Annotated in this window: 57 protein-coding genes (1 of these 57 running past the window's edge); 41 read left to right on the top strand and 16 right to left on the bottom strand. The window is 71.7% G+C overall.

What is annotated here, in order from left to right:
- The first annotated feature begins 108 nt into the window (after positions 1-108).
- Genes AB0C16_RS33635 through AB0C16_RS33645 form a run of 3 tightly spaced genes read left to right on the top strand, consistent with a single transcriptional unit; the run spans position 109 to position 3,767 of the window.
- Positions 109-1,185 carry an ABC transporter permease gene (locus AB0C16_RS33635; protein WP_357688998.1) on the top strand — a complete coding sequence of 359 codons (1,077 nt, stop codon included), beginning with the start codon at positions 109-111 and terminating at the stop codon, positions 1,183-1,185.
- Positions 1,182-2,600, top strand: coding sequence for a S41 family peptidase (locus AB0C16_RS33640; protein ID WP_357689000.1), 1,419 nt, complete (start codon positions 1,182-1,184; stop codon positions 2,598-2,600). Before AB0C16_RS33635 ends, AB0C16_RS33640 begins: the two co-directional genes overlap by 4 nt.
- Before the next feature lie 12 nt (positions 2,601-2,612).
- Entirely contained in the window at positions 2,613-3,767 is a 1,155-nt protein-coding gene (locus AB0C16_RS33645; RefSeq protein ID WP_357689002.1) for an alpha/beta hydrolase, read from the top strand.
- A gap of 154 nt (positions 3,768-3,921) precedes the next feature.
- On the opposite strand, the gene AB0C16_RS33650 is transcribed toward AB0C16_RS33645, so the two are convergent.
- Positions 3,922-4,275, bottom strand: coding sequence for a DUF4142 domain-containing protein (locus tag AB0C16_RS33650; protein ID WP_357689004.1), 354 nt, complete (start codon positions 4,273-4,275; stop codon positions 3,922-3,924).
- Between AB0C16_RS33650 and AB0C16_RS33655 the strand changes: the two genes are divergently transcribed.
- Positions 4,262-4,585: an alpha-L-rhamnosidase C-terminal domain-containing protein gene (locus AB0C16_RS33655; protein ID WP_357689006.1), complete on the top strand. Its 324-nt coding sequence runs from the start codon at positions 4,262-4,264 to the stop codon at positions 4,583-4,585. The genes AB0C16_RS33650 and AB0C16_RS33655 overlap by 14 nt on opposite strands.
- 34 nt (positions 4,586-4,619) lie before the next feature.
- Here the strand turns inward: AB0C16_RS33655 and AB0C16_RS33660 are convergent, their stop codons facing one another.
- Positions 4,620-5,072 carry a MaoC family dehydratase gene (locus AB0C16_RS33660; RefSeq protein WP_357689008.1) on the bottom strand — a complete coding sequence of 151 codons (453 nt, stop codon included), beginning with the start codon at positions 5,070-5,072 and terminating at the stop codon, positions 4,620-4,622.
- A 273-nt stretch (positions 5,073-5,345) separates the two neighbouring features.
- Between AB0C16_RS33660 and AB0C16_RS33665 the strand changes: the two genes are divergently transcribed.
- Both AB0C16_RS33665 and AB0C16_RS33670 read left to right on the top strand, forming a co-directional pair.
- A complete protein-coding gene (locus AB0C16_RS33665) occupies positions 5,346-6,410 on the top strand; it encodes an MBL fold metallo-hydrolase (RefSeq protein ID WP_357689010.1) in 1,065 nt (354 codons plus the stop codon).
- Complete coding sequence (locus AB0C16_RS33670) at positions 6,407-6,892, top strand: MaoC/PaaZ C-terminal domain-containing protein (protein WP_357689012.1); 486 nt, start codon at positions 6,407-6,409, stop codon at positions 6,890-6,892. Before AB0C16_RS33665 ends, AB0C16_RS33670 begins: the two co-directional genes overlap by 4 nt.
- Before the next feature lie 63 nt (positions 6,893-6,955).
- Here the strand turns inward: AB0C16_RS33670 and AB0C16_RS33675 are convergent, their stop codons facing one another.
- The 5 genes from AB0C16_RS33675 to AB0C16_RS33695 form a co-directional block, all read right to left on the bottom strand.
- Entirely contained in the window at positions 6,956-8,149 is a 1,194-nt protein-coding gene (locus AB0C16_RS33675; RefSeq protein ID WP_357689013.1) for an acyl-CoA dehydrogenase family protein, read from the bottom strand.
- Between the two features lie 75 nt (positions 8,150-8,224).
- Positions 8,225-9,787 (bottom strand): acyl-CoA carboxylase subunit beta, encoded by a 1,563-nt coding sequence (locus AB0C16_RS33680; protein WP_357689015.1) that lies wholly within the window; start codon positions 9,785-9,787, stop codon positions 8,225-8,227.
- A 118-nt stretch (positions 9,788-9,905) separates the two neighbouring features.
- Positions 9,906-10,232 (bottom strand): EthD family reductase, encoded by a 327-nt coding sequence (locus tag AB0C16_RS33685; RefSeq protein ID WP_357689017.1) that lies wholly within the window; start codon positions 10,230-10,232, stop codon positions 9,906-9,908.
- The gene (locus tag AB0C16_RS33690) at positions 10,229-10,837 is read right to left on the bottom strand and encodes a TetR/AcrR family transcriptional regulator (RefSeq protein WP_357689019.1); all 609 of its coding nucleotides are present in this window, start codon (positions 10,835-10,837) and stop codon (positions 10,229-10,231) included. Before AB0C16_RS33690 ends, AB0C16_RS33685 begins: the two co-directional genes overlap by 4 nt.
- Before the next feature lie 78 nt (positions 10,838-10,915).
- Complete coding sequence (locus AB0C16_RS33695; protein WP_357689021.1) at positions 10,916-11,842, bottom strand: LLM class F420-dependent oxidoreductase; 927 nt, start codon at positions 11,840-11,842, stop codon at positions 10,916-10,918.
- A 50-nt stretch (positions 11,843-11,892) separates the two neighbouring features.
- Here AB0C16_RS33695 and AB0C16_RS33700 point away from each other — a divergent pair, with 50 nt between their 5' ends.
- A complete protein-coding gene (locus AB0C16_RS33700; protein ID WP_357689023.1) occupies positions 11,893-12,015 on the top strand; it encodes a hypothetical protein in 123 nt (40 codons plus the stop codon).
- Complete coding sequence (locus AB0C16_RS33705) at positions 12,012-12,536, top strand: pyridoxamine 5'-phosphate oxidase family protein (protein ID WP_357689025.1); 525 nt, start codon at positions 12,012-12,014, stop codon at positions 12,534-12,536. Before AB0C16_RS33700 ends, AB0C16_RS33705 begins: the two co-directional genes overlap by 4 nt.
- 92 nt (positions 12,537-12,628) lie before the next feature.
- Here the strand turns inward: AB0C16_RS33705 and AB0C16_RS33710 are convergent, their stop codons facing one another.
- Both AB0C16_RS33710 and AB0C16_RS33715 read right to left on the bottom strand, forming a co-directional pair.
- Entirely contained in the window at positions 12,629-13,774 is a 1,146-nt protein-coding gene (locus AB0C16_RS33710; RefSeq protein ID WP_357689027.1) for a CaiB/BaiF CoA-transferase family protein, read from the bottom strand.
- A gap of 59 nt (positions 13,775-13,833) precedes the next feature.
- Positions 13,834-14,718, bottom strand: a complete 885-nt coding sequence (locus AB0C16_RS33715) for a CoA ester lyase (protein WP_357689029.1) — start codon at positions 14,716-14,718, stop codon at positions 13,834-13,836.
- A gap of 89 nt (positions 14,719-14,807) precedes the next feature.
- Here AB0C16_RS33715 and AB0C16_RS33720 point away from each other — a divergent pair, with 89 nt between their 5' ends.
- From AB0C16_RS33720 to AB0C16_RS33775, 12 genes are all read left to right on the top strand, one after another.
- Entirely contained in the window at positions 14,808-15,233 is a 426-nt protein-coding gene (locus AB0C16_RS33720) for a cupin domain-containing protein (protein ID WP_357689031.1), read from the top strand.
- A complete protein-coding gene (locus AB0C16_RS33725; RefSeq protein ID WP_357689033.1) occupies positions 15,230-17,047 on the top strand; it encodes a biotin carboxylase N-terminal domain-containing protein in 1,818 nt (605 codons plus the stop codon). The genes AB0C16_RS33720 and AB0C16_RS33725 overlap by 4 nt, the downstream gene beginning before the upstream one ends.
- Before the next feature lie 39 nt (positions 17,048-17,086).
- Positions 17,087-18,607, top strand: a complete 1,521-nt coding sequence (locus AB0C16_RS33730; protein ID WP_357689035.1) for an AMP-binding protein — start codon at positions 17,087-17,089, stop codon at positions 18,605-18,607.
- Positions 18,607-19,419 carry a fumarylacetoacetate hydrolase family protein gene (locus AB0C16_RS33735; protein ID WP_357689037.1) on the top strand — a complete coding sequence of 271 codons (813 nt, stop codon included), beginning with the start codon at positions 18,607-18,609 and terminating at the stop codon, positions 19,417-19,419. The genes AB0C16_RS33730 and AB0C16_RS33735 overlap by 1 nt, the downstream gene beginning before the upstream one ends.
- A gap of 155 nt (positions 19,420-19,574) precedes the next feature.
- Entirely contained in the window at positions 19,575-20,831 is a 1,257-nt protein-coding gene (locus AB0C16_RS33740) for an ABC transporter substrate-binding protein (protein ID WP_357689039.1), read from the top strand.
- Positions 20,832-20,891: 60 nt separating this feature from the next.
- Complete coding sequence (locus tag AB0C16_RS33745) at positions 20,892-21,767, top strand: branched-chain amino acid ABC transporter permease (RefSeq protein WP_357689041.1); 876 nt, start codon at positions 20,892-20,894, stop codon at positions 21,765-21,767.
- A 19-nt stretch (positions 21,768-21,786) separates the two neighbouring features.
- Positions 21,787-23,670, top strand: a complete 1,884-nt coding sequence (locus AB0C16_RS33750) for a branched-chain amino acid ABC transporter ATP-binding protein/permease (protein ID WP_357689043.1) — start codon at positions 21,787-21,789, stop codon at positions 23,668-23,670.
- The gene (locus AB0C16_RS33755) at positions 23,657-24,379 is read left to right on the top strand and encodes an ABC transporter ATP-binding protein (RefSeq protein ID WP_357689045.1); all 723 of its coding nucleotides are present in this window, start codon (positions 23,657-23,659) and stop codon (positions 24,377-24,379) included. Before AB0C16_RS33750 ends, AB0C16_RS33755 begins: the two co-directional genes overlap by 14 nt.
- Before the next feature lie 127 nt (positions 24,380-24,506).
- On the top strand, positions 24,507-24,785 hold the full coding sequence (locus tag AB0C16_RS33760) for a hypothetical protein (RefSeq protein ID WP_357689047.1): 279 nt from the start codon (positions 24,507-24,509) through the stop codon (positions 24,783-24,785).
- Positions 24,786-24,907: 122 nt separating this feature from the next.
- Positions 24,908-26,044 (top strand): cytochrome P450, encoded by a 1,137-nt coding sequence (locus AB0C16_RS33765; RefSeq protein ID WP_357689049.1) that lies wholly within the window; start codon positions 24,908-24,910, stop codon positions 26,042-26,044.
- A gap of 19 nt (positions 26,045-26,063) precedes the next feature.
- A complete protein-coding gene (locus AB0C16_RS33770; RefSeq protein WP_357689051.1) occupies positions 26,064-26,816 on the top strand; it encodes an HAD-IA family hydrolase in 753 nt (250 codons plus the stop codon).
- Positions 26,813-27,076, top strand: a complete 264-nt coding sequence (locus tag AB0C16_RS33775; RefSeq protein ID WP_357689052.1) for a DUF4031 domain-containing protein — start codon at positions 26,813-26,815, stop codon at positions 27,074-27,076. Before AB0C16_RS33770 ends, AB0C16_RS33775 begins: the two co-directional genes overlap by 4 nt.
- On the opposite strand, the gene AB0C16_RS33780 is transcribed toward AB0C16_RS33775, so the two are convergent.
- Entirely contained in the window at positions 27,026-27,661 is a 636-nt protein-coding gene (locus AB0C16_RS33780; protein ID WP_357689054.1) for a metal-dependent phosphohydrolase, read from the bottom strand. The two genes, AB0C16_RS33775 and AB0C16_RS33780, sit on opposite strands and share 51 nt — an antisense overlap.
- Positions 27,662-27,807: 146 nt before the next feature.
- Here AB0C16_RS33780 and AB0C16_RS33785 point away from each other — a divergent pair, with 146 nt between their 5' ends.
- Entirely contained in the window at positions 27,808-29,043 is a 1,236-nt protein-coding gene (locus tag AB0C16_RS33785) for an alpha-hydroxy acid oxidase (RefSeq protein WP_357689056.1), read from the top strand.
- Between the two features lie 142 nt (positions 29,044-29,185).
- On the opposite strand, the gene AB0C16_RS33790 is transcribed toward AB0C16_RS33785, so the two are convergent.
- The 3 genes from AB0C16_RS33790 to pgm all read right to left on the bottom strand — a co-directional run bounded on the left by AB0C16_RS33790 (position 29,186) and on the right by pgm (position 32,889).
- Positions 29,186-29,899: a DUF2786 domain-containing protein gene (locus AB0C16_RS33790; RefSeq protein ID WP_357689058.1), complete on the bottom strand. Its 714-nt coding sequence runs from the start codon at positions 29,897-29,899 to the stop codon at positions 29,186-29,188.
- Positions 29,896-31,137: a hypothetical protein gene (locus tag AB0C16_RS33795; protein ID WP_357689060.1), complete on the bottom strand. Its 1,242-nt coding sequence runs from the start codon at positions 31,135-31,137 to the stop codon at positions 29,896-29,898. The genes AB0C16_RS33790 and AB0C16_RS33795 overlap by 4 nt, the downstream gene beginning before the upstream one ends.
- A gap of 123 nt (positions 31,138-31,260) precedes the next feature.
- Positions 31,261-32,889, bottom strand: a complete 1,629-nt coding sequence (gene pgm, locus AB0C16_RS33800) for a phosphoglucomutase (alpha-D-glucose-1,6-bisphosphate-dependent) (protein WP_357689062.1) — start codon at positions 32,887-32,889, stop codon at positions 31,261-31,263.
- Positions 32,890-33,011: 122 nt separating this feature from the next.
- Here pgm and AB0C16_RS33805 point away from each other — a divergent pair, with 122 nt between their 5' ends.
- From AB0C16_RS33805 to thrS, 3 genes are read left to right on the top strand one after another with little or no spacing between them, the layout of a single operon-like run.
- A complete protein-coding gene (locus AB0C16_RS33805; RefSeq protein WP_357689064.1) occupies positions 33,012-33,905 on the top strand; it encodes an LLM class F420-dependent oxidoreductase in 894 nt (297 codons plus the stop codon).
- 50 nt (positions 33,906-33,955) lie between these two features.
- On the top strand, positions 33,956-34,561 hold the full coding sequence (locus tag AB0C16_RS33810) for a GH25 family lysozyme (RefSeq protein WP_357689066.1): 606 nt from the start codon (positions 33,956-33,958) through the stop codon (positions 34,559-34,561).
- A gap of 22 nt (positions 34,562-34,583) precedes the next feature.
- Positions 34,584-36,572 carry a threonine--tRNA ligase gene (thrS, locus tag AB0C16_RS33815; protein WP_357689113.1) on the top strand — a complete coding sequence of 663 codons (1,989 nt, stop codon included), beginning with the start codon at positions 34,584-34,586 and terminating at the stop codon, positions 36,570-36,572.
- A 20-nt stretch (positions 36,573-36,592) separates the two neighbouring features.
- On the opposite strand, the gene AB0C16_RS33820 is transcribed toward thrS, so the two are convergent.
- Positions 36,593-37,165, bottom strand: coding sequence for an Asp23/Gls24 family envelope stress response protein (locus AB0C16_RS33820; RefSeq protein WP_357689068.1), 573 nt, complete (start codon positions 37,163-37,165; stop codon positions 36,593-36,595).
- 84 nt (positions 37,166-37,249) lie between these two features.
- On the opposite strand from AB0C16_RS33820, the gene AB0C16_RS33825 reads away from it, so the two are divergent.
- Complete coding sequence (locus AB0C16_RS33825; RefSeq protein ID WP_357689070.1) at positions 37,250-37,780, top strand: HIT domain-containing protein; 531 nt, start codon at positions 37,250-37,252, stop codon at positions 37,778-37,780.
- 90 nt (positions 37,781-37,870) lie between these two features.
- Here AB0C16_RS33825 and AB0C16_RS33830 read toward each other — a convergent pair whose 3' ends face one another.
- On the bottom strand, positions 37,871-39,430 hold the full coding sequence (locus AB0C16_RS33830; protein ID WP_357689072.1) for a family 10 glycosylhydrolase: 1,560 nt from the start codon (positions 39,428-39,430) through the stop codon (positions 37,871-37,873).
- A 148-nt stretch (positions 39,431-39,578) separates the two neighbouring features.
- Positions 39,579-41,717: an elongation factor G-like protein EF-G2 gene (locus AB0C16_RS33835; protein WP_357689115.1), complete on the bottom strand. Its 2,139-nt coding sequence runs from the start codon at positions 41,715-41,717 to the stop codon at positions 39,579-39,581.
- Positions 41,718-41,960: 243 nt separating this feature from the next.
- Between AB0C16_RS33835 and pgsA the strand changes: the two genes are divergently transcribed.
- The 16 genes from pgsA to secD all read left to right on the top strand — a co-directional run.
- On the top strand, positions 41,961-42,563 hold the full coding sequence (pgsA, locus tag AB0C16_RS33840; protein ID WP_357689074.1) for a phosphatidylinositol phosphate synthase: 603 nt from the start codon (positions 41,961-41,963) through the stop codon (positions 42,561-42,563).
- Positions 42,560-43,468, top strand: a complete 909-nt coding sequence (locus AB0C16_RS33845) for a phosphatidylinositol mannoside acyltransferase (protein ID WP_357689076.1) — start codon at positions 42,560-42,562, stop codon at positions 43,466-43,468. The genes pgsA and AB0C16_RS33845 overlap by 4 nt, the downstream gene beginning before the upstream one ends.
- A complete protein-coding gene (locus tag AB0C16_RS33850; protein ID WP_357689078.1) occupies positions 43,465-44,595 on the top strand; it encodes a glycosyltransferase family 4 protein in 1,131 nt (376 codons plus the stop codon). The genes AB0C16_RS33845 and AB0C16_RS33850 overlap by 4 nt, the downstream gene beginning before the upstream one ends.
- Entirely contained in the window at positions 44,592-45,134 is a 543-nt protein-coding gene (locus AB0C16_RS33855) for a hypothetical protein (RefSeq protein WP_357689080.1), read from the top strand. Before AB0C16_RS33850 ends, AB0C16_RS33855 begins: the two co-directional genes overlap by 4 nt.
- A gap of 61 nt (positions 45,135-45,195) precedes the next feature.
- Positions 45,196-46,212, top strand: a complete 1,017-nt coding sequence (locus AB0C16_RS33860) for a DUF3048 domain-containing protein (protein WP_357689082.1) — start codon at positions 45,196-45,198, stop codon at positions 46,210-46,212.
- A 95-nt stretch (positions 46,213-46,307) separates the two neighbouring features.
- A complete protein-coding gene (gene pdxS, locus AB0C16_RS33865) occupies positions 46,308-47,237 on the top strand; it encodes a pyridoxal 5'-phosphate synthase lyase subunit PdxS (protein WP_357689084.1) in 930 nt (309 codons plus the stop codon).
- Between the two features lie 182 nt (positions 47,238-47,419).
- Positions 47,420-47,662, top strand: a complete 243-nt coding sequence (locus tag AB0C16_RS33870) for an alkaline phosphatase D family protein (protein WP_357689086.1) — start codon at positions 47,420-47,422, stop codon at positions 47,660-47,662.
- Between the two features lie 4 nt (positions 47,663-47,666).
- A complete protein-coding gene (pdxT, locus tag AB0C16_RS33875; RefSeq protein WP_357689088.1) occupies positions 47,667-48,305 on the top strand; it encodes a pyridoxal 5'-phosphate synthase glutaminase subunit PdxT in 639 nt (212 codons plus the stop codon).
- A 4-nt stretch (positions 48,306-48,309) separates the two neighbouring features.
- Complete coding sequence (locus AB0C16_RS33880; RefSeq protein WP_357689090.1) at positions 48,310-49,062, top strand: YebC/PmpR family DNA-binding transcriptional regulator; 753 nt, start codon at positions 48,310-48,312, stop codon at positions 49,060-49,062.
- Positions 49,063-49,163: 101 nt separating this feature from the next.
- A complete protein-coding gene (locus AB0C16_RS33885) occupies positions 49,164-50,882 on the top strand; it encodes a hypothetical protein (protein ID WP_357689092.1) in 1,719 nt (572 codons plus the stop codon).
- Between the two features lie 11 nt (positions 50,883-50,893).
- Positions 50,894-52,045, top strand: a complete 1,152-nt coding sequence (locus AB0C16_RS33890; protein ID WP_357689094.1) for a GNAT family N-acetyltransferase — start codon at positions 50,894-50,896, stop codon at positions 52,043-52,045.
- Positions 52,046-52,196: 151 nt separating this feature from the next.
- Positions 52,197-52,742 (top strand): crossover junction endodeoxyribonuclease RuvC, encoded by a 546-nt coding sequence (gene ruvC / locus AB0C16_RS33895; protein ID WP_357689096.1) that lies wholly within the window; start codon positions 52,197-52,199, stop codon positions 52,740-52,742.
- Positions 52,739-53,359, top strand: a complete 621-nt coding sequence (gene ruvA / locus AB0C16_RS33900) for a Holliday junction branch migration protein RuvA (protein WP_357689098.1) — start codon at positions 52,739-52,741, stop codon at positions 53,357-53,359. Before ruvC ends, ruvA begins: the two co-directional genes overlap by 4 nt.
- A gap of 58 nt (positions 53,360-53,417) precedes the next feature.
- On the top strand, positions 53,418-54,449 hold the full coding sequence (gene ruvB / locus AB0C16_RS33905) for a Holliday junction branch migration DNA helicase RuvB (protein ID WP_357689100.1): 1,032 nt from the start codon (positions 53,418-53,420) through the stop codon (positions 54,447-54,449).
- 217 nt (positions 54,450-54,666) lie between these two features.
- A complete protein-coding gene (gene yajC, locus AB0C16_RS33910; protein ID WP_357689102.1) occupies positions 54,667-55,020 on the top strand; it encodes a preprotein translocase subunit YajC in 354 nt (117 codons plus the stop codon).
- Positions 55,021-55,062: 42 nt separating this feature from the next.
- A protein-coding gene (secD, locus tag AB0C16_RS33915; RefSeq protein ID WP_357689103.1) for a protein translocase subunit SecD crosses the window boundary here: on the top strand, positions 55,063-56,189 show its 5' portion. Its footprint extends 655 nt past the window's final position; 1,127 of the gene's 1,782 nt are visible here — the first part of the coding sequence; its start codon is at positions 55,063-55,065; its stop codon lies off the right edge, out of view.

Genomic DNA, 56,189 nt, shown 5'->3' on the forward strand with positions numbered 1-56,189 from the left:
CCACGACCCCGCCTGGACGGTCACCCAGCTCAGCCTGGAAGACCTCGTCCTGGCCTACATGGACAAGCGCACCGCCGACAACCGGCGAGCCGTCCTGGAGGTGCAGCGATGATCTGGCTGACCTGGCGCCAGTTCCGCGGCTCGGCCACGATGATGGCCACCGTACTCGTCATCCTCGCCGTCGTGCTGGCCCTGACCGGCCCGAACCTGGCCTCCCGCTACGCTGCCGGCATCGTCGACTGCACCCCGGACAACACCTGCCTCGACTTCTTCGACCGGTTCTTCGGCGAGTACGACATCCCCTTCCTGGCCCTCACCCTCGTCGTGCTGATCCTGCCGGCGCTGGTCGGGCTCTTCTGGGGAGCGCCGTTGATCACCCGGGAGCTGGAGTCGGGCACGCATCTGCTGGTGTGGAACCAGAGCGTCAGCCGCGGCCGCTGGCTGGCGGTCAAGCTCGGGCTCACCGGCCTGATGGCCATGGCCGCCGCCGGCGTGTGCGGCCTCGCGGTGACCTGGTGGTCCGGCCCCCTGGACAAGTCGGCCGTGCCGGAAATGGCGCAGATGGCTCCCGTGGTGTTCGGCGCGCGCGGCTTCGCCCCGATGGGGTACGCGGCCTTCGCCTTCGTCCTCGGCGTGACCGTGGGCATGCTGGTACGCCGCATGCTGCCCGCCATGGCCCTCACCCTGGCCGTCTTCGCCGCGATCCAGCTCGCCATGCCGCTGCTGGTCCGTCCCCACCTGATGCCCCCGGCCACCGGGACCTTCGAGCTCGGCCGGGAGAACATCGACGGCCTCGGCGCGCCGAGAGGCGGATCCCTGCAAATCTTCCTGAGGACGTCGGCCGTTCCCGGCCACGCGGGCGCCTGGGTCCTGTCCAGCGAACTGGTCGATCCGTCCGGACGTACGAGCACCGACAGCCCCGATGGAGTCTCGGGGCCGTCGACGACGATCGCGCGGACCATCCCGATCTCCACGACGTCGGGACCCTGTGGACTGCAAGCGGGACCACCGGGGATGAACTCGTGCCTGGCCGAGATCAACCGGCTCGGCTACCGGCAGCAGGCGACCTACCAGCCCCTCGAACGCTTCTGGCCCTTCCAGTGGATCGAGACCGGGATCTACACCCTCCTCACCCTCGGCCTCACGTGGTTCTGCTTCTGGTGGATCCGGAGACGCCTGTCATGACCGTCATCAGAACCGCGGCCGCCGGGCTCGCCCTCCTCCTGGCGGCGGCCTGCACCGCGCCGCCGCCGCCGCGCAGCCAGGCGGCGAGCACGACAGCCGGTATGGTCTGCGCGCCGCCCCAGGCGCCCCCCGAAGCGGAGACGGCCACCACGATCGACACCATCGAGCAGGCGTACTTCTGCATCCTCGGCAACTACTACAGCGGCGCCACGCTGGACGCCCGCTCGCTGCTGACCGCCGGATTCGTCGCCCTCACGCAGGAGCTCAACCGCAACGGGCGCGACCTGCCCGAGGCGGGCATGCCCGCGCTGACCGGTGACCGCAAAGCCGACTGGACCGCCTTCGAGACCGCCTACCGGAAGATCAGCGACCAGGTTCCCGACCTGCGCGACAAGCTGGCCGTCGTCACCCTCGAGGCGATGGTGGCCGGCCTCGGCGACAACCACGCCCGCTGGGCGCACCAACCCGAGCGGCCGCTCGACTACTACGACGGTGACGGATACGGCCTGGGGTTCGAGGCGAACGTCAGTGCCTCGCAGGTGAACGACGACCCCGGCGTCGCCCTCCCGCCGCTGTTCGTCACCACCGTGGAGGGTGGCGCGGCGCAGGCGGCGGGCCTGCGCCCAGGCGACATCATCGAATCGATCAACGGATCGGCGCCTTTCGCCGACGGCAAGGCCGGCCCCGCGATCACCGCCCTCTACCCCGAGCACCCGGACGCGCGGCCGGTGCGGCTGCGGCTGCTGCGGCAGGCCACCGGCCGCCGCTGGAGCGTGACGCTCAAGCCCGGCCTCTACCCGCGGGATCTGGCCAGTCTGCAGGTGGTGCGGTCGAAGCTGCTGGACGACGACGTCGCCTACGTACGGATGACCGGATTCACCGACTCCGCGAACCGGGTGCTGCGGGCGATCTCCAGGCTGCGTACCGGCCGGACACTGGCCGGCGTCGTGCTGGACCTGCGCGGCAACGGCGGCGGCAGCCCCACGGAGGCGATCCGGTTGCTGAGCGCGTTCGTCCATGGCAAGGCCACCGCCTACCAGTGCACCGTGGACGGCACGTGCGAAACCGGGTGGACCGACGACACCGTCGAGCTGCTCGGACTGCCGCTGGTGGTGCTCACCGACCGCGACTGCGCCTCGGCCTGCGAGCACTTCAGCTCCGCGGTCAAGGACCTGCGCATCGGCCAACTGGTCGGCACCAGAACCGCCGGCGTGATCTCCGGCCCGGCGCAGGCGTACCTGCTCCGCAACCACACCCTCCTGAGTTTCCCCACCAAGCACCACCTGGGGCCCAATCGCGAGGTGATCGACCGGATCGGCGTGCCGCCCGACCACTACGTGCCCCTGACCCCGCAGGACGCGGCCGCCGGGCGCGACCTCGCGCTGGCCAAGGCCCTGACCTTGCTGCACAAGTGAACGGACCTCCCATTGAGACAGATCCTGGCCGTCGCCGCAGGACTGGCCGTCCTCGCCGCGTCCGCCTGCTCCGCGCCCACCCCGCCCAGAGCCGCCGCGCCGTCGGCCACGCCCGCCGGCCCGGCCACCCTGCCCGCTCCCACCGGCGCCCACCCGGTCGGCACCACCGTCCTGCATCTGACGGACACCTCCCGCCCCGATCCCTGGAACCTCGACGTGCAAGCCAGGGAGCTCAAGGTCACCCTGTGGTATCCGACCGAGCAACGCGACGGGCAGCGTGCTCCGTACATGACGCCGAAGGAGTCGGAGCTGCTCCTGAAGGGCTCGGGGATCGCGAGCACGCCGTACGACACGCTGAGCAGGACACGGACCAACGCCGTCCAGGACGCCGACCCCGCGGGGCGCGAGCTTCCGCTGGCGGTGCTCTCCCCCGGCTTCACCAAGCCGATGAGCACCCTCACGTCGCTGGCCGAGGACCTGGCCAGCCGAGGGTACGTCGTGGCCGGCATCGACCACACCTACGAAAGCTACGCCACCACCCTCTCCGACGGGCGGGTCGCCGAATGCCTCGCCTGCGACAGCGACACCGACCCGGGCTTCGGCGCCGGGCTGGTCCAGGGCCGGGCCGCCGACGTCTCCTTCGTCCTCGACCAGCTGACCTCCAAGTGGAAGCATTCCGACCTGATCGACCGCAAAAGGATCGCGATGGTGGGCCAGTCGATCGGCGGGGCCAGCACCGTGCCGGCCATGGTCAAGGACCCGCGCATCCGCGCCGGGATCGACATGGACGGCACCACCCACGCGCGCATCCCCAAGAGCGGCCTCTCCCGGCCGTTCATGTTCCTGGGTTCGCAAGAGCATGTCCCGGGCGGCCGCGACAATTCGTGGGACCGTGACTGGAAGCTGCTGACCGGGTGGAAGCGCTGGCTCGTGCTGTCGGACGCCGAACACCAGTCCTTCACCGATATCCCGCTGGTGGCAGACGTCATCGGCCTCGAACCTCTCCCCGGCATGCTGCCCGCGGCCCGTGGCGCAGAGCTCACCCGCACCTACGTTGCGGCCTTCCTCGACCAGCACCTGAAATCACAACGACAACCCCTCCTGGACAAGCCATCATCACGCTACCCCGAGGTCACATTCTGCCCCGCGACCTGCGGTCGATCCTGAGACCCCGCGCATCTCGATGTGCGGGTAGCCGGCCCCAGCACGGGCGATGGCCCCGGCGGACGTGACACTGTCGAGAACACGAGGCGGCCGGGCGGAAGCGCCCGCCTCACCGGGCCCGCTCCACCGGCGCGCGCCCGCGAGAGCGGCCGGCCCGCTAGATCTCGGGCGGCGTGGGGAAGGCTTCGGGACCGGCCAGGCCGGTGCTCTCCAGGAGGCGCTGGTGGTTCAGCACCGCCGCGTTGCAGGCTTCGGCGAAGCGCCGGATCAGGGTGTTCTGGGTGCTGCCGCGCACCGCGCCGATCAGGCCGAAGATCTGGCCGTGCGCCAGCCGCAGCCACTTCACGTACGTGACGTCGTACTTCCGGCCCGACTGGCGGGAGATGTCGGCCATCCACTCCTGCTGGGCGTCGGTGGGCCGGACCGGCAGCCGGATCTCCAGCTTGGTGGCCAGGGCGCGGGCCTGCTCGTCCAGCCCGTGGTGCTGCTCGGCTGAGATGACCTCCTTCAACCACTACGCGCTGGGCGCGGTCGCCGACTTCCTGCACCGTACGGTCGCCGGGCTCGCTCCCGCGGCCCCCGGATACCGGCGGCTGCGCGTCGCCCCGCGCCCGGGAGGAGGCCTCACCCACGCCTCGGCCGAGCTGGACACCCCTTACGGCCCGGCGTCGGTCGCCTGGACGCTGGCCGGCGGCATCCTCACGGTCACCGCCACGGTCCCGCCGGGCGCCGTCGCCGAGGTGGACCTGCCCTGCCCGGACGCCATCCCGGCGGAGGTCGGAGCCGGCACCCACACGTTCACCGGCTCGTACGCGCCGTAGCGGCCCGGTCGGGCGGCCGGGTCGGGCGGCCGGGTCAGGCCGCGGGGCGCTTGTGGAACAGGGCGCTGCGCACCACGCGGCTGACCAGTTCGCCGCGCTGGTTCAGGCCGCGGTGCTCCAGTTTGACGATGCCCTGGGTGGGCCGCGACCTGGACTCCCGGGCCTCCAGCACGGTGGAGGTCACCCGGATCGTGTCGCCGTGGAAGACGGGCGCCGGCATCTCCACGACCTCGTAGCCGAGGTTGGCGATCGTGGTGCCCAGCGAGATGTCGGTCACACTCAGCCCGATGACCAGGGAGAGCGTGAAGAGGCCGTTCACCACCCGGGTCCCGAACTCCGACTCCTTGGCGAACTCCTCGTCCAGGTGCAGTGGCTGCGGGTTCATCGTCAGCGTGCTGAAGAGGGTGTTGTCCGTCTCGGTGACGGTTCTCCGGATCTGGTGCTCGATCTCCAGTCCGGGAACGAGCTCCTCGAACCACAGGCCCACGGCGTTCTCCTCACGATTGCGGATATAACGCCAGTATAGGTGGACGAACGAACGATCGCTAGCAAGGGCTGGGGTGCCTTGTTCCCGCCGGGCGGCAACGGCTATCGTGATACGAACGATCGATTGTTCGGAGGTGTTGGCGCTGACGGATTCATGCGCGGAGGAGCGCCGTACGGTGGCGGGGACAGGTGGCCGGAAGGCGGGCGGGCCGGCGCATCTCAGGGCGGATCGCACGGCGGATCGCACGGCGGATCGCACGGCGGAGCCGGTGAGATGAGGCGGGCCGAACGGATCGACGACACAGATCGGCATGCCTGGGAGGAGCCGGGCGTCTACCAGATCGCTCCCGGAGTGCACCGGGTCCCGCTGCCGATCCCGGAGGACGGCCTCCGCGCGGTCAACGTCTACGTCCTGGAGGGCGAGGACGGCCTGACCCTGATCGACGCGGGCTGGGCCATGCCCGAATCCCGGGCCCTGCTCGGCGACGCGCTGGCCTCCCTGTCCCGCACCGTGGACGACATCGGCGACGTGCTGGTGACGCACGTGCACGTCGACCACTACTCGCAGGGCGTGACCCTGCGCGGCGAGAGCGGATGCCTGCTGCACCTCGGCGAGGGTGAGCGGCCCTCCCTGGAGACCCTGCACGCCGCCGAGGAGATGGAGGGCGAGACGCAGCTCGCGCAGCTGCGCCTGCACGGAGCCGAGGTGGTCGTCGCCGCGCTGGACGCCGCCGGCTACGGCAGGGACCGCGACTCCGCGAAGTGGGAGCCGCCGGACGAGTGGATCCCCGGCGGCCGGCTGTTCGAGGTCGGCCGCACCCGGCTGCGTGCCCTGCACACCCCCGGGCACACCCGGGGGCACGTGGTCTTCGACGACCCGGGCCGCGGGATGCTGTTCACCGGAGACCATGTCCTGCCGCAGATCACGCCGTCGATCGGCTACGAGAGCAGGCCCGGGGCGCTGCCGCTGCACGACTTCATGTGCTCGCTGCGCGCGGTGCTGGACCTGCCCGACCGGCTGATGCTCCCGGCCCATGGGCCGGTGCGCTCCAGCACCCACGCGCGGGTCGCCGAGCTGCTGGCCCACCACGAGCAGCGGCTGGACGCCTGCGCGGCGCTGCTGGGCGGCCGGCCCCGCACCGCGTTCGAGATCGCGGGCGGGCTGGGCTGGACGAGGCGCGAACGCCCGTTCCGCGACCTCGACCCGGTCAACCAGATGCTCGCCGTCTGCGAGACCGCGGCGCACCTCGACGTGCTCGCGGCCGGCGGGCGCTGCGGGCGCGAGGAATCCGGCGGCGTCGTCCGCTACCACGACCATCGCCCACAGGAGGCACGATGAGCAGCACGGAAAGCGGTCCGGAAAGCAGCCCGGAGGGCGGCGCGGCGTCCGGATACCGGGCCGGTGACACGGTCACCACCAAGGCGATCACCGTCACCGAGACGCACCTCGTCTCGTGGGCCTCGCTGACCGGCGACTGGCTGCCGATCCACACCGACCGCGAGTACGCCGCGCGCAGCCGGTTCGGCCAGCGGATCGCCCACGGGCCGCTGACGCTGGCGCTCGCGCTCGGGCTGAGCACCCAGACCGACGTGATCGACCACGAGCGCACGCTGGCCTGGCTCGGCATGAACGAGCTGCGCGCGCTCGCCCCGGTGCTGATCGGCGACACGATCAAGGTCGTGGTGAAGGTCGCCGACGTGCGGCCGTCCAAGCGCGAGGGGCAGTTCGTGGTGTCGCTCTCCTACACGGTGGTCAACCAGAGCGACGAGGACGTGATGACGTTCGACAGCGTGCTCCTGGTGGCCGCCAAGGCGCCGTGACGCGCGCCTGACACCGGTGAGGGCCGGCCCCCGGACGGGGACCGGCCCTCACCGCGTGAGCGGTCAGAACGAGCGGGGCAGCCCGAGCAGCCGCTCGCCCAGGTAGTTGCGGACCATGTCGTTGGCCAGCGGCGCGAACACCCACAGCCGGACGTCCCTGAACCAGCGCTGCATCGGGAACTCCCGGCTGAACCCGGCGCCGCCGAGGATCTCCATGCCGTCCTGGGTCACCTTCACCGCCGCCTCCGACGCGGCGATCTTCGCCATCGACGACAGCAGGTCGGCCCGCCCGCCCGCGGCCTCCACGGCGGCCGCCCGGGCCAGCAGCGAGCGCGCCGCCTCGATGGCGAGGGCGCCGTCGACCAGCCGGTGCTGCACGGCCTGGAAGGAGCCCAGGGTCGAGCCGAACGCCTCGCGCTCGCGGGCGTACTCCACCGCCGCGTCCAGCGCCCCGGTGGCCGCGCCGATCGCCCCGGCCGCGGCGTTGACACGCTCGCGGTTCAGGGTGGCGACCACCTGGCGGAAGCCGGAGCCGACGGTCCCGATCACCGCGCTGCCGGGCACCCGCACGTCGTCGAAGAACACCTCGCAGGTGTCGAGCCCGTGGACGGCGACCGTGGCGAGCTCGCGGACCTGCAGGCCGGGGGAGCCCGCCGGCACCAGGAACATCGTGACGCCGTCGACGGCCGCGGCCTCGCCCGCCGAGGTGCGGGCCAGGACCACGAGCGCGTCGGCCCGCAGCGCGCCGGAGATCCAGGTCTTCTGGCCGGACAGCAGCCAGTCGTCGCCGTCGCGCCGGGCCGTGGTGCGCATGACGCGGGCGATGTCCGTGCCGCCCGCCGGCTCGGACAGGGCGAAGGACATCTTCGCCCCGCCGGTGTGCAGCCGGTCCAGCCACTCCGCCCGCTGCTCCGGGGAGCCGTTGGTGCTGAGGATGTGGGTGATCATGTAGTGGACGACCATGTAGACCGCCATGGAGGTGGGACCGGCGGCCAGCTCCTCGATGACGGCGATCTGGTCGCGGATGTCGCCGAGGCCGCCGTGGTCGGGATGCCCTCCCACGGCGTGCACGCCGAGCTGTCGCAGCCGCTCGAACAGCTCGTCGTCGAACTGCTCCTTCTCGTCCAGCCGGAGCACCTGATCGGCCGGGCTGGTCGCGGCGATCAGCCGGCGAAGCTCCGCCCGAAGTTCGGCGCGCTCGGGGGTGTCGCTGACGGGATCGGCCTGCGCGCCGAGGCTGTCGGTGACGGGTCTCATTGCTTCCTGCTCCCAGACGTCGGATCGGACTGCGGGTCTTCGGCGGGTTCCGGGGGGCCTGCGGGGCCGGCGGGCTCAGACGGGGTAGACGCCGTTGCGGCGGGCCGGCGCCGTCTTGCGCTTGCGCCGGTAGACGTCGTACCGCTGGATCAGCTCGCGCCGCAGATCCTCGTAGCCGACGACCGCCTCGACGGCGTTCTCGTTGGCGATCTGGAAGACGTCGATCTGCTCCTCGTACTCGGCGCGCAGGTCGGTGACGAGCTTCTGCCGCTCCTTCTCGTCCTCGATCGCCATCACCCGGTTGAAGTGGATGCCGGCGATGGCCGCCTCGGGGCCGAGCAGGGCCGGCTTGGCGGTGGGCAGGGCCAGCACCGCGTCGGGGTTCATCGGGCTGCCGGACATGCCGAGGTAGCCTCCGCCGTACGCCTTGCGGACGATGACGGCGATGCGCGGCACCCTGCTCTCGGCCACCGCGAAGAGCATTTTGGCGCCATGGCGGATGATGCCCTCGCGCTCGGCCACCGTGCCGAGCATGTAGCCGGGTACGTCGACGAGGAAGAGCAGCGGCACGTTGTAGGCGTTGCACATCCAGACGAACCGGGCGGCCTTGTCGGAGGAGTCGCTGAACAGCACGCCCGCCTTGACCGCCGACTGGTTGGCCACGATGCCGACGGGTGCTCCGTCCAGCCGGGCGAACCCGGTGACCAGCTCGGGGGCGAACAGCTCCTTGTGCTCGAAGAAGGAGTCGCAGTCGACGACCGCGTCGATCAGGTCGCGCACGTCGTACGGCGTGGCCTGGTTCTCGGGGACGATGGCGCGCAGGTCCTCGGCCGGGCGGGGGGCGCGGGCCGCGGCCCTGGGCGGGTCGGCCTCCCACGACGACGGCAGGTAGGACAGGTAGAGGCGGATCGCCGCGATGGCCTCCTCCTCGGTCTCGGCGAGCAGATCGCTCAGCCCGGAGACCCGGCTGTGCAGGTCGGCGCCGCCCATCTCCTCCAGCGTCACCGACTCCCCGGTGACCATCTCGGCCACCCGGGGCGAGCCGATGTAGGCCGTGGCGGTGCCGCGCACCATGATGATGACGTCGCACAGCGCGGGGACGTACGCGGAGCCGGCGGGCGACGGCCCGAACAGGGCGCAGATCTGCGGCACCCGGCCGGAGATCTGCACCTGGTTGTAGAAGATGTTGCCCCAGGCGTGGCGGCCGGCGTAGCTCTCGAACTGCTCGTCGATGCGGGCTCCCGCCGCGTCGACGAGGTAGACGAGCGGCAGCCCGAGCTCGTCGGCGAGGAGCTGCATCCGGGTGATCTTCTCGAACGTGCGCTTGCCCCAGGTGCCGGCCTTGACCGTGTAGTCGTTGGCGATGACACAGACCCGGCGGCCGTCGACGGTGCCGACGCAGGTCACCACGCCGTCACCGGGCAGGCCGTCGGCATGCCGGGCGAGCAGGCCGTCCTCGAAGTCCTCGATGTCGTCGAGCAGCAGCTTGAGCCGGTCGCGGACGAGGAGCTTGCCGGCCGCGACGTGCTTCTGGCGGTTCTTCTCGCTGCCACCGAGCCGGGCGGCGCGAATGCGGGCCTGAAGCTCCTCGTGGAGATCGGCCGGAGGTGCGGGATCGAGGGGAACCGCGGAAGTCATGTTTGTTCGTCCCATCAGACACGGTGCGGGCGGGCAGTGGCGGGAACGGGGTCCCGGGAACGGCGTCCGCGCACGTCAGAAACCTGCGTGACCAGAATTACCTACGAACGCTCGTTCGTCAAGACGCTTTGGAGGGCGGCAGCACGAGCGTCTCCGAGGCCAGGAACCAGTCCAGCTCCTCGATGAAGTGCTCCTCGTGGGCGCGCAGCGGCACCGCCTCCGGACTGTCGAAGGCGACGGCCACCGCGCGCACGTCATCGAACCACAGCTCGGCGCAGCCGTCCCAGGGCCACCGCTTGCGGTGCTCGATCGCCGGGTTCTGCCGGTATCCGAGCAGGCCGGGCAGCTTCAGCACGAGCGGAGGGTGCTCCTCCTGCCAGAACCGCAGGAACTCGGCGCGGCTGAGGTGAGGCTTACGGCGGATGAAGGCGACGACCTTGATCATGCTCTCTCCAGTGTGGCGGTGGGCGCGTAGGCGGCCAGCAGCGAGCCGATGACCTCGTCCAGGGGCAGCCGCCCGTTCTCCCGGTACCACGAGGCGACGTGGACGCAGATGGCCACGCCCGCGAACGCCGCCATCTTGGTGTCGGGGACCTGGACGCTGCCGTTCCTGACGCATTCCTTGAGGATCGACTCCAGCAGGTGCTCGTAGCGGTCGCGCAGCTCGATCACCGTCTCCCGGTTGCCGTCGGACAGCGAGCGCAGCTCGGTGTTGCCGACCAGTGCCTCCAGGCGGTGCTCGGCGTGGAACCTGATGCCCTCGCCCATGAAGACCAGCAACCGCTCCTCAGGGGTCGCGGCGGCCTGGACCGCGCGCTCGGTGGCGGCGATGAGCTGCTCCATCACGTCTTTCATGATCGACGCGAGCAGCTGCTCCTTGCTCTTGATGTGGTTGTACAGGCTGGCCACCTGAAGGCCGACCGCGTCGGCCAGCTGCCGTTGCGAGGTGGCCTCGAAGCCCTGGCGGTAGAAGAGTTCCACGGCCGCGTTGCGGATGGCGAGCGCGGTGGGGACGGTGCCGGCACGGGTGCCTCTACTGGTTTCGGCCATCAAACCGTTCCTCTCCGTCGAAGGGAGTGTCGAAGATCGGCCCGACGGGCCGACAAGGACGATACTGCGGCCGGCGCGTCACAGCGCATCACCCAGAGCGCGCAGCCGGTGCAGGATCTCGTCGGCGCGCGTCGCCGAGCGCCAGCTGAGGTCGAAGGTGAGCCGGGTGGCCCCGGCCTCGGCGAGGCGGCGCAGGTAGTCCTCGAAGGCGGAGGTGAAGACGTCCCCCGACCTGGCGGCCACCCGCAGGGTCACGTCGACGTCGCGCGGCTCCCTGCCGGCCCGCTCGGCGTTGGCGTGCAGCGTGCCCACGACGTCCTTCAGATGCTCGGGCGTCATCCGGCCGCCCGCGATGGTGCCGAACCAGCCGTCGCCCTGGACGACGGCCCTGCGCAGCGCGGCGGGGGACTCGCCGCCGATGAGGATCGGCACGTGGCCCTGGACCGGGACCGGCCGTGTGCGCACGCCCGGCGGCACGCTGAACGGGCCGTGCTCACCGGGCGGCGGCGCGCCCGTCCAGGTCGCCCGCATCAGCTCGATCGCCGCGTCGACCCGCCTGCCGCGGCCGGCGAACGGCACCCCGAGCGCGTCGAACTCCTCGGCCAGCCAGCCGGCCCCGGCGCCGAGGCTGACCCGGCCGCCGCTGAGCCGGTCGAGCGTCGCGAGCTGCTTGGCGAGCAGCACCGGATGGCGGTGCGGGAGCACCGCGACGCCGACTCCGAGCCTGATGGCAGTGGTGGCGGCGGCGACGAACGAGAGCGTCACCACCCAGTCGTACCAGTCGGTGTCCGGCGGGAGGTAGAACTCGCCGGACTCGCTGAAGGGGTAGCGCGACCGGGGGTTCTCCACCAGGACCGTGTGGTCGCTGACCCACAGGCTCTCGAACCCGTGCCGCTCGGCCAGCGTGGCCAGGTCGCGCAGTCCCAGCCCGTCCGTGTCGAGCTCGTTGGGCGGCAGGTGGATGCCGAACAGGCAGGTGGCGCGGCTCACGGTGGTCCTTTCCACAGTTCGTGGTCTATGACAGTATGCTAACGAACGATCGTTAGGAGTCAACCATGTCATCGCTGTCATTCACTCCCTCCCCACACGGGGCGGCCCTCGGCGACTCGGTGAAGATCGCCATCGCGGCGGCGCTGCCGCCCGCGGCCCGGCGCGAGCCCTCCGGAGACGGCCGGTGACGGGCGAGGCCCGGACGCCGGAGCGGGCCGGGGCCGAGCCGCGGCCCGCGCTGCGTCACGGCCGGCGGCTGGCCATGACGGCGGCGGAGCTGGACGCCTTCCTCGCCGCCGAGCGCACCTGCAGGGTGGCCACGGTCAGCGCGGACGGCCAGCCGCACGTCAGCCCGCTCTGGTTCGTCTGGGACGGGTCGGCGATCTGGCTGTGCTCGCTGGTCGGCAGCCGCCGCTTCGCCGAGCTGACCGCCGATCCGCGCGTGGGCCTGGTGGTGGACGCCGGTCACGACTACGGCGAGCTGCGCGGCGTGGAGATCCGCGGCGTGGCGGCGGTGGTCGGTGACGTGCCGTGGTCCGGGGAGGTGACCCCGGAGCTGGCCGAGGCCGAGCGGCTGTTCTCCGGCAAGTACCCGGAGCAGCGCCACGTGCGCAGGCAGGGCCGGCACGCCTGGCTGCGCGTGGAGCCGCGGAACATCAGCACCTGGGACTTCCGCAAGGGCCGCGCGGCAAGCGCGCAGGCGACCTGAAGCCGAGCCCACCAGCACGCCCGTGGCGCGCCTCCCCGCTCGGGCCGGGCTCACCAGCACGCCGGTGGCGCGCCACCGTGGTCGGGCCGGGATCACCAGAGCGCCGGCGCGACCACGCCGTCGGCGAGCAGCCGGTCGATCTCGGAAGGAGAAAGGTCGTGATCGGCGAGCAACGCCCGCACGTCACACTCCCGCGGCTCGACGTGCGGGGCGCCGGCCGCAGGGGTGCCGCTGAAGCGCGGCGCCGGGGCGGCGTGACCGTCGACGTAGGTGCCCCGCGCCGCGAGGTGCGGGTGGTGCTGGGCCTCCCGCGCCGACAGCACCGGCGTGACGCAGCCGTCGCGGCCGGCGAACACGGCCTCCCAGTGCGCGCGCGGGTACGCCGCGAACGCCGTGGACAACGCCTCCTCGATCGCGGGCCAGCGTGACCGGTCGAGCCGGCCGGTGACCAGATCATCGCGCCCGCCCAGGCCGACCCCGTCGAGCAGGTCCAGGTAGAACGGCTCCTCCAGGGCCCCGACCGCGACGTGCTCGCCGTCGGCGCACCGGTAGACGCGGTAGAAGGGGGCGCCGCCGTCCAGCAGGTTGACGCCGCGCTCTCCGGTCCAGCGGCCGGCCGCCGACAGGCCGTACACGATGCTCATGAGGGCGGCCACGCCGTCGACGATGGCCGCGTCGACGACCTGGCCGCGGCCGGTGGCGCGGGCCGACAGCAGCGCGGAGGTGACGCCGAGCGCCAGGTAGAGGGCCCCGCCCGCGTAGTCGCCGACCAGGTTGACGGGCACCACCGGCGGGCCCCCGGCCTGGCCGATGCCGTGCAGGGCGCCGGTGAGCGCGATGTAGTTGATGTCGTGCCCGGCGCGCTGAGCGAGCGGGCCGTCCTGGCCCCAGCCGGTCATCCGCCCGTAGACCAGCGCCGGATTCTCGGCCAGGAGGTGGCCGGGCCCCAGCCCGAGGCGTTCGAGCACACCCGGGCGGAAGCCCTCCAGGACCGCGTCGGCCCGTCCGGCGAGCCGCCTGACCACGGCCACCCCGTCGGGCGACTTCAGGTCCACCGCGACGAACCGCCGCCCCCGGTCGATCACCGGGTTGTGCGGGTTGGTCGGCGCGGCTGGGCCCGGCCTCCGTACGGTGATCACCTCGGCGCCCAGGTCGGCCAGCGTCATCGCGCAGAACGGCACCGGTCCCTGCCCGCCGAGCTCGACGACGCGGACCCCGCTCAGCGGTCCTCGATCCATCAACGTGCCAATCTCTCGATGCGGACCCCGTGTGGCGGGGGCCGGGGTCGTCGGGTCGGTCAGCTCCGGCCCGCGTGTTCCAGGAGCCGGCGCGCGGTCTGCACGTGGGCGATGTCGATGTGCTCGCCCTCGAACAGCACCGCGGCGCGTCCCTCGGCCTCGGCGGCCTCGAAGGCGGCGACCATCCGGCGGTAGCGGTCGAGCTCCTGCTCGTCGAGGCCGTACGTCGCGTTGATCGTCCGCACGTGCGAGGGGTGCAGCAGGACCTGGCCGCGGAAGCCGAGCCGGTGGTTCTGGGCGGAGAACACGGCGAGCCCGTCAAGGTCGGAGACGTCCTGCCAGATGCCGCAGATCGGATGGGTGATCCCGGCGGCGCGGCAGGCGATCAGCGCCCGGCTGCGCAGGTGCAGCGTCTCCAGTCCTTCGAGCGTCCACTCGAAGCCGATCTCCCGGGCGATGTCCGCCCCCTTGGCCGCCGCGACCAGCAGCGAGGCCACACGCGGGGTGGCGACCGCCAGCTCCTCGCAGTTGGCCACCGACCTGGCCGTCTCCAGGGTCGGCACCAGGTGCACCGAGCCGGCGTCCAGGCCGTCCTGCTCGGACTCGAAGTAGCCGACCAGCGCGTCGTAGCGGACGACGTCCTCGGCCGTGTAGATCATCGGCAGCAGGAGCGCGTCGAGGCCGGGCCGCACCACCGCCGCCAGGTCCCTGCCCACGTGCGGCGTGCCCAGCGCGTTGGGGCGGACGAGCACGCCCACCTCGGGATGCTCGGCGTGCAGGCGGGCCACCGACTCCGCCACCGTCTGCCTGGCCTCCGCCTTGAGGTGCTCGGGGACCGCGTCCTCCAGGTCGAGGATCACCGCGTCCGTGCCGGCGCGGACGGCCTTGTCGACCCAGTCCCCGCGATGGCCCGGCACGAACAGCAGGGACTTGTACGGCCTCATCAGAGCTCCATCAGGGGGTGTCTTGACATGGGAGTTCGCATGGACCAAGAATACGAACGATCGCTCGTTTGTCAAAGGAGGGACACACCGTGGATCGGCTCCGTTTCGACCTCAGCCCGACCCGGATCGCGGCGGCGGACATCACGGCGGACACCGGCCAGAGCGCCGGCGCGATCCGCGTGGCCGGCGTCCACCGTGGAGTGGGCGCGTCGGCGATATGGCTGGGCAAGGTCAGCAACGAGCCCGCCTACCGCTCGGTGCCCCACCACCACGCCGAAGCCGAGACCGCCGGCTTCGTGTTCAGGGGCAGGGCCCGCATCTACTTCGGCGAGGGCTACCGCGACTACTACGACCTGGAGGAGGGGGACTTCGTGCACGTGCCGCCGTGGATGCCGCACATCGAGTGCAACCGCAGCGCGGACACCGAGCTGGTCTGGATGACCGCCCGGACGCCGGACAACCTCGTCGTCAACCTCGACGATGTGGACCTTCCCTCCTCGGAGTACACGACGTGACCTCACCCGCCAACAGCTCGCCCGCCTCACCCGCCAGCAGCACGCCCGAACCCCTGTTCGGCAAGGTCCTCGTCGCCAACCGCGGTGAGATCGCCGTCCGGGTGATCCGCGCGTGCCGCGACCTCGGCATCAGGTCGGTCGCCGTGCACTCCGCCGCCGACGCGGGCGCCCTGCACGTCCGGCTCGCCGACGAGGCGTACGCGCTGCCGGGGACGTCGCCGGCCGACACCTACCTGAACGTCGAACTGATCATGAAGGTGCTGGCCGAGAGCCAGGCCGACGCCGTGCACCCCGGCTACGGGTTCCTGTCCGAGAGCACCGCGCTGGCCGAGGCCGTGATCGAGGCCGGCCGGGAGTTCGTCGGGCCGGGCACCGAGGCCATCGCCGTCATGGGCAGCAAGGTCTCGGCCAGGAAGGCCGCCGCGGCCGCGGGGGTCCCGCTGGTCCCCGGCAGCGACGGGCCCGTCGCCTCCGGCGACGACGTGCGCGCCTTCGCCGCCCGGCACGGCTACCCGATCACCGTCAAGGCGTCGTACGGCGGCGGCGGACGCGGCATGCGGATCGTGCGTGACGACGCCGAGGCCGACGACGCCGTGGCCGCGGCCCGGCGCGAGGCCCAGGCCTACTTCGGGCAGCCGGAGATCTACCTGGAGCGATACCTGGAGCGTCCCCGCCACGTGGAGGTGCAGATCATCGCCGACAGGCACGGCGCCGTCGTGTCCGCCGGCAACCGCGACTGCACCGTCCAGCGGCGGCACCAGAAGCTCATCGAGGAGGCCCCCTGCACGGTGATCTCCGAGGCCACCCGGCAGGCCATGGACGCCGCCGCGGTGGCGCTGGCCGCCTCCGTCGGCTACGTCGGCGCCGGCACGGTGGAGTTCCTGGTCGAGGACGACGCGTTCTACTTCCTGGAGATGAACACCCGGTTGCAGGTCGAGCACCCGGTGACCGAGCTGGTCACCGGCATCGACCTCGTCGCCGAGCAGCTGCGGGTGGCCGCCGGGCTGCCGCTGTCGTTCGGCCAGGCGGACGTGGCCGTGCGCGGTCACGCGCTGGAGATGCGGATCAACGCCGAGGACCCGGCCGACGGGCTGTTCCGGCCGACCCCCGGCACCGTCGCCGAGCTGCGCCCGCCCCTCGGTTACGGGGTCAGGTTCGACAGCGGCTACGAGGCCGGCGATGTCGTCAGCGAGTACTACGACGGCCTGCTCGGCAAGCTCGTCGTGCACGCCAAGGACCGCCCCTCGGCGATCGCCCGCGCGCTGCGGGCGCTGGAGGAGCTGCGGGTGGCCGGGGTGGCGACCACCCGGCCCGCCCACCTGGCGGTGCTGCGGCACCCGGTGTTCACCGCCGACTCCCACCACACCACCTGGCTGGAGACCGACGCCGGGCTGAAGGAGTCGCTGGCCTCCCCGGCTCCCGAGACCCGGCCGGCCGAGGCCGCCGCCGAGCCGGACCGGTCGATCGTGCTGGTGGCCGGGCGCGAGCACTGGATCCCGTTCCACGCCGAGCGGGCGGCCGGAGTGGCCGCGGCGCCGGCCACCGCGCCGCCGCCGTCGGCGTCGGGCCCGCGCCGTGCCGCCGGGATGTCGGGATCGTCGGACGGGATCGTCCGGGCGCCCATGCAGGGCACCATCGCGGCCGTGTCCGCCCGGGTCGGAGCCGAGGTGGGCGCCGGCGACGTGGTATGCGTCCTTGAGGCCATGAAGATGGAGAATCCCGTGACCGCCGGCAAGGCGGGCCGGGTGACGGAGATCCGGGTGGCGGTGGGAGCCGGCGTGTCGCCGGGGGACACACTCGTGGTCATCGAGTGACCTCGCCGCCACCACACGGGCAGACAGACAAGGCTGAACATGCGCACAATCGCTGATTTTCTCCGGCTCAACCGGCGCCGCTACCCCGGCCGCACGGCCGTCGTGGACGACACCTCACGGGTGACCTACGCCGAGCTCGCCGACCGCGCCTACGCGGTGGCGGACGGTTTACTCGCGGACGGCGTACGGCGCGGCGACACGGTGGGCATCCTGGCCGGCAACTCCGTCTTCGTCGCGGAGGTCTACCTCGGTGTCCTGTGCGCCGGGGCGGTGCCGGTCATGTACAACTGGCGCTGGGCCACGCCCGAGCTGGTCTTCGGGCTGAACGACTCCAGGGCCCAGGTCGCCTTCGTCGACCAGGAGTGGGCCGGGACGATGCGCGCCGCCCAGGACACCGGCGAGCTGCTCCACCTGCGCCGCGTGGTCGTGGAGGGCGCCGGCTACGAGGGCTACCTCGGCGAGCCGGTCGAGCCCGAGCTGACCGGCGACATGGACGCCACCAACGTCATCATGTTCACCGGCGGCACGACCGGCTTCCCCAAGGGCGTGATGCTCTCCGAGCGCAGCGCGGTCGGCAACGGGCTGAACGAGATCATCGACACCGACATGGAGCACTCGGACGTCACGCTGCTCATCGCGCCGATGTTCCACGCGGCGTCGCTGCTGTGCTGGTTCGTCCCGCACCTGATGCTGGGCGCCACCTCGGTGCTGATGCGGCGCTTCGACGAGCGCCAGGTGGGCGAGGTGGTGCAGCGCGAGGGTGTGACCAACGGCTTCCTGGTGCCGAACATGGTGCGCCGGTTGCTCGCCGCCGGCGTCTTCACCGACTACGACTGGTCCGGCTACCGGCGGATGTACGTCGGCGGAGCGATCTTCAAGCTGCCCGACAAGACCGCCGTCCGCGACGCGCTGCCGCACGTGCGCATCTACTACCAGTACGGCCTGACCGAGGGCGGCCCGATCGTCACCCGGCTGCGCCCGGAGGACATGTTCCGAGAGGACATCGACGGCTCCATCGGCCGGGAGTTCCTGCTCACCGAGGTGCGCCTGCGCGCCGTGGACGGCGACGAGGAGGTGCCGCCCGGGGTCGTGGGCGAGATCACCGTGCGCGCCCCGAACATCATGGACGGCTACTTCGGCCGGCCCAAGGAGACCGCCGAGGTGCTCGGCGAGGACGGCTGGCTGCGCACCGGCGACCTGGCCTCCCGCGACGAGAACGGCTACTTCTACTACCACGACCGCTCCAAGGACATGATCAAGACCGGTGGCGAGAACGTCTACTCGGCCGAGGTCGAACGGGTGCTCTACACCCATCCCGCGATCAGCGAGGCGGCCATCATCGGCGTGCCGAGTTCGAAGTGGGACGAGGAGGTGTGCGCCGTCGTGGCCCTGAAGAAGGGCGCCAGGCTGGACGCGGGGGAGCTGCAGGAGTGGTGCCGCGGGCACCTGGCCGGTTACAAGATCCCCAAGCGGATCGCCTTCGTGCCTCCGGAGCACATCCCGGTCAACGACAGCGGCAAGATCATGAAGACCCGGCTGCGCTCGATGGGGCTGTTCTGATGAGGTGGGCGACCCTGCGCACCCGTGACGGCACCCGCGCGGCCCGCCGCGAGGGCGACGTCTACGTGATCCTGGACGAGCCCGACGTGGGGGCGATGCTGCGGCGCCCGGACGCCGGATCGGGCCGTGAGGCGGGCCAGGTCGCGGTGGCCGACGCCGACTACGCGCCGCTCGTCACGAACCCGGCCAAGGTGATCTGCGTCGGCCTGAACTACCGCTCGCACATCGAGGAGATGGGGCGGGAGCCGCCGGCGTACCCCAACCTGTTCGGCAAGTACGCGAGCACCCTGACCGGCGCCCGCGACGAGCTCGTCATCCCGTCGATCAGCGACCAGGTCGACTGGGAGGCGGAGCTCGCCGTCGTGGTCGGCCGGCCGCTGTGGCGGGCCGGGCCCGAGGAGGCGCTGGCGGCGGTCGCCGGCTACACCGTCGCCAACGACATCTCGATGCGCGACTGGCAGTGGCGGGCCGGCCAGTGGCTGCCGGGCAAGGTGTTCGACGCCAGCACGCCGCTGGGGCCCGAGCTGGTGACGCCGGACGAGGTGGACCACGCCCGCGACCTCGCCGTCACCTGCGAGGTCGACGGTGTGGTCCGGCAGCGCGGCCGCACCTCCGACCTGGTCTTCGACGCCGCCACGGTGCTGAGCTACGTGAGCCGGTTCACCGCCTGGCAGCCGGGCGACGTGCTGCTCACCGGCACTCCCGGAGGGGTGGGGGCGGCGTCGGATCTCCGGCTCGCCCCCGGCGCCGTCGTCACCACGCGCGTCGAGGGCGTCGGCACGTGTGTGAACGGCTGCGTGGCCGACCGCTGACGGACTGTCCGGTGGCGGGATGTCACCGGACAGTAACGATTTCGGGTGCGTTAAATCCAGCCTTTTGACCTGTTAAATCCCATGATACGTTGCACGAACGGTCGTTCGTTCGCCCGGGCCGCCCCCCTCGGCGACCGCCCGGAAGGGAGAATCTCGTGAAGAGTAATTCAGCGTCCCGAGACGCCGATCACCTGCGGTCTCGGCGGTGGCGGCTCGCCGCCGCGGCCCTGGTGCCGCTGCTCCTCGCCGCCTGCGGCGGTGGCGGCCAGGCCGACGGCGGCGGTGCTGCCGCGCCCTACCACCTCGGCGTCCTGGTCGACCTCACCGGCTCCTACGCCGCCCTCGGCGAGGCCGAGAAGGCGTCGACCGCGGCCTTCGCCGAGAAGGTGAACGCCGCCGGCGGCATCAACGGCCGCGAGCTCAAGCTGACCGTGGTCGACGGCCGCAGCAGCGAGTCCGACGCCGTGAGCGGCGTGCGCAAGCTCGCCGGCGACGGCGCCCTCGCCGTGATCGGCCCCAGCGGCACGAGCGCGAGCATCGCCATCAAGCCGGTCACCGCCGGCCTGAAGATCCCGGCGATCGGCATGGCCTCGGGCACCGCCATCGTCGAGCCGATCAACGAGGCCACGTGGATGTTCAAGAACTTCCCGGACATCACCCGCTCGACCCGCGCCATGCTGTCGTTCACCAAGAGCCTCGGCGCCAAGTCGGTCGCGGTGCTCGCCCCCAACAACGCCTACGGCCAGCAGCAGTCCAAGGCCGTCCCCACGCTCGCCGCCGAATACGGGCTGACCATGGCCGGCAGCGAACTGCACGACCCCGACGCCACCGACTTCGTCCCGCAGCTCACCCGGCTCAAGAGCGCCGACCCGGACAGCGTCATCGTCTTCGGCGTGGTGCCCGGCAGCGCGGTCGTCGCCCAGAACGCCAAGCAGATCGGCTTCGACGCCGAGTTCGTCTACGAGCCCGGATCCGCCTCGCCCGACTTCATCAAGGTCGGCAAGGACGCCGTCGAAGGCCGCTACGTGGTCGGCACCAAGGCGCTGGTGTCGGACAGCGTGGCCGAGGACGACCCGCAGTACCAGGCGGTCAAGGACTTCACGGCGGCCTACGGGGCCGAGCCGACCCAGTTCGCCGGCAACGGCTGGGACGCGATCTCGCTGATCACCGAGGCCATCAAGAAGACCAACCCGGACCCGTCGAACCTGGAGGCCGCGCGCACCGCGATCCGCGACGCCCTGGAGAACGACCTCGGCGGACTCGCCCTGGTCAACGGCGTCTACCGCTACTCGCCGACCGACCACTCCGGCCTGGGGACCGAGGGCCTGGCCCTGCTGCAGGTGCGCGACGGAGCCTTCCGGCTGGCCGGACGCCTGTCGGAGAGCGGCGAGGTCGTCCTCAACCAGGAATGACAGCCCGGCGGGCGGCCGGTCCCCCTCCCGGCCGCCCGCCCCATGGACAGGGTCAGGAATATGACATCGCAGGACATCCTCCAGGTGATACTCACGGGTGTCACCAACGGGTCGATCTATGGCGCGATCGGGATCGGCTTCGTGGTGATCCACCGGATCACCGGCGTGATCAACTTCGCCATGGGCGACCTGGCGCTCATCGGGGCCTTCGCCGCGGTGGTGCTGTCGAAGATGCTGCCGCTGTGGCTGGCCGTGCCTCTCGGGATCGTCGTGGCGGCCGCGTCGTCGACGCTCGTCTACGCGCTGGCCATCCGGCCGCTCCGCCGCCAGCAGCTGCTGGTGCAGGTGATCGCGACCCTCGGCGTGGCCATCGCGGTACGGTCCCTGCTGCAGATCGTCTTCGGCAGCGGCGCGTACCAGCTGGAAGCCTTCACCGCGGGCCCGGCGATCAACCTCGGCGGCGCGACGATCGCCCGCCAGGCCCTCTGGGTGGTCGCGCTGACCGTGGTCATCGTGGTCCTGCTGACGGCGTTCTTCGACCGGACGATGCTCGGCCGGGCCGTGACCGCCTGCGCGGTCAACCCGTTCGCCGCCGGAGTGGTCGGCATCAACGTGGCCCTCATGGCCGCGCTGTCGTTCGGGCTGGCCGGAGCGGCGGCGGGGACCGTCGCGATCGCGCAGACGCCGCTGTCCGTCATCACCGTGCTCGGCGGCCTCACCCTCAGCCTGAAGGGGTTCGTCGCGGCGATCCTCGGCGGGCTCGACCGCATCGGGCTGACCGTCGTCGGCGGCGTCGTCCTCGGCCTGATCGAGGCCGCGACGACCATCTTCGCCGGCTCGCTCTACACCACGCTCGCCGGGCTGACCCTGCTCCTCGCATTGCTGATCTTCCGGCCGGCGGGGCTGACCCGGCTCCGGGTGTCGACGCGGGTCTAGCGACCACAAGGAAAATGCCGTGAACTCACCTCGTACCACAAGACGCCGGCCGTCGCCGATGATCGTCAAGGTCGTCCCCGTCGCCGCGGTGATCCTCGTCATCGGGCTGGCACCGCTGGTCATCACCGACTCCTACACCCAGGGTCTGGTCGTCAACTTCGGCATCGACGCGCTGCTCGCGCTCGGCCTGGTCCTGCTGGTCGGCTACGCGGGCCAGTTCTCCCTGGCCCAGGCCGGCTTCGCGGCCATCGGCGCGTACGGCTCCGCGATCGGCACCGTCCGGTTCGGCTGGCCGCCGCTCCTGTCGATGGTGGCGGCGGCCCTGGTCGCGGCCCTGATCGTGTACGCCATCGGCCGGCCGATCCTGCGGCTGCGCGGGCACTTCCTGGCGATGGCCACGCTGGCTCTCGGCGAGATCCTCTACCTGCTGCTGACCAACTCCGAGTGGCTGGGCGGCTCGTCCGGCTTCGGCGGCATCCCGCCGTTCTCGTTGTTCGGGCTCTCCTTCGAGGACCAGCGCTCGCAGGTCTACCTGGTGCTGGCCGTGCTGGCCATCGGGCTGTGGTTCGCGCTGCGGATGAAGTCCAGCCGCGAGGGCCGCGCACTGCGGGCCCTGCGCGTCAACGAGACCGTGGCCTCGGCGCACGGCGTCAACGCCGCCCGGGCCAAGACCAAGGCCTTCGTGCTGAGCGCCGTCTTCGGCAGCGTCGCGGGCAGCCTCTACGCGCACACCATGATGTACGTGAACCCGGCGCCGTTCGGCGTGATGCACTCCGTCGAGATCCTCGTGGTGGCGGTCATCGGCGGCGTCCTCTCCCCGTGGGGCCCGCTGGTGGGCGCCGCCGCGCTGACCCTGATCCGTGAGACCAGCACCAGCGTCATCCCCAGCGTGCTCGGCGAGGGCGCGGTGGGGGCGGGCGAGGAGTTCACCGTCGGCCTGCTCCTCATCCTGGTGCTGGTGCTCATGCCCGACGGCGTCGTCGGCGCCATCGGCCGGCTGCGCGCCACATTCCTCCCGCGGCGTCCGGCCACTCCGGCGGAGCCCGCCCCGGCCCCGCCGGAGCCCGTCGCGGTGGCGGCGCCCCCGGCCGGTCCCCCATCGCGGCGGGTGCGGCTCGAAGTCAGTGGCCTGACCAAGAGGTTCGGCGGTGTCACCGCGGTCGGCGACGTCGACCTGGTGCTGCACGACGCGGAGATCCTCGGCGTCATCGGCCCGAACGGCGCGGGCAAGAGCACCCTGATCAACCTGCTCTCCGGCGTGCTGACGCCCACCGAGGGACGCGTCCTGATCGACGGCGAGGACGTCACCCGGGCCCCCGCCCACCAGGTGGCGGGGCTGGGACTCGCCCGCACCTTCCAGACGCCCGTCATGTTCGGCGGCATGAGCGTGCTGGAGACCGTACTGGTCGGCACCTATACGGCCGGCCGCACGGGCATCGTCCGGTCGGTGGTGCCGACGCCGGGCGTGCTGCGCGAGGAGCGGGCGCTGCGTGCGGAGGCCGAGCGGGCGCTGGCCCGCTGCGGGCTCGCCCACCTGGCGGACATGGAGGCCGACAAGCTGTCGCTCGGCCACCAGAAGGTGCTGGAGATCGCCCGCGGGCTCGCGGGCAAGCCGTCCGTCCTGCTGCTGGACGAGCCGGCGGCCGGCCTCAACCGGGCGGAGAAACAGCAGATGACCGCCCTGCTACGGGACCTGCGCGGCGAGGGCATCGCGCTGCTGCTGGTCGAGCACGACATGGAGATGGTGATGGAGCTGGTGGACCGGGTCCATGTCCTGGAGTTCGGCCGCACCCTGCGGATCGGCACACCGGCCGAGGTGCGCGCCGACCCCGAGGTCATCCGGGCCTATCTGGGCGTCGACGAGGACGAGGACGACGAGGGAGCCATCCGTGTCGATCATTGAGGTCAGCGGACTCCGCTTCTCCTACGGGCCGGTCGAGGTCCTGCACGGCATCGACCTGAAGGTCGACGAGGGTGAGATCATCGCCGTCATCGGCCCCAACGGCGCGGGCAAGACCACGCTGCTGAACCTCCTCGGCGGCGCCTACCGCCCCAGGTCGGGGAGCATCACCCTGCGCGGCGACGACGTCACCCGCGCCTCTCAGGACTCGCTCGTACGCCGCGGCCTGTCGCTGGTGCCCGAGGGCCGGCAGATGTTCTCCAGCATGACGGTCGACGACAACCTGCTGCTCGGCACGTACGCCCGGCGCCGGGAGATCGACCTCGACGGCCAGCGCGAGATGGTCTTCGAGCTGTTCCCCCGGCTCAGGGAACGCCGCGACCAGCTCGCCGGGACCCTGTCCGGCGGCGAGCAGCAGATGGTCGCCATCGGCCGGGCGTTGATGTCCGACCCGTCGGTCCTGCTGCTGGACGAGCCGAGCCTCGGCCTGGCCCCGCAGTTCGTCGACCTGATCATGCGCACGATCAGGCGGCTGCGGGAGAACGGGCGGACCGTCGTGCTCGTCGAGCAGAACGCCAAGGCCGCGCTGCGGCTGGCGGACCGGGCCTACCTGCTGGAGATCGGCACCGTGCACCTGGAGGGCCCCGCCCGGGAGCTGGCCCGGGACCCGCGCGTGGTGGCCGTCTACCTGGGCGGCGACGCCGCGCTGTGACGGCGCCGCCGGGAGCGTGTGCCGCCGGGACCGGCCTCGCGCCGGGCTCCGGGGATTGCGTGCCCGTGAGGCGTCGCATTGGGCGGCGCGGTGGCGCACAATGGAGCCGGTCGGCCTAGGAGGCTCTGTGAGCAAGCGATCGCGCAGGCGCCGCGCTCTCACCACCGGAGGGCCCTTCCGGCTCCCCGGCTTCGGCCCGGGGGAGCCGCACGGTCCCGATGACGAGGGATTCCCCTTCGGCGAGGAGGGCGGCGGAAGGGAGGGCGGAGTCCGCGAGCCCCGGCGGCCGAAACCCGCGCCACCGTCGCTCCTGATGGAGGCGCCGATGCCCCCACCCCTGATTCACGCGCACGATCGGACGGTCCCGCCGCCCGGCGAGGTGACCAGGACGCCGGTGCTCGGCTGATACTGGCCAGAGCTCGTCCGTCCAGATGGGACCATCTCTGTAGGGATTTATCCCAGAAGGTGTGCTGTATCCCAGCAGGACGGATTGCGATGTCAGATTCAGAGTTCCCTCTCGTCCAGTTCATGCGAGAAGGCTTCGATCCGGTGGCGGAGCTCGCTCGCATCCGCACCGAGCAGCCGGTCTACCCGATGCCGATCCCGGGAGGCCAGACGGTCTATCTGGTCACCCGCTACCACGACGTGCGTGCCGTGCTCGGCGACCACGAGCGCTTCAGCAACGACTTCGGCAACGTGATCGGCCTGGGCTCCACCCAGGAGGATCCGGGCGGCCTCGGCTTCCGCGACCCGCCCGAGCACACCAGGCTGCGCAGGTTCCTGACGCCCGAGTTCACCATGCGCCGCCTGCGCAGGCTGGAGCCGCGCATCGAGGCCATGGTCGAGGAGTACCTCGACAAGATGGAGGCCAAGGGCTCCCCGGCCGACCTGGTGGAGTCGTTCGCCCTGCCCATCCCGTCGCTCGTGGTCTGCGAGCTGCTCGGCGTGCCGTACGAGGAACGGGCCGACTTCCTGAAGCTCAGCACCAACCGCTTCGACTTCACGGCCGGGCCCGAGGCGTCACTCCAGGCGGTCAACGACGCGATGACCTACCTCATCGACCTCGTCGCCCGCGAGCGGCGAAACCCCGGCGACGGGCTGCTCGGCCAGCTGCTGCGCGACCACGGCGACGAGCTCGACGACAGGACCCTGGCCAGCATGGCCGACGGCATCCTGACCGGCGGCCACGACACCAGCACCAGCATGCTCGCCCTCGGCACCCTCTGGCTGATGGAGAACCCCGAGCAGGCGGCCAAGGTGCGCGAGGTCGACGGCTACGTCGTCGAGCTGATCGAGGAGCTGCTGCGCTACATGACGGTCGTGCAGGTGGCGTTCCCGCGCTTCGCCCGCGAGGACCTGGAGCTGGAGGGGCAGCTCATCAAGAAGGGCGAGCTGGTGCTCTGCTCGCTGGCCGCCGCCAACCGCGACCCCAACCTGGGCGACGACATGGACGAGGTCAGGCCCCATCGCGACACCGCGCGCTCCCACCTGTCGTTCGGCCACGGCATCCACCGGTGTGTCGGCGCGCCGCTGGCCCAGATGGAGATGCGCATCGCCTTCCCCGCGCTGCTGCGCCGTTTCCCCGGCCTCCACGTCGCGGGCGAGGTGCCGTTCAGGCCGCTCGCCATCGTCCACGGGGTCGAGAAACTACCCGTCGCGTGGTAATCCGGCTACGTTCACAAGTGTGAACGAGCCCGCCATCGACCTGACCGCGATCAGCGCCGTCGTGTTCGACACCGACGGCGTGGTGACCGACACCGCCCGAGGGCACGCGGCCGCCTGGAAACACGTGTTCGACGCCTTCCTGCGCGGCCGCTCGGCCCCCTTCGACATCAGGGCCGACTACCTGCGTCACGTCGACGGACGGCCACGCCTCGACGGCGTCCGCACCTTCCTCGCCTCACGCGGCATCGACCTGCCGGAGGGAAGCCCCGACGACGAGCCCGGCGCGCCCACCGTGCACGGGCTCGGCCTGGCCAAGGACCGGATCTTCATGTCCCAGGTGGACAAGTACGGCGTGGCGGCCTTCCCGTCCACCGTGGCGCTCCTCTACGAGCTACGTCGCCGGGGAGCGCGCACCGCGGGCGTCTCGGCCAGCCTGCACGCCCGCAGGCTCGTCACCTCGGCGGGCGTGGCCCACCTGTTCGACCTGCTGGTCGACGGCAACGACGCGGCCCTGATGCACCTGCCCGGCAAACCCGATCCGGCGTTGTTCCTGGAGGCCGTCCGCCGCCTGGGCCTGCCCGCGAGCAGGGCGGCCGTGGTGGAGGCGGCGCTGCCGGGCATCGAGGCCGGCCGGAAGGGCGGCTTCGGCCTGGTGATCGCCATCGACAAGGACGGCGCCGCCGCCGAGCTGCGCGAACACGGCGCCGACGTGGTGGTGGCCGACCTCGGCGAGCTGGCCGTGCGCGGCAGGGTCCTACCCTTGACCTTGTGACGGTGCTCATCGACCCTCCGCACTGGCCGGGACCGCGCGGGCTCATGTGGTCGCATCTGGTCAGCGACCACTCCCTGGACGAGCTGCACGCCTTCGCCGGGCGGCTGGGCATGCCGGGGCGGGCCTTCGACCGCGACCACTACGACGTGCCCGAGACCGTCCACCGGATGGCGGTGGACCTGGGCGCGCAGGCGGTCAGCTCGCGCGAGCTACTGCACCGTCTCATCGCCGCCGGGCTGCGCCGCCGCAAGCGCCGCTAGCTCGCCGCCGAGGTTGGCCCGCGCCGCCGCCTCCCACAGCTCGTACGCCTCGGGGGTGCGGTAGAGCCGCGGCGTGGCCAGCAGCCTGCGCAGCACCTCGGCCCGGCCCGTCGCGAACAGGCCGGCGGGCACGTGCGCGTATTCCTGCCGGATCCTGGCCGCGTAGTCGTCGTAGCCGGGGCCGGCCAGCACCGCCAGGTCGGCGTCACACAGGACCTCGCCGTCGCGGTCGCCCGGGACCAGCCGGTCGTGCGCGGCCGTCAGCCGCACCAGCCTGGCCACCTCGGCGACCCGGCCGGGCGGCAGGCCGCAGCGGGGCAGCCTCGACTCGGCCAGCTGGGCGCTCCGCTCCTCGTCCCGGCCGGGCCGGCCGTCGTAGACGGCGTCGTGGAACCACGCGGCCAGCCGCACCGCCACCGGGTCGTCCGCGGCGCCGGCCAGCCGGTCGATCGCGGCGAGCACGGCGGCCAGGTGCTCCAGCGTGTGATAGCGCCGATGCGGCTCCGACCACCGGGCGACCAGCTCGGCCCCGACCGCCTCGGCCGCCCGCGACCGCCCCGCCACCGCGCGCCAGCTCGTCAGCATGGCTCCCACGATAGAGCCGCCGCCCGCGGGCCGTCGCGCCGGGAATCCTCCCCGCGCCCGCCGTGCCGGCGCGGCGTCCGGAGGCGTGTCCGCTCCCGGAACGTGCGGCCGCCCGGGACGGGACGCGCTGGCCCCGGGTTGCTAGCGTGAAGGTCATCGAGCCGACATCGGACGACCCTCGGCGCCTGCCTCGCTGGCGGGAGCTGCGGGCCGTGTTGCCCGCCCGCCCGCGGCTGGTCCCGTCGCGCGAGCGGCGGCTGGCGGCGGCGGCCGACCTGGCCGACATCCGGCGGCTGGCCCGGCGGCGGGCCCCGCGCGTGGTCTTCGACTACGTGGACGGCGCGGCCGAGTCGGAGCTGTCGCTGGCCAGGTCCGTCGAGGCGTTCGCGAGGGTGGAGTTCCGGCCTCGCGTCCTGCGCGACGTCGCCGAGGCCCCCACCGAGACCGAGATCCTGGGCAGGCGCGTCGCGATGCCGGTCGTCCTCGCGCCGACCGGGTTCACCAGGATGATGCACCGCGAGGGGGAGCGCGCCGTCGCGCGGGCCGCGGCCCGCGCGGGCGTGCCCTACACCCTGTCGACGATGGGCACCACGACCGCCCGCGACGTGGCCGCGGCGGCCCCCGGCGGCTGGAACTGGTTCCAGCTGTACGTGGTCCGCGACCGGGGGCGCAGCCGCGAGACGCTCGACCAGGCCCGCGACGCCGGGATGGACGTGCTCGTCGTCACCGTCGACGTGCCGGTCGCCGGGGCGCGGCTGCGCGACGTGCGCCACGGCATGACGATGCCGCCCTCGCTGCACTGGCGCGGCGTCCTGCAGGCGGCCCTCCGGCCGGCCTGGTGGTTCGACTTCCTCACCAGCGAGCCGCTCACCTTCGCCACCGTCGAGGGCGCCCCCGACGACCTGGCCGGCATCACCGACCTGATGTTCGACCCCACGGTGACGCTGCGTGACCTCGAGTGGATCCGCTCCGCGTGGCCGGGGTCGCTGCTGGTCAAGGGCGTGCAGCGGGTCGACGACGCCAAGGACCTGGCCGCCGCCGGCGTCGACGGCCTGGTCGTCTCCAACCACGGTGGGCGCCAGCTCGACCGCGCCGCCACCCCGCTGGAGCTGCTGCCCGGCATCGTGGCGGCCGTCGGCGACCGCACCGAGGTGTTCCTCGACGGCGGCGTGCGCAGCGGCGCCGACGTGGCGGCCGCAGTCGCGCTCGGCGCGCGGGCCTGCTTCGTCGGCAGGGCCTACCTGTACGGCCTGATGGCCGGCGGCGAGGCGGGCGTCGACCGGGTGCTGCGGCTGCTGCGCGCCGAACTCGTCCGCACGCTGCGGCTGCTGGGCGCGGGCGGCGTCGCCGCCCTCGACTCCGACCTCGTCCGCCTGCGCTAGGGTCCGCCTGCCGGGCCCGCCTGGGTTAGGTCCCGCCTGAGTCGAGACTCGCCTGCGTCGGGTCCTGCCTGTGTTCAGGTCCCGCCTGAGTCGGGGCCGCCTGCTGGTCGACTCCTGGTCGTACGGCTCGTCCGGCAGCGCCTCAAGAACTGCCGACCAGCGCCTCGGGAGCGTCGCGCGCCGCGCCCATCCGGGTGCGCCCGAGATCGGCCCGGCCCCCCGCGGCCACCCCGTCGCGGTAGCCGGTGCCGCTGGTGCGCGGGACGCTCGTCCGGATCCTCGGGTAGCGGGCCGCCACCGCCCGTTCCACCTCCGCCCGCCGGTCCGCCAGGACCAGCGCGGTGCCCGCCGCGGGCGCCCGCTCCTCGGCCTGGTCCTCGGCCTCGCGCAGCAGCCGGTGGACCTCGTCGGCGAAGCCCAGCAGCCAGGACCGGCGGTAGGCCCTGGCCGAGGACACCGGCTCCGGCGGCCGTACCCCGGCCAGCCCCGAGGCCATCTGCAGCAGCAGCGACGTCGCGAGGACGTCGGCCCGTTCCAGGTCGGCGGCGAACCCGAAGACGTGCACCCGCTGCCCGCCGCCGTCCCCGGGGAGCCCGCCGATGAGCAGCGGGCGGCAGCGCACCGCCTGCGCCACCAGGCTGACCAGCCGGGCCTTCTCCCTGGCCCAGGGGGCGCTCAGCGTCACGATCCGGTCACCGGGCACCTGACGGCCGGGGCCGGGGTCGAGGGAGTCGATGCCGTGCTTGGCCATCAGGGCGGACGCCGCCGCCATGAACGTGGCCCGCTCATGCTCGTTGTCGGTGCGCTCGGCCTTGGCCAGGAGTTTCCTGACCCGTTCGAGCGTGCGCTCCCTCATCGGGACTTGGTCAGCACCCGCCCGTCGTCGGCGATGACCGGGAAGGCGCCGGTGTCGACGATGCCGTGCTGCTGGTACAGGGCCTCGATGAGGGCGTGGGCCGCGGGCTCCAGCTTCCACAGGGCGCGGTACTCGCGGGCCGTCGACAGCGAGAGCCCGATCTCCTGGGCGATGTCGACCGTGCGCGGCACGATGCCCTTGGCGATCTGCCGGTCCCAGTAGTCGCGCGCGGCCCGCATCAGCGCCGCCCGCTGGGCGGTGTCGACGACCTGCGGGGTCGTGTCGAGCACCTCGATGTCCTCGTCCTCGTCGTTCACGAGCTCGGCGAGGGCCGGGGGCAGCGCCGGGCGGGCCGGAACGGGGTGGTGGTCGGCGGTGGGCTCCCAGGGCACCCGCGGGTCGGCGTCGATGAGCGCGGAGGTGTTGTAGAGGGCGGCGATCTGGGCCAGCAGCGCCTCCTGCCGGCCGGGGTCGACGGCCAGGCCGGTGTGCTCGACGGCCTGGTCCATGGCCTTGTCCAGCCGGGCCAGCGCGGCGCGCATCTTGCGCTCGGGGGCGCCGCCCTCGCGCAGCGCCTTGGCCTTCTTGGCGGCCAGCGCGACGCGGGTGAGCCGGCGGTGCGCGTCGACCTCGCTCGCGGTGCGGTCGCTCACCTCGGCCAGGCCCATCCGGACCATCAGCCGTTCGGGGGTGAGCCGCCAGTTGATGCGGCCGGTGCCCCTGATGCGGTGGCGCTCGATGGCCATGCCGCGTTCCCACAGCCAGGCGGCCACGAGCGGCGCGGCGAGCCGGAACAGCGCCTCGGGCAGGCTGCGCGCGTCCATGCTGGACAGCACCGCGGTCAGGCAGGTCAGCGCCCACACGGCGATGCCGTCGATGCCGGCGGAGAAGTTCTCCCGCATGTTGCGGCGGGCCCGTACGGCCGAGGTGATGATCGCGACCTCTATGAACGCGAACAGCAGCAGCCGCAGCGGGCCGTCGAGCCCGAGCACGTCACCGGAGAAGCGCCACATGCCCTGGGCGGACACACCGGTCGCGATGGACGCGGCCACGATGGTCAGCACGTCCTCGATGGGACGGAGGGCGACGTAGCGAGCGAACAGGAAGGCTCCGGCCCGCCAGGTGATCCTGAGCACCAGGAACGCGAGCACGAGCGAGGCCAGGCCCAGCAGGGCGATGACAGCGGTGGCGAACGGCTTCTCGGTGACGAAGGCGGCTATTTCGTCGAATGTGGGCATCAGTCACTATCCGTGAGGATCGAACTCCGGCTGTATAACGACGAGATCATTGCAGAATGTTGGCATCTTGTACGCCAAACAGCCGCTACAGCCCCACTTTGCCCAGGTTTATCGCACTCGATTTCATCCCAAGGCGGCGGAAACGAGTGAGCGGGCCTCCTCCTGCACCTTGGCCAGATGGTCGGGACCCCGGAACGACTCGGCGTAGATCTTGTACACGTCCTCGGTCCCGGACGGCCGGGCCGCGAACCAGGCGCTGCGCGTGGACACCCTGACCCCGCCCAGCGCGGCCCCGTTGCCGGGCGCGGAGGTGAGCACCGAGGTGATCGGCTCACCGGCCAGGCTGGTCGCGGTCACCTGCTCGGCCGACAGCCGGGCGAGCACCGCCTTCTCCTCGCGGGTGGCCGGCGCGTCCACCCGGGCGTAGGCGGGGTCGCCGAAGCGGTCGGTGAGGTCGCGGTAGCGCGCGCTCGGCGACTCACCCGTGACGGCCAGGATCTCCGACGCCAGCAGCGCCATGATGATGCCGTCCTTGTCGGTCGTCCACACCGAGCCGTCGCGGCGCAGGAACGACGCCCCGGCGCTCTCCTCGCCGCCGAAGCCCAGCGAGCCGTCGAGCAGGCCGGGGACGAACCACTTGAACCCCACCGGCACCTCGTGCAGTCGCCGGCCCAGCGACTCGGCCACCAGGTCGATGATCCGGCTGCTGACCATCGTCTTGCCCACCCCCGCGCCGGCGGGCCAGCCGTCACGGTGCGTGTAGAGGTAGGAGATCGCCACGGCCAGGTAGTGGTTGGGGTTCATCAGCCCGTCGGGCGTCACGATGCCGTGCCGGTCGGCGTCGGCGTCGTTGCCGGTGGCGACGTCGTAGGTGTCGCGCTCGGTGATCAGGGAGGCCATCGCGTACGGCGACGAGCAGTCCATCCGGATCCTGCCGTCCCAGTCGAGCGTCATGAACCGCCACGTCGGGTCCACCAGCGGGTTGACCACGGTCAGGTCGAGCCCGTGCCGCTCGGCGATCTCCCCCCAGTAGGCCACGGCGGCCCCGCCCAGCGGGTCGGCCCCGACGCGCACCCCGGCCGACCGGATCGCGTCGAGGTCCACCACCGAGGGCAGGTCGTCGACGTAGCGGCCGAGGAAGTCGTAGCGGCCCGCGGCCCCCAGGGCCCTGGCGTAGGGGATCCGGCGCACGCCCGCGAGGCCCGCCGCCAGCAACTCGTTGGCGCGGTCCTGGATCCACGTCGTGGCCTCGGTGCCGGCCGGCCCGCCGTGCGGCGGGTTGTACTTGAAGCCCCCGTCACGCGGCGGGTTGTGCGAGGGCGTGACCACCACCCCGTCGGCCAGGCCGGACTCGCGGCCCCGGTTGTGGGTGAGGACGGCGAGGGAGACGGCCGGCGTCGGCGTGTAGCCGTCGCGCGCGTCGACGAGCACGTCCACCTCGTTGGCCGCGAACACCTCCAGCGCCGACACCCGGGCGGGCTCGGACAGCGCGTGCGTGTCGACGCCGAGGAACAGCGGACCGTCGGTGCCCTGCGCCGCGCGGTATTCGCAGATCGCCTGGCTCGTGGCCAGGATGTGGTCCTCGTTGAACGCGACGTCGAGCGACGAGCCGCGGTGGCCTGAGGTGCCGAACGCCACCCGCTGGGCCACCTCGCCCGGATCCGGATGGAGCGCGTAGTAGGCCGCGACCAGCTTGGGCACGTCGACCAGGTCGGCTGGCTGGGCCGGCTGTCCGGCGCGCTCGTGGCTCATGGGTCCCACCTTACAAACCCCGCCTCGCCCGGCCGCGGGAGAGCGCCGTGTCGCGCCGGGGTCCCGGCCGGGCCGTGGTTAGACTCACCGTGACCCCAAAACTAGAATGGAGTTCGGTGGCCATGCGAATCGGACTGCTGCTCAACGAGCCCACGGGTTCCGATCCGTTCGGCGAACTGCGCGACGCCATCGCCGCCGCGCACGCCGACGGCTTCGCGTCCGGCTGGATGTCGCACATCTTCGGCCTCGACGCGCTCACCGCGCTGGCCGTCGCCGGCAGCCAGGTGCCCGGGATCGAGCTCGGCACCGGCGTCGTGCCGACCTACCCGCGCCACCCGGCCGCGCTCGCCCAGCAGGCGATGACGGTCAACGCGGCGCTCGGCGGGCGGCTCACGCTCGGCATCGGCCTGTCCCACCAGATCGTGATCGAGAACATGTTCGGCTACAGCTTCGACCGGCCCGCCAGGCACATGAAGGAGTACCTGGACATCCTGCTGCCCGCGATCCGCGGCGAGCACGTCCGATGCCAGGGCGAGACCCTCAAGGCCGACATCCGGCTCACCACGCCCGGCGCCGGCCCCCAGGTGCTGATCGCCGCCATGGCCCCGCGCATGCTCAAGCTGGCGGGCGGCAGGGCCGACGGCACCATCCTCTGGATGACCGGCCCGAAGACCGTCGCCGAGCACATCGCGCCCGCCGTCACCGCCGCCGCCGAGGAGGCCGGGCGCGGCCGGCCGCGCATCGTCTGCACGCTGCCGATCTGCGTCACCGACGACCCGGCCGCCGCCAGGGCGCGCGCCGGGGAGATCTTCGCCATGTACGGGCAGCTGCCCTCCTACCGGGCCATGCTCGACAGGGAGGGCGCGGCGGGCCCCGGCGACGTGGCCCTCGTCGGCGACGAGGACAGCGTGCGCGCCCAGATCGACGCGCTGGCCCAGGCCGGAGTCACCGACTTCGTGGCCGCGTGCTACTCCAAGCGGGAGCGCACGCGGGAGTTGCTGAAGCAACTGCTCTGACCGGCGCGTCGGGGGCCTGATCGGGAGGCATCCGAATAAACTCCCGCAAGGTGAAGCGCTTGCTGCATGGCATCGACGTGTCCAACTGGCAGGGCTCCGTTGACTGGTCCGGGCACGCCCGGGCAGGGGTGGCCTTCGCCTTCGCCAAGGCCACCGAGGGCGTCGACTACGTCGACCGCTTCTTCGCCCGCAACTGGGAGGGCATGCGGGAGAACTGGATCGTCTGCGGCGCCTACCACTTCGCCCGCCCCAAGGGAGACCCGATCGAGGGCGCGCGCAACTTCCTGCGCACGATCAGCACGGCCGGCGGGCTGCGCCGCGGCGACCTCGTCGCGATCGACCTGGAGACGAACGACGGGCTGCGGCCCGAGCAGGTCGCCCGGCACGCCCGCCGATGGTGCGGCTACGTCGAACGGCACGGCGGGCTGCGGCCGTTCGTCTACACCTACCAGTCCTTCGCCCACTCGGGCGCCTGCGCCGGGCTCGGCGACTATCCCCTGTGGATCGCGAGCCCCGACCAGCCGCGCGGCGAACCCCTGGTGCCGGGGCCCTGGAGCGAGTGGACGATCCACCAGCATTCCAACAGCCCGGTCGACCGCAACGTCTTCGACGGCACCCGTCAAGCACTGACCAGGTTGGGGTTTCACAGGCGATAGCATCGATTACCACCATCGACGAATCCGACCCCAGGGAGTCACCGTGTCAGCCGAGCTACGCATCACCCTCGCCGGAGCCGAGCGTGTGGTCGCGGCCGGCACGACGGCCGGTGACGCGCTCGAGGCCGACGGCCGCGCCGTGATCGCGGCCCGGGTCAACGGCGAGCCGCGCGACCTGGCCACCCCGCTCGCCGCCGGCGACGTGGTGGAGCCGATCGAGGTCTCCAGCGAGGACGGCAGGGCGATCGTCCGCCACTCCACCGCCCACGTCATGGCGCAGGCGGTGCAGGAGCTGTTCCCCGAGGCCAAGCTGGGCATCGGCCCGCCGGTCGACAACGGCTTCTACTACGACTTCGACGTGGCGCAGCCGTTCCACCCCGACGACCTCAAGCGCGTCGAGAAGCGCATGCGCGAGATCGTCAAGCAGGGGCAGCTGTTCGCCCGCCGGGCCGTCGGCGACGACGAGGCCCGCGAGGAGCTGGCCGGCGAGCCGTACAAACTGGAGCTGATCGGGCTCAAGGGCGGCGGGGTCGACGCCGAGGAGAGCGTGGAGGTCGGCGCGGGCCAGCTGACCATCTACGACAACCTCGACCCCAAGACCGGCGAGCTGTGCTGGAAGGACCTGTGCCGCGGCCCGCACGTGCCGTCCACCCGGTCCATCCCGGCGTTCAAGCTGATGCGCACCGGCGGCGCCTACTGGCGCGGCAGCGAGAAGAACCCCCAGTTGCAGCGCATCTACGGCACTGCCTGGGAGTCACGCGACAAGCAGGACGAATACCTCAAGCTGCTGGAGGAGGCCGAGAAGCGCGACCACCGCAAGCTCGGCGCGGAGCTCGACCTGTTCAGCTTCCCGGCCGAGCTGGGCAGCGGCCTGCCCGTCTTCCATCCCAAGGGCGGGATCATCCGCAAGGAGATGGAAGACTACATGCGCCGGCGGCAGGGCGAGGCGGGCTACGAGTTCGTCAACACCCCGCACATCACCAAGTCGCAGCTGTTCGAGACCTCCGGGCACCTGCCGTGGTACGCCGAGGACATGTTCCCGCCCTTCGAGCTGGAGGGCGTCGAATACCGCGTCAAGCCGATGAACTGCCCGATGCACAACCTGATCTTCCGGGCGCGCGGGCGCTCCTACCGTGAGCTGCCGCTGCGGCTGTGCGAGTTCGGCTCGGTCTACCGCTACGAGAAGTCGGGCGTCGTCCACGGCCTGACCCGGGTGCGCGGCATGACGCAGGACGACTCGCACATCTACTGCACCAGGGAGCAGATGGGCGGCGAGATCAAGAGCCTGCTCACCTTCGTGCTGAGCGTGCTGCGCGACTTCGGCCTGTCGGAGTTCTACCTGGAGCTGTCCACCCGCGACGAGTCCGACAAGTTCATCGGCGACCCGGCCGACTGGGACGAGGCCACTGAGGCGCTGCGCCAGACGGCCCTGGAGTCGGGGCTGGAGCTGGTCGACGACCCGGGCGGCGCGGCCTTCTACGGTCCCAAGATCTCGGTGCAGGCCAAGGACGCGATCGGCCGCACCTGGCAGCTGTCCACCATCCAGCTCGACCTCAACCAGCCCAAGCGGTTCGAGCTCGAATACCAGGCGGCCGACGGCAGCCGCCAGACCCCGGTCATGATCCACCGGGCGCTGTTCGGCTCGATCGAGCGCTTCCTCGGCGTGCTCACCGAGCACTACGCGGGCGCCTTCCCTCCGTGGCTGGCCCCGGTGCAGGTCGTCGGCATCCCGATCGCCGACGCCCACGCCCCCTACCTGCAGGACGTGGCCAAGCGGCTGCGCGAGCGGGGCATCAGGGTCGAGGTCGACACGGCCGACGACCGCATGCAGAAGAAGATCCGCAACGCGCAGAAGGCCAAGGTCCCCTTCATGCTGCTGGCCGGCGACGACGACATCGCCAACGGCGCGGTGTCGTTCCGCTACCGCGACGGCGAGCAGAAGAACGGCGTGCCGGTCGACCAGGCGATCTCCGAGATCGTCGACGCGGTCGAGCACCGCACGCAGGTCTGACTTTCCGGCAGGACCCCTCCCTAGAAGGGGTTCTCCTCGGCCGGGTCCTGGACGGGCCGGGCCTCGCCGGGCAGGCGGACGTCGTCGACCGTGACGTTGACCTCGGTGACCCGCATGCCCAGCATGCGGGTGACGCTCCTGGCCACGTTGCTCTTGACCTCGGAGGCCACCTCCATCACCACGTGGCCGTACTCGACCACGATGGTGAGGTCCACGGCCACCTGCCGGTCCTGGATGTCGGCGCTCACGCCCTGGGTGCCGCGCCGGGAGCCGACGCCGATGCGGTCGCGTACGGCCTCGAAGGCGCGGGCGAGGTCGCCGCCCATGTCCGCGACCCCGGCCACCTCCAGCGCGGCCAGCGCGGCCACCTTCTCCACCACCTCGTCGGCGACCTTGATCCGCCCCTTCACGACCGGGGCGCCGGTCGCGGCGTGCTCGGCGGAGAGCGGGTCTGCGGAGAGCGGGTCTGCGGAGAGCGGGAAGGGGGGCGGGGCGGGCTGGTCGTAGGAGCCGGTCGTCACGCCGTCACCGTCGGCCGCGTCGGGGTCGTTCACGTCGGCTGGGGCGGAATGCTCGGCTACGGTGTCGGTCATCGCTGCCTCCTCGTGGCGATGCCGAGAATTGTGCCGGACGGGCACCCCGTTTGTCCGTTAAGCCGGGGCCCTATGCTGCTAGATATGCACGATCAGGCAGGAGCGGGGGAGCCCGACAACTTCGAGCGGCTGTGGACCCCGCATCGTATGGCCTACATCAAGGGCGAGAACAAACCGACCGGGTCGGGCCCCGATGACGGCTGCCCGTTCGACGCCATCCCCAAGATGAGCGACGAGGAGGGACTGATCGTCGCCAGGGGCGAGGTCGTGTACGCGGTGCTGAACCTCTACCCCTACAACTCCGGTCACCTGATGGTCGTGCCCTACCGCCATGTGTCCGACTACGACGAGCTCGACCCGGCGGAGCTCCTGGAGCTGAGCGAGTTCACCCAGCGGGCGCTGCGGGCGTTGCGCAAGGCCGGCGGCGCGCAGGGATTCAACGTCGGCATGAACCTCGGCCACGTGGCGGGCGCGGGCATCGCCGCCCATCTGCACCAGCACGTGGTGCCGAGATGGGGCGGCGACACCAACTTCATGCCGGTGGTCGCGCGGACCAAGGTGCTGCCGCAGCTCCTGCGAGACACCCGCCAGGCGCTCGCCGACGTCTGGTCCTGACCCGGCCGCGCCGGCCGGCGCGGCCGGGTCACGGGCGCCGCTCGCCGCCGGTGGCGCAGGTCACGAGATCACCGCCCAGGGGATCGGCGGCTAGTTCGTGCGCACCTCGACCGTGGCGGGCTTGCTCTCGTGGTTCAGCCGGTCCAGCGCCGTCACCAGGTAGGTGCCGGCGGAGGGGGCGGCGAACTCCGGCCGTTCGACCACGGCGACCAGGTCGCGGGCGTCGGTCGTGTGGCAGTCCTCGCCCGACTTCGGCAGCCGGTAGACGGCGTAGGAGCGGGCGCCCGGCGACGGCTCCCACGTCAGCGCCGTGCCCTCGGCGCCGGCGCCGGCGGGCATGGCCGGGGCCTCGCCATCGAGCCCCTTGATCAGGGGCAGCAGGGCCGGGCGGCTGTAGTGCTCCTTGGCGACGCGGTCGAGGGCGCCGAGCGGGTTGGTCAGCAGCTGCTTGCCGCTGAAGTAGACGTCGCCCTCGACCTGCTTGTACTTGCGGTTGAGGGTGAGGTGCGCGGACAGCTCGCCCGGCCTGGTCCACGCCTTGTCGTCGGTCGCGCCGACCCGGTAGAGGGCCTGGCCGATGTAGAGGTCGACGCCGGTGCCCTTGACCTCGCCCGCCCACCACGGCACCAGGGTGTTGTAGTCGGCGGCCTTGAACCCGCGCGGCCAGTACAGCTGCGGTATCACGTAGTCGACGGTGCCCGACTTGATCCAGGCCCGGGCGTCGGCGTAGATCGAGTCGTAGGCCGACATGCCCGCCGTGTTGGAGCCGGTGGGGTCGTTGGACTTGTTACGCCAGATGCCGAACGGGCTGATGCCGAACTTGACGTACGGCTTGGTCTCGTGGACGGCCTGGTCGACCTGGGCGACGAGGGTGTTGACGTTGTCGCGCCGCCAGTCGGCGAGCCGCTTGCCCTTGCCGTACTTTGTAAAGGCGGCGGAGTCGTCGAACGTGGCGCTACCGCTCGGGTAGGGGTAGAAGTAGTCGTCGAAGTGCACCCCGTCGACGTCGTAGCGCTTCACCACGTCGGTGACGACCTTGGTCACGTGGTCGCGCACCTGGGGCAGGCCGGGGTTGAAGTAGACGCGGTCGCCGTACTTGACCGTCCAGCCGGGGTGCTGCCGCGCCGGGTGGGAGGCCGGCAGCTTGGCGACGTTCGCGTCGTAGGAGGCGCGGTAGGGGTTGAACCAGGCGTGGAACTCCAGGCCGCGCTTGTGCGCCTCGTCCACCAGGAACGGCAGCGGGTCCCAGCCCGGGTCCTTGCCCGCGGTGCCGGTCAGGAATCGTGACCACGGCTCCATCGACGACTTGTAGATCGCGTCGGCGGCCGGGCGCACCTGGACGAAGACGGCGTTGAAGTTGCGCTTGGCGGCGGCGTCGAGGAGCCTGACGTACTCGGCCTTCTGCTTGTCGATCCCGAGGCCGGCGCGCGAGGGCCAGTCGATGTTCTGGACCGTGGCGATCCAGACGCCGCGCAGCTGGCGCTTGGGGTAGCGGGCGTCGGGTGTGCAGTCGGCCGCGGCCGTGCTGGGCGTCTTCTTCTCGGCACCGGCCGCCGGGCTCTCGCCGGCCCCGGGGCCGAAGAGGTAGGCGGCGCCGGTGGTGACGACGGCCAGGGCGGCGGCGGCGGCGAGAGGTCGTCCGATTCGCATAATGCCCCAGTGTGGCATCGGGGCTCACATGCTTAGACCCGAAGAAAAGAAATGAATCCGTGATGTATTTGTGACGAGGGTAAACAACCGGGCCGGGAGGGACAGTGTCCCTCCCGGCACCTCCCGGCACCTCCCGGCCTGAACGGTCTCAGCCGGTCGTCGCGACCTTGTCCGCCAGGTGCGGCGGCAGCGGCTCGTAGCGCAGGAACGTGCGGTGGAAGCTCCCGGTGCCGTGCGACATGGACCGCAGGTCGATCGCGTACCGGGTGATCTCCAGCTCGGGCACCTCGGCCTTCACCAGCGTGCGGCCGGTGCCCACCGGCTCGGTGCCGAGCACCCGCCCGCGCCGCGACGACAGGTCGGACATCACCGACCCCACGTAGTCGTCGGCCACCAGCACCGCCAGCTCGTCCACCGGCTCCAGCAACAGCGTCGGCACCTTGGCCGCGGCCTCCTTCAGCGCGAGCTGCCCGGCGATCTGGAAGGCCATGTCGGAGGAGTCGACGGAGTGCGCCTTGCCGTCGTAGAGGGTGACCCGGACGTCCACCATCGGGTAGCCGGCGACCACGCCCCGCTCCATCTGGGCCCGCACGCCCTTCTCCACCGACGGGATGAACTGCCTGGGCACCACACCGCCGACGATCTTGTCCACGAACTCGAACCCGCCGCCGGAGGGCAGCGGCTCGATCTCGAGATGGCAGATGGCGTACTGGCCGTGGCCGCCGGTCTGCTTGACGTTGCGGCCCATCGCCTGGCACTTGCCGCCGAACGTCTCGCGCAGCGGCACCCGCAGCTCGATGCGCTCCACCTCGACGCCGTGGCGCTTGGACAGCCGGTCGAGCAGCACGTCGGTGTGGGCCTCGCCCATGCACCACAGCACCAGTTGCCGGGTCTCGGCGTTGTTCTCCAGCCGCAGCGTGGGATCCTCGGCCACCAGGCGGCCCAGCGCCTGCGACAGTTTGTCCTCGTCGGCCTTCGACCTGGCCTGGATCGCCACGGGGAGCAGCGGGTCGGGCATCTGCCACGCCGTCATCAACAGCGGCTTGTCGACCTCGGACAGCGTGTCGCCGGTCTCGGCCCGCGACAGTTTGGCCACCGCCACGATGTCGCCGGCGATGCCCTTGGCGATGCCGCGCTGCTGCTTGCCGAGCGGGCTGGTCAGGGTGCCGATGCGCTCGTCGACGTCGTGGTCCTCGTGGCCGCGGTCGGCCAGGCCGTGCCCGGAGACGTGCACGGTCATGTCGGGGCGCAGCGTGCCGGAGAAGACGCGGACCAGGCTGATGCGGCCGACGTACGGATCGCTGGTGGTCTTGACGACCTCGGCCACCAGGGGCCCGTCGGGGTCGCAGGAGATGTCCTTGACCGGCTTGCCGTCGAGGGTGGTGATCTCGGGCATGGGGTGTTCGAGCGGGGAGGGGAAGCCCTGCGTGATCAGCTCCAGCACCTCGGTCGCGCCGACCCCGAGCCCTGAGCAGAGCACGGGGAAGAAGCTGCCGCGGGCCACGGCCTTCTCCAGGTCGTCGATGAGCACCTTGGTGTCGATCGTGTCGCCCTCGAGGTAGCGCTCCATGAGCGACTCGTCTTCGCTCTCCTGGATGATGCCCTCGATCAGGGTGTCGCGGTGCTCCTCGATCCGCGCCTGGTAGTCGGCGCCCGGCTCCTTCTCCGTGCGGCCGGTCGTGGCGTAGTTGTAGAACTTCTGTGTCAGCAGCCCGATCAGGCCGTTGACGTGCCCGTTGGTGATCACCGGCAGGTAGAGGGGGGCGACGCCGTCGCCGAAGATCTCCTGGCAGCTCGTCAGCACCTCGTCGAAGTCGGCCCGCTGGTGGTCGATCTTGGTGATCACCACCGCCCTGGGCATCCCGACCTGCGCGCACTCCTCCCACAGCAGCTGCGTGAGCCCGTCGATGCCCTCCGCCGCCGACACGACGAACAGGGCGGCGTCGGCGGCCCGCAGACCGGCCCGCAGGTCGCCCACGAAGTCGGCGTAACCGGGGGTGTCGAGAAGGTTGATCTTGATGCCGTTGTGCGTCAGCGGCGCCGACGACAGGTTGACCGACCGTTGCTGGCGCACCTCGACCTCGTCGAAGTCGCTGACCGTGTTGCCGTCCTCGACCCGGCCGGCCCGCTGGATCGTGCCGGTGGTCGCCAGCAGTTGCTCCACGAGGGTCGTCTTGCCCGCTCCTGAGTGGCCGACCAGCACGACATTGCGTATCGCGTCCGCCCTGTCGGCCGCTGGTGCCCTGCCCGCGGCTCCCAAGGCCCCTCCGGGGTTCTTCTCCGCCACATCGCCTCCGGTCTCGTGGGACGAGGCGGCCTCGCCTCGAGCGCCCGGCATCGCGATGCCAGGTGTCCGGCTCGGCTCCCTCTCCCGTGTCGTTCGGTTGAGGTTCGCAACGCCGCGCCCGTGCGGGGGGTGGCAGGACCGCATGGACGCGGTGTGTTCACCAAATACCCGTGTGGCGGATACCACAAGGGGGGTGAGGCAAAGAAAGTCGCCGGTCCTGTGATGGCCTACGATCGGAGCGCGATGCTCAAACTCCTGCGCCCGGCCATGACCCGGATACTCACCCCGTTGGGCAGGGCCCTGGTCCGCCGCGGGATCGGCCCCAACGCCGTGACGGCGATCGGCACCCTCGGCACGGTGGCCGCCGCCCTGATCTTCTTCCCCGCGGGGCAGCTCAGTGTGGGCGCCCTGGTGATCACCGTCTTCGTGCTGTTCGACCTGCTCGACGGCGTGGTGGCCCGGCTCGGCGGGGGCGGGGGCAGCACCTGGGGGGCCTTCCTCGACTCCACGCTCGACCGGGTGGCCGACGCCGCGATCTTCTGCGGGCTGATCCTCTTCTTCGTCTCCCGCGACGACCTCCTGATGGTGGCCGTCACGCTGTTCTGCCTGGTGGCCGGGGCTATGGTGTCCTATGCCAAGGCCAGGGCCGAAGGGCTCGGGCTGACCTGTGACGTGGGCCTGGCCGAGCGGCCGGAGCGGCTGGTGGTGGCGCTGGTGGCCACGTTCCTCGCCGGGCTCGGCGTCCCCTACCTGTTGCCCGCGGGCATGTGGTTGCTCGCGGCCGCGAGCGCTGTCACGGTGGTGCAGCGTGTGGTCCATGTCCACCGGCAGACGAGGGAGCGATGAGCGAGAAGCCGTCCGTCACCGATCGCGTCGTCGCCGCGGGGTTCGCGGCGGGCTGGACGATCGTGCCGCTGCTGCCCAAGCGGCTCACCGCCGGGGCCTTCCGGTTCGCCGCCGACCGGCTGTGGCGCGGGCGGGGCACGTCGGTGCGCCGCCTGGAGTCCAACCTGGCCAGGGTGACCGGGCTCGCCCCCGGCAGCGCCGAGCTGCGGGATCTCAGCAGGGCGGGCATGCGGTCCTACTTCCGTTACTTCGAGGAGATCTTCCGGCTGCCGTCCATGCCCCGCGCCGAGGTCGTCCGGCGCACCCACGTGACCGGCGCCGAGCACATCCACGACAACGTCGCCGCGGGGCGGGGCGTCGTGCTCGCGCTGCCGCACATGGGCAACTGGGACCAGGCGGGCGCCTGGCTGGTCGGCGTCGGCCATCCGTTCACCACGGTGGCCGAGCGGCTGCGGCCCGAGTCGCTGTTCCGCCGCTACGTCGCCTTCCGCGAGGGGCTCGGCATGGAGGTGCTGCCGCTCACCGGCGGCGACGGCCACAACTTCGCCGCCCTGGCGTCGCGCGTGCGCAAGGGCGGGGTCGTCTGCCTGCCCGCCGAGCGCGACCTCACCAAGAGCGGCGTCGAGGTCGAGTTCTTCGGCCGGGCGACCAAGGTGCCCGCGGGCCCGCCGCTGCTGGCGGTGCAGACGGGCGCCGCGCTGCTGCCCGCGACGGTCTACTTCGCGGGCGACGACTGGGGCATCGACATCCACGAGGAGATCCCGGTGCCCGAGGAAGGCACCCGGCAGGAGAAGGTCGCGGCGGTGGCGCAGCGGATGAGCCACGTCTTCGAGAAGGGCATCACCGAGCATCCCGAAGACTGGCACATGCTGCAGCGCCTGTGGCTGGAGGATCTGCGGCGATGAAGGTCGGCATCGTCTGCCCCTACTCCTGGGACATGCCCGGCGGGGTCAAACAGCACATCGACGACCTGGCGCAGGCCTTGATCGCGCAGGGGCACGACGTCTCGGTGATCGCGCCCGCGGCCGACGACGACGACCTGCCGCCCTACGTGGTCGGCGCCGGCCGGGCGATCCCCGTCCCCTACAACGGGTCGGTGGCCAGGATGTCGTTCGGGTTCCTCTCGGCGGCGCGGGTGCGTCGCTGGGTGCGTGACGGCGGCTTCGACGTGCTGCACATCCACGAGCCGCTGGTGCCGAGCCTGGGGGTGCTGGCCTGCTGGGCGGCGAAGGGGCCGATCGTGGCCACCTTCCACGCCTCGTGGGTGCGCTCGCGCGCGATCGCGGTGGCCGAGCCGCTGCTGCGCAGCGCCCTGGAGAAGCTCAGCGGCCGCATCGCCGTCTCCGACGCCGCCCGCAAGAGCCTGGTGGAGCAGTTCGGCGGCGACACCGTGCTGATCCCCAACGGCGTGACCGTGGCCCGCTACACCGAGGCCGAGCCGCTCGACGGGTGGGGGCCCGGCGGGGCGACGATCGGCTTCCTCGGGCGGATGGACGAAGAGCGCAAGGGCCTGCCGATCCTGCTCGACGCCTTCAACCTGCTGGCCCCCGAGCGGCCGGAGCTCAGGCTGCTGATCGCCGGGCCGGGCGACGCCAAGGACGTCTACGACCGGGTGCCCAGGGGGTTCCACGACCGGGTCACCGTGCTGGGCATGGTGAGCGAGGCCGACAAGATCCGCGCCTACCACTCGGTCGACGTGTTCTGCGCGCCCAACACCCGCGGCGAGAGCTTCGGCATCGTGCTGGCCGAGGCCATGGCCTCCGGCGCGACCGTGCTGGCCAGCGACATTCCGGCGTTCCGCAAGGTGCTGGGCGAGGGGCAGGCGGGCGCGCTGTTCGCCAACGGCGATCCGGCCTCACTCGCCCGGGAGGCCGCGGCGTTACTCGACGCACCCGAACGACGGGCCAAGCTGGCGGCCGAGGCGCTGGTGGCGGTCCGCAAGTACGACTGGTCGACGGTGGCGCGCGACGTGGTCAGGGTCTACGAGACCGTCACCACCGGCGGCGCGGGCCGGGTGGAGGAAGACCTGTGACATCGACCATGATCGTGTTGATCGTGGGCATCGTGGTGGTGCTCACGGCCGTCTACATCTCCTGGCGGGCGGGTCGTCTCGACCGGCTGCACATCCGGCTCGAACTGGCCGGCGAGTCGCTGTCCGCCGCGCTCATGCGGCGCAGGGCCGTGACGCTGGAGCTGGCAGGCTCGCGGCTGCTCGACCCGGCGACCTCGCTGGTGCTCGCGGCGGCGGCGCACGAGGCCAGGATGGCCGGGCCCGACGAACGCGAGCACGCCGAGAGCGACCTGTCCCGCACCCTGCGCGCCGTCGTCGACCAGGAGCGGTTCGGGGAGAAGCTGTCGGAGTCACCGGGTGGCCAGGCACTCCTGCAGGAGCTCGAGGCGGCCGTGGCCAAGGTCGTCTACTCCCGCCGCTTCTACAACAACGCCGTCGGGGTGACGCGCACCGCCCAGCGGCGCTGGCTGGCCAGGACCCTCCGCCTGGCCGGGCACACCGAATACCCGCAATTCTTCGAGATTGATGACAATCCACCGGCGGCAATGGCAACTGAATGACCCGATTTGGTAAGGCCGGTAAGCTTCTCCCGATTCTGGGCCGAAGCGGAGGAGTGTACAGGTGCGGCTATTCCGGATGATCACCGTGACGCTGGCCGGAGCGGCGGTCCTGCTGCCCGTCGCGGCATGCTCGTCGGATGAGCCCGCAGCGGGGCAGGCGCCGCAGGCGTCCGCCACCCCGCCCGCCGAGGAGGAGACGCCCGCGGGCGAGACCCACCCGTTCACCGGGCAGCCCGCGGGGACCCTCAAGCCGGTGCTCGCGGTGAAGATCGAGAACACCGCCGCGGGCAAGCCCCAGCTCGGCCTGAAGAGCGCGGACATCGTCTACGTCGAGCAGGTCGAGGCCGGTCTGACGCGCCTGATGGCGATCTTCTCCTCCAAGCTCCCGGCCAAGGTCGGCCCCGTCCGCAGCGCCCGCATCTCCGACCTGCACATCACGCCGCAGTTCGGCAAGCCCGCGTTCGCCTACTCGGGCGCGCAGACCAAGATGCTGCCGTTCATCGCCGAGGCGTCCCTCTACGACGTCTCCGACAGCCGGGCGCCGGGCGCCTACTTCCGTCAGCCCGGCCGCTTCGCCCCCTACAACCTGTTCGCCACCTCCAAGCAGCTGCTGGCCAAGGCCCCCAAGGCGAGCAAGGCCAAGGACATCGGCTTCACCTTCGGCGACCCTCCGGCCGAGGGCGGCGTGGAGCGTACGTCCTACACGGTCAAGTGGCCCGCGGCGCGCTTCACCTTCGCCTGGTCCGAGGCCAGGAAGCAGTGGCTGATCTGGCAGGACGGCAAGAAGGACATGGCGGCCGAGGGCGGCCAGCTCGGCGCCCCGACGATCGTCGTCCAGTACACCAAGACCGAACGTTCCCAGTTCCACGACAAGAACCAGAGCTACACGCCGCTCGTGCACACCGTCGGCAAGGGCTCGGCGGTCGTGCTGCGTGACGGCAAGGCGTACAAGGCTCGCTGGGAGCGGGAATCCGAGGAGGGGGGCACGACGTTCACCACGGAGAGCGGCGAGCCGATGAACTTCGCCCCAGGTCAGGTCTGGGTGGCGCTCGCCAGCCGCAAGCCCGTGACTCCTTGACGTACAAGAATCCCCACAAGTCCTGACATGATGGCGGGTCGGGGAAGAGACCGTTAAGGACCTACCATGGGCTTGATAACTTACCGTTCGCCTTTGTGAGGAAGACCGTGTCCAGCACGCCTGAAGCCCCGTCCACCACCGGCCCCGTCACCGGCACCGCGCGTGTCAAGCGAGGCATGGCCGAGATGCTCAAGGGCGGCGTCATCATGGACGTCGTCACCCCCGAGCAGGCGAAGATCGCCGAGGATGCCGGCGCGGTCGCCGTGATGGCCCTGGAGCGTGTGCCCGCCGACATCCGCGCACAGGGCGGAGTGTCGCGGATGAGCGACCCCGACATGATCGACGGCATCATCGCCGCCGTGTCGATCCCCGTCATGGCCAAGGCCCGCATCGGCCACTTCACCGAGGCCCGCGTGCTGCAGGCGCTCGGCGTCGACTACGTCGACGAGTCCGAGGTGCTCACCCCGGCCGACTACGCCAACCACATCGACAAGTGGCAGTTCACCGTGCCGTTCGTGTGCGGGGCGACCAACCTGGGCGAGGCCCTGCGCCGCATCACCGAGGGCGCGGCGATGATCCGCTCCAAGGGCGAGGCCGGCACCGGCGACGTCTCCAACGCGGTCACCCACATGCGCACGATCCGCGGCGAGATCAAGCGCCTCACCTCGCTGCCCGAGGACGAGCTGTACGTTGCCGCCAAGGAGCTGCAGGCGCCGTACGAACTGGTGGCCGAGGTCGCCAGGACGGGCAAGCTGCCGGTCGTGCTGTTCACCGCGGGCGGCATCGCCACCCCGGCCGACGCCGCGATGATGATGCAGCTCGGCGCCGAGGGCGTGTTCGTCGGCTCCGGCATCTTCAAGTCGGGCGACCCGGCCAAGCGCGCCGCCGCCATCGTCAAGGCCACCACGTTCTACGACGACCCCGACGTCATCGCCAAGGTCTCGCGCGGCCTGGGCGAGGCCATGGTCGGCATCAACGTCGAAGAGATCCCGCAGCCGCACCGCCTGGCCGAGCGCGGCTGGTGACCTGCGCGTCGCCGTAGTTCCGGCGGTCCGCCGTCCAGAGATGATCCGCACGGCGGCCGCCGCACGATGCCACGCCCAGTACAAGTCCGACCTCGACCTGCAGGCCGCGCACGCCGCCGCGCCGCACCTCGATCCCGCGCGGCATCGACATGTGGCTCTACCGGCACGTCCGGTGGGGCAGGATGGCCACCTTCCACATGCTCGGCACCCGCCAGTACCGCGACGACCAGGGGTGCGGCGACGGCTACAGGGGCTGCCCCGAGGCCGTCGACCCCAGCCGGTCGATCACCGGAGCGGAGCAGGAGCAGTGGCTGCTCGACGGCTTCCGCCACTCGCTCGAATCCCGGACCGGCCGGGCCTGCCACGTGGACCACCGGGCCACGCTCTCCGACCGCGAGCCGCGCTACGCGAAACGCGCCCTGTAGGAAGATGCCAGACAAGCGGGGTGTTGAATCAACCGGACCCCAAGGCTTCGAGGGAAGGACGCCCGTGCCCACGATCGGTGTACTCGCTTTGCAGGGAGACGTGCGCGAGCATGTGCGCATGCTCCGGGAGGCAGGCGCCTCGGCCACGACCGTGCGCAGGCCCGCCGAGCTGGAGGCCGTCGACGGGCTGGTCATCCCCGGTGGCGAGTCCACCACGATGTGGAAGCTCGCCGAGACCTTCGACCTGCTCGAACCCCTCCAGATGCGGGTCAAGGACGGCATGCCCGCCTACGGCTCCTGCGCCGGAATGATCATGCTGGCCGACCGGATCGAGGGCGGCGCCGAGGGCCAGCGGACCATCGGCGGCATCGACATGGTGGTCAGGCGCAACGCCTTCGGCCGCCAGGTCGACTCGTTCGAGGCCGACCTCGACTTCGCGGGCGAGCCGGTGCACGCCGTGTTCATCCGCGCTCCGTGGGTCGAATCGGTCGGGCCCGACGTTCAGGTGCTGGGCAGGGCCGAGCCGGGGGATAGGATCGTCGCGGTCCGCCAAGGGCCTCTGCTCGCGACCTCGTTCCATCCCGAGCTGACCGGGGACACTCGCGTGCACCGATACTTCGTAGACATGCTGAGGGAGCTATAGGTAGATGTCCGGCCACTCCAAATGGGCGACGACGAAGCACAAGAAGGCCGCGCTCGACGCCAAGCGCGGCAAGCTGTTCGCGAAGCTCATCAAGAACATCGAGGTGGCGGCCAGGACGGGCGGGCCTGATCCGGATGCCAACCCCACGCTCTTCGACGCCATCTTCAAGGCGAAGAAGAACTCGGTGCCCAACGACAACATCGAGCGGGCCCGCAAGCGAGGCGGCGGCCTGGAGGCCGGCGGCGCCGACTGGCAGACCATCACATACGAGGGCTACGCGCCCGGCGGGGTCGCGGTGCTCATCGAGTGCCTCACCGACAACCGCAACCGAGCGGCCTCCGAGGTGCGCGTCGCGCTGACCCGCAACGGCGGCTCGCTGGCCGACCCCGGCTCGGTCTCCTACATGTTCAACCGCAAGGGCGTCGTGATCGTGCCCAAGAACGACCTCGACGAGGACACCGTGCTGACGGCCGTCCTCGACGCGGGCGCCGAGGAGGTCAACGACCTGGGTGAGGCGTTCGAGGTCGTCTCGGAGGCCGGTGACCTGGTGCCGGTGCGCAAGGCGCTGCAGGAGGCGGGCATCGACTACGACTCGGCCGAGTCGAGCTTCCTGCCGACGATGAGCGTCCAGCTCGACGAGGAGGGCGCCAAGAAGGTGTTCCGGCTCATCGATGCGCTGGAAGACAGCGACGACGTGCAGAACGTGTACGCCAACTTCGACGTGTCCGACGAGGTCATGGAGAAGCTCGAGGCCTGATCTCGGTCCGTCCCCGCCCGTGTCCGGCACGGTGGTCGATCGGGGGCGCTGATCGGCATCGTCGTGGCACGGCGCCCGGGGGCGGCGTAGGGTGTCGCGTCGTGACCTCCCCCAACCCCTCCCCGACGGCTTCTCCCGCGCTCGGCTGGCTGCTCCTGCTGCCCGCGCTGGTCGGCACCGCGATCTCGCTGCTCTTTCCGACGGTCAGGACCATCCTGCTCGGCTTCGAGTCGGGCCGGATCGCCGGGCCGAGCCAGTTCGTCGGGCTCGAAAACTACGCCGGCAACCTGGGTGACGACGCGTTCTGGCGGGCGCTCGGCTTCACGCTCTCGCTGGCGGTCGTGCCGCTCCTGGTGGCTGTGGTGGTGGGACCGTCGCTCGCGCTGGCGCTCGACCGGGCGGGCGGGCCGGTCAGGCGGGCCGGGCGGGTCGTGCTCTCGCTGGCCATCGTCACCTTCTCTCCGATGGGGGTCGCCGCCGCTTGGACACAGGGGCTGCGCTCCGAGGCCACCGGCGTCGTCGCGCTGGCCGAGGGGCTGCGCGATCCGGCCACCGCGCCGGGAACGCTCCGGCTGGTCATCGCGGCCGCCACGTTCGGCCTGGTGTGCGCGCTGGCGGTGATGGTGTTCCTGCCCGCGCTGCGCGGCGGCACCGTGACGGCGGCCATGCTCGTGGTGGCCGGGCTCGTCGTCCTGGCCATGATCGCCGCCGCCCTCCAGACGTTCTCGATGGGGCTGGCGCTGGCGGCGGGCGGGCCGGCGCGTTCCACGGAGACGCTGGCGACGCTGCAGTACACCCAGGCGTTCCGTCTGTTCCGGCCGGGACTGGGCGCCTCGCTGGCGACCGTCGTGGGTGTCCTGCTGGGCGTGCTGGGGCTCGTCGCGACGATTCTCGCGGTGGCCGTCAACCTGCGCATCTCGCTCATTCCCCGCTCGGGGTCCGCATACGGACAGACGCCCTCGTACCAGGCTCCCGTGCACGGCCAGGGGGCCGAACGACCGGAGGCCGCACCAGTGCAGGCCCCCGCGACGCGCGTCGCCCAGCGGCGTGCTCAGGGCCGCGCACGGGGTGCGTCCGCGGCCGGCACGGCGATCGGGCTGGTGGCGCTGGCCCTCGTGACCCTGATCGCGCTGGTCTGGGCCTGGCCCTGGCTGTCCGCCCTGCTCGCGGGAGGCGAGACGCCGGGCTCCGGGGCGCGCACGCAGGTCAACACGTGGGTGCCCGCGGTGGTGGGCGCGCTGGTCTCCGTCGGCGTCGCCTATCTGGCGGCGCTCGGCATCGGCGGGCTGCGCCCGCTGGGGCGCCGCAGCGAGTGGCTGCTGTTGCCGTTCGGGCCGTGGTTGTTCGTGGGAACCGGGCCGCTCAGCGTCGCCGACTGGCAGGCCGTGAGCGACATGGGCCTTATCGACACCTTTGTCGCGCTATTTCCTCCTTTCCTGGTGTCTGTGCCCGCGTTGCTGGTGCTGACCCTGCTCTGCAAGGGGCTGGCCGAGCGCGCCGGCGGCGACTTCTCCGGCGGCGTCGTGCGCCCGTCCCTGCCCATGGCGGGCATCCTGGCCGGCGCGGTCGCCCTGGCCAACGCCCAGGACCTGCTCTGGCCGCTGCTGACCGCGCACGACCCCGGCCTCGCCACCGCCCCCGTCGCCCTGCTGCGGCAGCTGAGCGACTTCCGCGCGGCGACCCCCGACGCCGGGCTGACCACCCCGCTCGCCGTGCTGCTCGTCGCCCTGGCCGCGCTGGTGGCGGCGCAACTGCTCTACCTCGACCGGCTGGTCATCACCACCGGAATCAGTTCGCATTCCCGGACACCTGCCGCGTAGGTTGGCGCATTGTGGAAATTCGTGACCTGACCCCCGATGACCTCGACGCCATACTCGACCTCCGCAAACGCTCCTTCGGCGTGCTCTCGGCCGCCCACACCGCGACCTGGCGCAAGGCCATGCGGCCCGTCCTGGCCGAGGGCCGCTACCTGGGCGCGTTCGACGGCGCCCGCCTCACCGCCGCCGCCCGGGTGGGTGGCTTCACCCAGTGGTGGCACGGCAGGCCGCAGCCGATGGCCGGGATCGCGGGCGTCACCGTCAGCCCGGAGGACCGGGGCAGGGGAGTGGGCCGGCAGATCATGAGCGCGGTCGTCGCGCGCGCCGCGGAGTTCGGCGACGCCGTCTCCGCGCTCTATCCCGCCACGACGCCGATCTACCGCTCCATCGGGTACGAGCACGCCGGGGCCCAGCACCTGGCCACCCTCCCGGCCGAGGCGCTCCGCGCGATCCGGCCGTCCGGCCAGGTCAAGCTGCGCAGGATGGGGCCGGACGACGCGGCCGAGGTCGTCGCCGTGCTGCACCGCGTGCACGGCGCGGCGCGGGCCTCCGGCCCGGTCTCGTGGGACGAGCGCACCTGGGCGCTCTGGCTCGACGAGGCGGACGACTTCCTCTATCTCGCCGACGACGGCTACGTCGTCTACCGCTGGGACGGCCAGGACATCAGGGTCGAGAACCTGGTCGCCGGGTCCGAGGCGACCGCGAGGGCCCTGTGGTCGCTGGTCGGCACCTCCTCCTCGATCGCCGAGCACGTCACCGCCCCCGTGGCGCCGGACGATCCCGTGCTGTGGCTGCTGCGTGAACGCTCGAAGGAGAAGGTCAGCCTCGTGCGCTGGATGTTCAGGGTGATCGACGTGGCCGCGGCCGTCGAGCGCCGGGGCTATCCGGCCGGGGTTTCGCTGCGGGCCGACGTCGAGGTCGACGACCCGCTGCGGCCGGGCAACACGGGCCGGTGGCGGCTGGAGGTCGCCGACGGCCGCGGCACGGCCACCCGCACGGGGGCGGGCGACGGCCCCAGGCTCACGGTCAACGCCCTGTCCGCCCTGTACGCCGGGATCCCTGCCGCCACCCTGCGCCGCAGCGGGCTCATGTCCGGCGACGACCGCCACGACGAGGCCCTCGACACCGCCTTCGCCGCCCGGCCGTACATGCTCGACTACTTCTGACGGGCCTCCGTACATCTGACGCACGCCGGACGGGGACTTCCGACGGGCACTTCTGACGGGCGTCCGACGGGCGTTTCGCGGTGCGCGGCCACTCCCGCCGGGGTAGAGTCTCGTGCCGAACAGGTGTTCGGCGGCGCGGGGAGGCAGGCCGGTGCGGGTGATGGGCGTCGATCCGGGGCTGACCCGGTGCGGCCTGGGAGCGGTCGAGGGCCGTCCCGGCGCGCCGCTGTCCCTGGTGGCCGTCGGGGTCGTGCGCACCGGCGCCGACGAGGAGCTGGGCGCGCGGCTGGTGGGCATCGAGGTCGGCATCGAGCGGTGGCTCGACGAGGTGCGCCCCGACGCCGTGGCGGTCGAGCGGGTGTTCAGCCAGCACAACGTCCGCACGGTCATGGGCACCGCCCAGGCCGCGGGCATCGCGGTCCTCTGCGCGGCCAGGCGCGGGCTGCCCGTCGCCCTCCACACGCCGTCCGAGGTCAAGGCCGCCATCACCGGCAGCGGCACCGCCGACAAGAAGCAGATCGGCGTCATGGTGACCCGCCTGCTGAGGCTCGGCGAGATGCCCAAGCCGGCCGACGCGGCCGACGCGCTCGCGCTGGCCATCTGCCATGTCTGGCGCGGCGGCGCACAGCACCGCCTCGCCGAGGCGGTGGCCAAGCAGGCACGGGCCCGCGCGCCGCGCAAGGACGTGCAGCTGTGATCGCCTCGGTGACCGGCCGGGTGACTGCCGTCGCGCCCGACGGCGCCGTGATCGAGGTCGGCGGCGTCGGCATCCTGGTCCACTGCACGCCCGGCACCCTGGCCACGCTCCGCACCGGCGAGGGGGCGCGCCTGGCCACCTCGCTCGTGGTGCGCGAGGAGTCCCTCACCCTCTACGGCTTCGCCACCGAGGACGAACGCGTGGTCTTCGAGCTGCTCCAGACGGCCGGCGGCGTGGGCCCCAAGCTGGCCCTGGCCATGCTCGCCGTCCACTCGCCCAACGCCCTGCGGGTCGCCGTGGCCGGAGCCGACCTCAAGGCGCTCACCCAGGTGCCGGGCATCGGCCAGAAGGGCGCCCAGCGCATCGTCCTGGAGCTGAGAGACCGCCTCGGCACCCCCGACGAGACCGTCGACGCCGCGCTCAACGGCGGCCGCCGGGCCGCGCCCTGGCGCGACCAGGTGCACTCCGGGCTCGTGGGGCTCGGCTATTCGAGCAAGGACGCCGACGAGGCCATCGCCGTCGTCGAGCCCGAGGCCGACGCCGACCTGGCCGCCGGCCGCCCACCCCAGGTGGCCGCCCTGCTGAAGGCGGCGCTGCGGGCGCTGAGCGTCCGATGATCGCCAGGACGGGCCGGTGCCCTACCCTCGGAGTGAGCCCTGTGAGGGAGGTGCGGGCGTGAGCCTGGAGCGAGACCTCGTGTCGCCCGACGCCGAGGGCGAGGAGTCGCAGATCGAGGCGGCGCTGCGGCCCAAGCGGCTCGACGAGTTCATCGGCCAGGCGCGCGTGCGCGAGCAGCTGTCGCTGGTGCTCGAGAGCGCGCTGCGGCGCAGCCGGCCACCCGACCACATGCTGATGAGCGGATCACCGGGGCTGGGCAAGACGACCCTCGCTATGATCATCGCAGCCGAGTTGAGCATGCCACTCCGCATCACGTCAGGGCCGGCCCTGGAGCGGGCCGGCGACCTCGCGGCCATCCTGTCCACCCTGGCCGAGGGCGAGGTGCTGTTCATCGACGAGATCCACCGGATGGCGCGGCCCGCCGAGGAGATGCTCTACCTCGCGATGGAGGACTTCAGGGTCGACATCGTGGTCGGCAAGGGCCCCGGGGCCACCGCCATCCCGCTCGACATCTCGCCGTTCACCCTGGTCGGCGCCACCACCAGGGCGGGGCTCCTGCCCGCGCCACTGCGCGACAGGTTCGGCTTCACCGCCCACATGGACTTCTACCAGGTCGAGGAGCTCGAGCAGGTGCTCTACCGCTCGGCCAGGCTGCTCGGGGTGACGCTGCCGCCCGAGGGCGCGCACGAGATCGCCAGGCGCTCGCGTGGCACGCCGCGCATCGCCAACCGGCTGCTGCGCCGGGTGCGCGACTTCGCCGACGTGCGGGCCGACGGCGTCATCGACCGCGACATCGCCTCCGCGGCCCTCAACCTCTACGAGGTCGACGCCGAAGGGCTCGACCGGCTCGACCGGGCCGTGCTCGGCGCGCTGCTGCGCAAGTTCGGGGGCGGCCCGGTGGGCCTGTCCACGCTGGCGGTGGCCGTGGGCGAGGAGCCCGAGACCGTCGAAGTGGTGGCCGAGCCCTTCCTCGTACGCCAGGGCCTGCTGGCCAGGACCCCACGCGGCCGGGTCGCCACCGCCGCGGCCTGGCACCACCTGGGCATGACTCCACCCCCAGATGCGTTCGGAGCTACGCTTTTCGACTGATTACAGAACGGTTGCAACCGTTTCGAATTGGGAACTTCCCCGCGCGCCGAAACGCTGCTTCGTTGCCGCGTTTCGCAACAACCGCCTACACTCCGTGGCTTGGCTGGCTGTGTAGGCTGACGGGCTGAGTGGCGCGGCCCGAGGCAACGCACGGAATTTCCGGCGCGAGGCCGGTGTCAACTCCTTGTACGACAATGGAAGGTCGCCCCTTATGGACATGGGACAACTCGGAAGCATCCTGCCGCTGATCCTGCTGGTGGTGGTGTTCTACTTCCTGCTGATCCGCCCGCAGCGCAAGCGTCAGCAGGAGGCGATCAAGATGCAGAACAGCCTCGCGCCGGGTGCCAGGGTGATGACCACGACAGGGCTGTTCGGCACCGTGGTCGCGGTGGACAATGACGACGTGGTCCTCGAGGTCGCCCCCGGGATCGAGACCCGGTGGGTGAAGGCGGCCATCGGCCGTGTCGTGACACCGGGCGACGCTCCCGCCAGGGACGACAGTGACGACAGCACGCATGACGAGCCCGTGGAGCGCGACGGCGGCCAGGACTCCAACTCGAAGCAGGCCTGACCAGGCTCTGCGACAAACCCCTATCTGAAAGACAGACGACCAGTGGCCCGACCGACCAGCAGCCACAGCAAGCCGGGGCGCACGCTCCTGGTGCTCGTGGCGCTCATCCTCGCCCTGGGCGGGACGATGCTCTTGCAGAAGGCGTTCACGCCCAAGCTGGGGCTCGACCTCGCCGGCGGCACGACCGTGACTCTATCTCCGGTCACGCAGAACGGCGCGGCTCCACCTGAGGAGATCCTGGACCGCGCGGTCAACATCATCCGTGACCGAGTCAACGGCACCGGCATCTCCGACGCGGAGGTCGCCAAATCAGGCGACAACATCATCATCTCCATCCCCGGCGTCGGGCAGAGCGAGGCCATCAAGCTGGTCGCGACCACCGCGGAGCTCCGCTTCCGCCAGGTGCTCGCCATGGAGGCCACGCAGATCCCGCAGGAGCTCGCCACCGAGCCCGCGGCCCCGAGCTCCTCGCCTTCGTCCACGCCGCCCTCGGCCAAGCCCCAGCCGACCGCCTCCCGGTCGGCTGGGGCCGCGGTGCCCAGCGCGTCCCCGACGGGCAAGGGGCTGTCATCGGCCCTGAGCACGCCGTCGCGAAGTCCCACGCCGGCGACCTCTCCAACTCCACGCGAACGCAAGAGCGGGCAGAACGCGAAGGCCACGCCGACACCGAGCCCCACTCAGGAGGGTGACCAACCCGCCGGCGCCCCCCCGCAGGGCGTCGACCCCGCTGTCTTCAAGCAGTACAACTCCCTAGACTGCGCCGATCCGAAGAACCGCGGCCAGGGCGTCCAGGACGACCCGAACAAGCAGTACGCCGGCTGCGAGAGCGACGGCAGCTACAAGTACATCCTCGATGTGGCCAAGGTCGTCGGCACCGACATCGACACCGCCTCCGCGGGCGTCCGCCAGGGCACCACCGAATGGGTCGTCCAGCTCGACTTCAAGAGCAAGGGCGCGGGCGAGTGGAGCAAGCTCACCTCCACCGCCTTCAACTCCCCGGAGCCGCGCAACAAGGTCGCCGTCGTCCTCGACGGTGTGGTGATCACCGCCCCCAACATCATCAGCCCGATCCCCGGCGGCCGCGCCGAGATCACCGGCGGTTTCGACCAGAAGAGCGCCACCGACCTCGCCGAGCAGCTCAAGTACGGTGCGCTGCCCCTGAAGTTCGA

It is taken from the genome of Nonomuraea sp. NPDC048916, from assembly GCF_040649575.1.
GTDB lineage: Bacteria > Actinomycetota > Actinomycetes > Streptosporangiales > Streptosporangiaceae > Nonomuraea.

Bases quoted from the DNA above. Each gene is read 5' to 3' on its own strand.
- AB0C16_RS33845 (WP_357689076.1), top strand. From the start codon at position 42,560: ATGAGCGAGAAGCCGTCCGTCACCGATCGCGTCGTCGCCGCGGGGTTC.
- AB0C16_RS33730 (WP_357689035.1), top strand. From the start codon at position 17,087: ATGCGCACAATCGCTGATTTTCTCCGGCTCAACCGGCGCCGCTACCCC.
- AB0C16_RS33880 (WP_357689090.1), top strand. From the start codon at position 48,310: ATGTCCGGCCACTCCAAATGGGCGACGACGAAGCACAAGAAGGCCGCG.
- AB0C16_RS33670 (WP_357689012.1), top strand. From the start codon at position 6,407: ATGAGCAGCACGGAAAGCGGTCCGGAAAGCAGCCCGGAGGGCGGCGCG.
- AB0C16_RS33685 (WP_357689017.1), bottom strand. From the start codon at position 10,232: ATGATCAAGGTCGTCGCCTTCATCCGCCGTAAGCCTCACCTCAGCCGC.
- AB0C16_RS33700 (WP_357689023.1), top strand. From the start codon at position 11,893: ATGTCATCGCTGTCATTCACTCCCTCCCCACACGGGGCGGCCCTCGGC.
- AB0C16_RS33635 (WP_357688998.1), top strand. From the start codon at position 109: ATGATCTGGCTGACCTGGCGCCAGTTCCGCGGCTCGGCCACGATGATG.
- AB0C16_RS33735 (WP_357689037.1), top strand. From the start codon at position 18,607: ATGAGGTGGGCGACCCTGCGCACCCGTGACGGCACCCGCGCGGCCCGC.
- yajC (WP_357689102.1), top strand. From the start codon at position 54,667: ATGGGACAACTCGGAAGCATCCTGCCGCTGATCCTGCTGGTGGTGGTG.
- pgm (WP_357689062.1), bottom strand. From the start codon at position 32,889: ATGAGCCACGAGCGCGCCGGACAGCCGGCCCAGCCAGCCGACCTGGTC.
- AB0C16_RS33665 (WP_357689010.1), top strand. From the start codon at position 5,346: ATGAGGCGGGCCGAACGGATCGACGACACAGATCGGCATGCCTGGGAG.
- AB0C16_RS33830 (WP_357689072.1), bottom strand. From the start codon at position 39,430: ATGCGAATCGGACGACCTCTCGCCGCCGCCGCCGCCCTGGCCGTCGTC.
- AB0C16_RS33795 (WP_357689060.1), bottom strand. From the start codon at position 31,137: ATGCCCACATTCGACGAAATAGCCGCCTTCGTCACCGAGAAGCCGTTC.
- AB0C16_RS33780 (WP_357689054.1), bottom strand. From the start codon at position 27,661: ATGCTGACGAGCTGGCGCGCGGTGGCGGGGCGGTCGCGGGCGGCCGAG.
- AB0C16_RS33655 (WP_357689006.1), top strand. From the start codon at position 4,262: ATGACCTCCTTCAACCACTACGCGCTGGGCGCGGTCGCCGACTTCCTG.
- AB0C16_RS33765 (WP_357689049.1), top strand. From the start codon at position 24,908: ATGCGAGAAGGCTTCGATCCGGTGGCGGAGCTCGCTCGCATCCGCACC.
- AB0C16_RS33745 (WP_357689041.1), top strand. From the start codon at position 20,892: ATGACATCGCAGGACATCCTCCAGGTGATACTCACGGGTGTCACCAAC.
- AB0C16_RS33805 (WP_357689064.1), top strand. From the start codon at position 33,012: ATGCGAATCGGACTGCTGCTCAACGAGCCCACGGGTTCCGATCCGTTC.
- AB0C16_RS33710 (WP_357689027.1), bottom strand. From the start codon at position 13,774: ATGGATCGAGGACCGCTGAGCGGGGTCCGCGTCGTCGAGCTCGGCGGG.
- AB0C16_RS33850 (WP_357689078.1), top strand. From the start codon at position 43,465: ATGAAGGTCGGCATCGTCTGCCCCTACTCCTGGGACATGCCCGGCGGG.
- AB0C16_RS33870 (WP_357689086.1), top strand. From the start codon at position 47,420: ATGGCCACCTTCCACATGCTCGGCACCCGCCAGTACCGCGACGACCAG.
- pdxT (WP_357689088.1), top strand. From the start codon at position 47,667: ATGCCAGACAAGCGGGGTGTTGAATCAACCGGACCCCAAGGCTTCGAG.
- AB0C16_RS33825 (WP_357689070.1), top strand. From the start codon at position 37,250: ATGCACGATCAGGCAGGAGCGGGGGAGCCCGACAACTTCGAGCGGCTG.
- AB0C16_RS33820 (WP_357689068.1), bottom strand. From the start codon at position 37,165: ATGACCGACACCGTAGCCGAGCATTCCGCCCCAGCCGACGTGAACGAC.
- AB0C16_RS33640 (WP_357689000.1), top strand. From the start codon at position 1,182: ATGACCGTCATCAGAACCGCGGCCGCCGGGCTCGCCCTCCTCCTGGCG.
- AB0C16_RS33790 (WP_357689058.1), bottom strand. From the start codon at position 29,899: ATGAGGGAGCGCACGCTCGAACGGGTCAGGAAACTCCTGGCCAAGGCC.
- AB0C16_RS33715 (WP_357689029.1), bottom strand. From the start codon at position 14,718: ATGAGGCCGTACAAGTCCCTGCTGTTCGTGCCGGGCCATCGCGGGGAC.
- pgsA (WP_357689074.1), top strand. From the start codon at position 41,961: ATGCTCAAACTCCTGCGCCCGGCCATGACCCGGATACTCACCCCGTTG.
- AB0C16_RS33675 (WP_357689013.1), bottom strand. From the start codon at position 8,149: ATGAGACCCGTCACCGACAGCCTCGGCGCGCAGGCCGATCCCGTCAGC.
- AB0C16_RS33690 (WP_357689019.1), bottom strand. From the start codon at position 10,837: ATGGCCGAAACCAGTAGAGGCACCCGTGCCGGCACCGTCCCCACCGCG.
- AB0C16_RS33680 (WP_357689015.1), bottom strand. From the start codon at position 9,787: ATGACTTCCGCGGTTCCCCTCGATCCCGCACCTCCGGCCGATCTCCAC.